This window comes from Coprobacter fastidiosus (assembly GCF_982245605.1).
The window spans coordinates 1-40,444 of the sequence record NZ_CEVCIF010000034.1 but is presented as its reverse complement, the minus strand read 5'-3'; the positions used below and the strand labels follow the sequence as shown (position 1 = coordinate 40,444).

General features: G+C 38.1%; 32 protein-coding genes and 1 tRNA gene. 17 read left to right on the top strand and 16 right to left on the bottom strand.

Going from position 1 to position 40,444, the window contains the following annotated elements:
- Positions 1-104: 104 nt before the first annotated feature.
- The gene (gene pepT, locus AC0UMU_RS09690) at positions 105-1,325 is read left to right on the top strand and encodes a peptidase T (protein WP_122304368.1); all 1,221 of its coding nucleotides are present in this window, start codon (positions 105-107) and stop codon (positions 1,323-1,325) included.
- A 147-nt stretch (positions 1,326-1,472) separates the two neighbouring features.
- A complete protein-coding gene (gene miaA, locus AC0UMU_RS09685; protein WP_195595903.1) occupies positions 1,473-2,378 on the top strand; it encodes a tRNA (adenosine(37)-N6)-dimethylallyltransferase MiaA in 906 nt (301 codons plus the stop codon).
- A 53-nt stretch (positions 2,379-2,431) separates the two neighbouring features.
- Here the strand turns inward: miaA and AC0UMU_RS09680 are convergent, their stop codons facing one another.
- The 4 genes from AC0UMU_RS09680 to ligA all read right to left on the bottom strand — a co-directional run bounded on the left by AC0UMU_RS09680 (position 2,432) and on the right by ligA (position 6,523).
- On the bottom strand, positions 2,432-2,890 hold the full coding sequence (locus tag AC0UMU_RS09680; protein WP_195595902.1) for a DUF4293 domain-containing protein: 459 nt from the start codon (positions 2,888-2,890) through the stop codon (positions 2,432-2,434).
- 126 nt (positions 2,891-3,016) lie between these two features.
- Complete coding sequence (dapA, locus tag AC0UMU_RS09675; RefSeq protein ID WP_022599562.1) at positions 3,017-3,910, bottom strand: 4-hydroxy-tetrahydrodipicolinate synthase; 894 nt, start codon at positions 3,908-3,910, stop codon at positions 3,017-3,019.
- Positions 3,911-3,951: 41 nt separating this feature from the next.
- Positions 3,952-4,491, bottom strand: coding sequence for a DUF6913 domain-containing protein (locus AC0UMU_RS09670; RefSeq protein WP_195595901.1), 540 nt, complete (start codon positions 4,489-4,491; stop codon positions 3,952-3,954).
- Between the two features lie 28 nt (positions 4,492-4,519).
- Positions 4,520-6,523 (bottom strand): NAD-dependent DNA ligase LigA, encoded by a 2,004-nt coding sequence (gene ligA / locus AC0UMU_RS09665; RefSeq protein ID WP_288641343.1) that lies wholly within the window; start codon positions 6,521-6,523, stop codon positions 4,520-4,522.
- A 157-nt stretch (positions 6,524-6,680) separates the two neighbouring features.
- Between ligA and trmD the strand changes: the two genes are divergently transcribed.
- Complete coding sequence (trmD, locus tag AC0UMU_RS09660) at positions 6,681-7,358, top strand: tRNA (guanosine(37)-N1)-methyltransferase TrmD (protein ID WP_009316711.1); 678 nt, start codon at positions 6,681-6,683, stop codon at positions 7,356-7,358.
- A 2-nt stretch (positions 7,359-7,360) separates the two neighbouring features.
- Here trmD and pgl read toward each other — a convergent pair whose 3' ends face one another.
- Genes pgl through gnd form a run of 3 tightly spaced genes read right to left on the bottom strand, consistent with a single transcriptional unit; the run spans position 7,361 to position 11,040 of the window.
- Positions 7,361-8,071, bottom strand: a complete 711-nt coding sequence (gene pgl, locus AC0UMU_RS09655; RefSeq protein WP_009316710.1) for a 6-phosphogluconolactonase — start codon at positions 8,069-8,071, stop codon at positions 7,361-7,363.
- A gap of 15 nt (positions 8,072-8,086) precedes the next feature.
- The gene (gene zwf / locus AC0UMU_RS09650; RefSeq protein WP_288641346.1) at positions 8,087-9,580 is read right to left on the bottom strand and encodes a glucose-6-phosphate dehydrogenase; all 1,494 of its coding nucleotides are present in this window, start codon (positions 9,578-9,580) and stop codon (positions 8,087-8,089) included.
- Between the two features lie 29 nt (positions 9,581-9,609).
- Complete coding sequence (gnd, locus tag AC0UMU_RS09645; RefSeq protein ID WP_288641348.1) at positions 9,610-11,040, bottom strand: decarboxylating NADP(+)-dependent phosphogluconate dehydrogenase; 1,431 nt, start codon at positions 11,038-11,040, stop codon at positions 9,610-9,612.
- A gap of 260 nt (positions 11,041-11,300) precedes the next feature.
- Between gnd and AC0UMU_RS09640 the strand changes: the two genes are divergently transcribed.
- Positions 11,301-12,800 (top strand): potassium/proton antiporter, encoded by a 1,500-nt coding sequence (locus AC0UMU_RS09640; RefSeq protein WP_009316707.1) that lies wholly within the window; start codon positions 11,301-11,303, stop codon positions 12,798-12,800.
- A 134-nt stretch (positions 12,801-12,934) separates the two neighbouring features.
- Here the strand turns inward: AC0UMU_RS09640 and AC0UMU_RS09635 are convergent, their stop codons facing one another.
- Positions 12,935-13,900: an Acg family FMN-binding oxidoreductase gene (locus AC0UMU_RS09635; protein ID WP_337929712.1), complete on the bottom strand. Its 966-nt coding sequence runs from the start codon at positions 13,898-13,900 to the stop codon at positions 12,935-12,937.
- A 17-nt stretch (positions 13,901-13,917) separates the two neighbouring features.
- Complete coding sequence (locus AC0UMU_RS09630; protein WP_022390703.1) at positions 13,918-14,520, bottom strand: TetR/AcrR family transcriptional regulator; 603 nt, start codon at positions 14,518-14,520, stop codon at positions 13,918-13,920.
- 432 nt (positions 14,521-14,952) lie between these two features.
- On the opposite strand from AC0UMU_RS09630, the gene AC0UMU_RS09625 reads away from it, so the two are divergent.
- Entirely contained in the window at positions 14,953-15,465 is a 513-nt protein-coding gene (locus AC0UMU_RS09625) for an RNA polymerase sigma factor (RefSeq protein ID WP_009316702.1), read from the top strand.
- A gap of 340 nt (positions 15,466-15,805) precedes the next feature.
- Here the strand turns inward: AC0UMU_RS09625 and AC0UMU_RS09620 are convergent.
- Positions 15,806-15,879, bottom strand: a tRNA-Ala gene (locus AC0UMU_RS09620).
- A gap of 218 nt (positions 15,880-16,097) precedes the next feature.
- Between AC0UMU_RS09620 and AC0UMU_RS09615 the strand changes: the two genes are divergently transcribed.
- The 6 genes from AC0UMU_RS09615 (at position 16,098) to tpx (ending at position 26,088) form a co-directional block, all read left to right on the top strand.
- The gene (locus tag AC0UMU_RS09615; RefSeq protein WP_009316701.1) at positions 16,098-16,403 is read left to right on the top strand and encodes a DUF4286 family protein; all 306 of its coding nucleotides are present in this window, start codon (positions 16,098-16,100) and stop codon (positions 16,401-16,403) included.
- Between the two features lies 1 nt (position 16,404).
- Positions 16,405-16,965, top strand: a complete 561-nt coding sequence (ruvC, locus tag AC0UMU_RS09610) for a crossover junction endodeoxyribonuclease RuvC (RefSeq protein ID WP_009316700.1) — start codon at positions 16,405-16,407, stop codon at positions 16,963-16,965.
- 82 nt (positions 16,966-17,047) lie between these two features.
- Positions 17,048-20,743, top strand: coding sequence for a methionine synthase (metH, locus tag AC0UMU_RS09605; RefSeq protein ID WP_278715694.1), 3,696 nt, complete (start codon positions 17,048-17,050; stop codon positions 20,741-20,743).
- Positions 20,744-20,746: 3 nt separating this feature from the next.
- A complete protein-coding gene (locus AC0UMU_RS09600) occupies positions 20,747-24,226 on the top strand; it encodes an AAA domain-containing protein (protein WP_278715688.1) in 3,480 nt (1,159 codons plus the stop codon).
- Between the two features lie 68 nt (positions 24,227-24,294).
- Positions 24,295-25,500: a peroxiredoxin family protein gene (locus AC0UMU_RS09595; RefSeq protein WP_278715690.1), complete on the top strand. Its 1,206-nt coding sequence runs from the start codon at positions 24,295-24,297 to the stop codon at positions 25,498-25,500.
- Positions 25,501-25,569: 69 nt separating this feature from the next.
- A complete protein-coding gene (gene tpx, locus AC0UMU_RS09590; RefSeq protein WP_022390709.1) occupies positions 25,570-26,088 on the top strand; it encodes a thiol peroxidase in 519 nt (172 codons plus the stop codon).
- Between the two features lie 101 nt (positions 26,089-26,189).
- Here the strand turns inward: tpx and AC0UMU_RS09585 are convergent, their stop codons facing one another.
- Genes AC0UMU_RS09585 through AC0UMU_RS09575 form a run of 3 tightly spaced genes read right to left on the bottom strand, consistent with a single transcriptional unit; the run spans position 26,190 to position 29,068 of the window.
- The gene (locus tag AC0UMU_RS09585; protein ID WP_022390710.1) at positions 26,190-26,981 is read right to left on the bottom strand and encodes a 4Fe-4S binding protein; all 792 of its coding nucleotides are present in this window, start codon (positions 26,979-26,981) and stop codon (positions 26,190-26,192) included.
- Positions 26,982-27,008: 27 nt separating this feature from the next.
- Positions 27,009-27,419 carry a secondary thiamine-phosphate synthase enzyme YjbQ gene (locus AC0UMU_RS09580; protein WP_009317145.1) on the bottom strand — a complete coding sequence of 137 codons (411 nt, stop codon included), beginning with the start codon at positions 27,417-27,419 and terminating at the stop codon, positions 27,009-27,011.
- 11 nt (positions 27,420-27,430) lie between these two features.
- The gene (locus AC0UMU_RS09575; RefSeq protein WP_009317146.1) at positions 27,431-29,068 is read right to left on the bottom strand and encodes an ABC-F family ATP-binding cassette domain-containing protein; all 1,638 of its coding nucleotides are present in this window, start codon (positions 29,066-29,068) and stop codon (positions 27,431-27,433) included.
- A gap of 240 nt (positions 29,069-29,308) precedes the next feature.
- On the opposite strand from AC0UMU_RS09575, the gene AC0UMU_RS09570 reads away from it, so the two are divergent.
- The 3 genes from AC0UMU_RS09570 to AC0UMU_RS09560 all read left to right on the top strand — a co-directional run bounded on the left by AC0UMU_RS09570 (position 29,309) and on the right by AC0UMU_RS09560 (position 32,172).
- Complete coding sequence (locus tag AC0UMU_RS09570) at positions 29,309-30,205, top strand: diaminopimelate dehydrogenase (protein ID WP_022599588.1); 897 nt, start codon at positions 29,309-29,311, stop codon at positions 30,203-30,205.
- 170 nt (positions 30,206-30,375) lie between these two features.
- The gene (lgt, locus tag AC0UMU_RS09565; protein WP_009317148.1) at positions 30,376-31,236 is read left to right on the top strand and encodes a prolipoprotein diacylglyceryl transferase; all 861 of its coding nucleotides are present in this window, start codon (positions 30,376-30,378) and stop codon (positions 31,234-31,236) included.
- A 3-nt stretch (positions 31,237-31,239) separates the two neighbouring features.
- Positions 31,240-32,172 (top strand): YeiH family protein, encoded by a 933-nt coding sequence (locus AC0UMU_RS09560; protein ID WP_009317149.1) that lies wholly within the window; start codon positions 31,240-31,242, stop codon positions 32,170-32,172.
- A gap of 9 nt (positions 32,173-32,181) precedes the next feature.
- Here the strand turns inward: AC0UMU_RS09560 and AC0UMU_RS09555 are convergent, their stop codons facing one another.
- The 3 genes from AC0UMU_RS09555 to hemW form a co-directional block, all read right to left on the bottom strand.
- Entirely contained in the window at positions 32,182-33,195 is a 1,014-nt protein-coding gene (locus tag AC0UMU_RS09555) for a GNAT family N-acetyltransferase (protein WP_278715733.1), read from the bottom strand.
- A 12-nt stretch (positions 33,196-33,207) separates the two neighbouring features.
- A complete protein-coding gene (locus AC0UMU_RS09550; RefSeq protein WP_022599592.1) occupies positions 33,208-34,107 on the bottom strand; it encodes a DUF2156 domain-containing protein in 900 nt (299 codons plus the stop codon).
- Positions 34,108-34,348: 241 nt separating this feature from the next.
- Positions 34,349-35,476 (bottom strand): radical SAM family heme chaperone HemW, encoded by a 1,128-nt coding sequence (gene hemW, locus AC0UMU_RS09545; protein WP_009317152.1) that lies wholly within the window; start codon positions 35,474-35,476, stop codon positions 34,349-34,351.
- A gap of 182 nt (positions 35,477-35,658) precedes the next feature.
- Between hemW and AC0UMU_RS09540 the strand changes: the two genes are divergently transcribed.
- The 3 genes from AC0UMU_RS09540 (at position 35,659) to rprY (ending at position 40,363) form a co-directional block, all read left to right on the top strand.
- Positions 35,659-37,815, top strand: coding sequence for an elongation factor G2 (locus AC0UMU_RS09540; protein ID WP_009317153.1), 2,157 nt, complete (start codon positions 35,659-35,661; stop codon positions 37,813-37,815).
- A gap of 272 nt (positions 37,816-38,087) precedes the next feature.
- Positions 38,088-39,650, top strand: a complete 1,563-nt coding sequence (locus AC0UMU_RS09535; protein ID WP_009317154.1) for a sensor histidine kinase — start codon at positions 38,088-38,090, stop codon at positions 39,648-39,650.
- A 2-nt stretch (positions 39,651-39,652) separates the two neighbouring features.
- On the top strand, positions 39,653-40,363 hold the full coding sequence (gene rprY, locus AC0UMU_RS09530) for a response regulator transcription factor RprY (protein ID WP_009317155.1): 711 nt from the start codon (positions 39,653-39,655) through the stop codon (positions 40,361-40,363).
- The last annotated feature ends 81 nt before the right edge of the window (positions 40,364-40,444 follow it).

The following is a 40,444-nucleotide window of genomic DNA, read 5'->3' as shown; positions in this document are numbered from 1 at the left end:
ACTCAATTCTATCACTATATCTTTCCGCATTTCACTTTTTTGTAGTAACTTTGCACTAAAAAAATACAAATGTCATAAAGACGACAAACTTAATTGAGAATTTTATGAATTTAGTTGACCGTTTTCTGCACTATGTAAGTTTCGATACACAATCGGACGAACTGACACACATGACTCCCAGTACTCCGGGACAAATGATTTTTGCACAAGAACTCGAGAAAGAATTAAGGAAAATAGGTATGACCGAAGTATCGCTCGATGAGAACGGATACTTGATGGCAACCCTTCCTCCCAATACATCCAAAAATATTCCTGTCATCGGATTTATCGCCCATCTCGATACAAGTCCCGACCTTTCAGGGCGGCATGTTACCCCTCGTATCATAAAAAACTATGACGGCAATGACATTCCATTATGTCCTGAAGAAAACATTATCTTACGTACCGAAGATTTTCCGGAAGTAAAAAAATATATAGGACAAGACCTTATCGTCACAAACGGTAAAACGTTATTAGGTGCTGATGATAAAGCCGGAATTGCCGAGATTATTTCGGCTATGGAGTATCTGATACAACATCCGGAAATCAAACACGGAAAAATACGCGTAGCATTTACTCCGGACGAAGAGATCGGGCAAGGTCCTCATAAATTTGATGTTAAAAAATTTGGAGCAGAATGGGCTTATACTCTCGACGGAGGAGAAATAGGTGAACTGGAATATGAGAACTTTAACGCTGCCATCGCTAAAATTCTGTTTAAAGGGCGTAATGTTCACCCTGGATATGCCAAGCATAAAATGATCAATTCATTACGCATCGCCAATCAATACGCCATTATGTTGCCTCGTTGGGAAACACCAGAACATACCGAAGGGTATGAAGGTTTTTATCATCTAATTTCTTGTGAAGGGACTGTCGAGCAAACTACATTGACTTATATTATTCGTGACCACGACCGAGACCGTTTCGAACGCCGCAAAAAGGAATTCGAACATCTGGTTCGCAAAATCAATAAAGAATTTCCTAATTGTGCAAGCCTCGAAATCAAAGACCAATACTACAACATGCGTGAAATGGTAGAGCCGGTTATGCACATTGTCGATTTGGCTTCTCAAGCAATGAAAGAGGTCGGAATCGTACCTATCGTAAAACCGGTACGAGGAGGGACAGACGGAGCTCAGCTTTCATTCATGGGACTACCGTGCCCCAATATATTCGCAGGCGGTCATAACTTTCACGGACGATATGAGTTCGTACCTATACAATCCATGGAAAAAGCCCGTGATGTCGTTATACAAATCGCTCGACTGGCTGCAGAAAAATAATTAAGTCCAAGAGTCTGTCTAAGAAGGTGTGACCCGTGCAAAACTTAGACAGGCCCTTAGAAGTTTTAAATAAACTACTATAAAAGTTGTATCAGTATGCAGCAAGCTACATTCTCGATACAATTTTTTTATATCTGTATAATCAATATGTCCGAAAAAACTTTGATTGTTTTGCTTGGTCCTACCGGAGTCGGGAAAACAGATCTCAGCCTCCGAATTGCCGAACAACTTCATTGTCCGATATTATCATGTGATAGCCGACAACTGTATAAAGGTCTGGAAATCGGGACAGCAGCTCCCTCTAAAGAACAGTTGCAACGGGTCAAACATTACTTCGTCGGAACTCTGGAACTACAAGACTATTATAGCGCTGCATGCTATGAAGAAGATGCTATAAACCTTTTAAATCGTCTTTTCTCCGATCTCGATGTAGTTTTAATGACCGGAGGATCCATGATGTATATCGATGCCGTTTGCAATGGTATAGACGAATTACCTACCGTATCAGACGAAGTGCGAAAACTCATGATCGAACGTTATAAAAATGAAGGATTAGAAAGCCTGTGCAACGAGTTGAAACGACTCGACCCTATTCATTATGAACAAGTAGATTTAAAAAACCATAAACGGGTCATCCACGCACTCGAAATTTGTTATATGACCGGAAAACCGTATTCTGAATTACGTACGCATTCGAATAAACAACGTCCGTTTCGTATTTTAAAAATAGGATTGACCAGAGATCGGGAAGAATTATACGAACGTATTAACCGAAGAGTAGAGCAAATGATTTCAGAAGGGCTCGAATCCGAAGCCCGGTCAGTTTATCCTCACCGAGAGTTCAATTCATTAAATACAGTTGGTTATAAAGAAATGTTCGCATATATTTCCGGTGAATGGAGTCTTGAAAAAGCTATAGAGAAAATTAAACGAAATACGAGAGTCTATTCCCGAAAACAAATGACTTGGTTCAAGCGAGACCCTCAAATTACGTGGTTTTCTCCTGAACAAGAAAGTGAAATCATGTCATTCATCAAAAATCAGATCTTCTGATCGGATAAATAAAAAGGCGCTTACAGCGCCTTCTTCATAAATTTATTTTTGCATTATCTTATACGATCAGCCGAACGCACCAATTGCTCGTCCTGATTGATTTTCCGATACGCCATATATTCCAAAATAACCGCAACCAAAGGAATGACTAATGCTGCTGCCAATGATGAGGTTGCAGCCAACGATTTACCGTTCACCCACAGATACAAGAAAAATATCGGATAAAAAGCAAGTAGCATTAAGCCATTAAACAAACAGAATTTCATTTGCAAGATACGGTTTTTATATAAAAATATAGATATACAGGCCAATAGACCCATTAATGCAATCAAGATAGCAATAGGCCAAGCAGGCAACACCATTTGTGCAGGATCTGCCATTGTATAAACTCCCATTGCTAAAAATTGCCAATTTCCATCAGCATTAGAATAACCGGCCAACGGCATAAACAGCATGGAAAGTACCAATGCTGCGACTAAAAAAAGATAAAAAGATTGAATACGCTGTATCATAGTTAAAAATATTGATTTTATCATGGAGTTTCTACCACACCCCTATGCCATAAAAATATTTACTATTACAAAATACGACACCATAACGGTCCGTACTCTATTTAGTTCAAAATAAGACCTGTATTGTCAACACATAATATTTAATTTCTGCAAAACAACTCGTATTTTTTCATACGTAGTAATACGGGTGGGAACAAGGGGTAACCGTAACCGATTACGGATATATCCCATAGAACTTAAAATACTTTTTACTCCGGCCGGATTTCCATCGACAAAAAGCAGTTCAAACAATTCGGTAAATTTATGATGTATCAATAACGCATTTGCATAATCTCCTTCCAAAGCCAGACGCACCATACGACTGAATTCTCTCGGAAATGCATTCCCTATTACCGATATTACCCCGACAGCACCCAACGTTATCAAAGGGAAAGTAATACCGTCGTCTCCGGATATTACCATAAAATCTTTCGGTTTGTTTTTGATTATATCATCCATCTGCGTTATATTTCCGGATGCCTCCTTGATCGCCACGATATTATCAAATTCACGAGCCAAACGCAGAGTGGTCTCTGCTGTCATATTCACACCGGTACGACCGGGCACATTATAAAGAATAACAGGGAGTTTAGTCGCCGAAGCAATCGCTTTATAATGCTGATAGATACCCTCTTGAGAAGGTTTATTATAATAAGGTACAACAGACAGTATGGCATCTACACCCTGAAAAGACTCTGTCTTCAAACGTTCCACTATTCCTCTTGTATTGTTTCCGCCTAACCCTAAAACTATAGGAACCCGTTCTTTTACCCTCTCGATAACAAAAGAAAGTACTTCATTTTTTTCTTGTTCGGTCAAAGTAGGTGTTTCAGCAGTAGTCCCTAATACTACTAAATAATCTATACCGTTTTGTATCTGATATTCTATTAATTTGGAAAGAGCATCAAAATCGATCGATTCATCATCCTTGAATGGCGTGATCAAAGCTACCCCCATTCCTTTTAAATTTATTTGTGCCATATATATTCTTGTTCAAAAAATATCATTTTGAGGGCTCAAAGTTATAAATTATTATCTTTTATATCAATACTACGCCAATAAAAGAGTATTTTTTCCAGCAAATCCCGTGCAGTTATATCCCCCGACGTACGAATCATAAAATCATACGGGTTCAATGAGACTTTTTGCAATCCGATTTTCATACGAGCCATCGATATACTCATCAAATATAAAAACGGCAACCGCTCGGCAAGACTCAAATCGCATAACACTCCGGTATTAAACCCGATAAACTTTCTGACAGCATTTTTATCGGGTAACCGTTTACCGAATCTCAAATTTTCCGGAGTCAATTCTAAAATATCCATTTCAGGATAAGCAGATACATCAAGGGCATTCCCATTTCCCAACACAACCAACGAAAGCCTTATCGATTCTTTCGACAAATCTTTAACAATAGGAAGAATCGAATCGAGACTTTCCCGTTCTATCAATAGCGTCAAAATTTCGGCCTTTCGATAATCGACAAATCGCTTTTTCCTTTTTTCTTGAGAACGAGCAAGCTGCCGGGCGATCTCTTTTTTTATCCAGTATGTCCACATATCATCCGATTTTAAATTACTACCCGGGTTATTGTATCATCTGCAGAAAATCTTCTTCAGAAATAATTTTTATTCCCAATTTCCGAGCTTTCTCTAGTTTAGCCGGTCCCATATTCTCTCCGGCCAAAAGATATGTTGTTTTAGCAGACACCGAACCTGTATTTTTCCCGCCGTGCTGTTCTATCATCTGCTTATACTCATCTCGAGAATGGTGTGTAAATGTTCCGCTGATTACAATCGTAGCTCCATCGAGTTTATCGGTAAAACCAGAAAGTCGATCTTCAGAAATTCTCATTTGAACCCCAGCTTCTTCCAAACGTTTTATCAAATTCCGGTTCTGCTCATTCTCAAAATAAGCCCGGACACTTTGAGCTATACGAGGACCGATTTCATCGACATCGACCAAATCGTCTAAAGTTGCTGCCTCCAAAGCTTCTATCGAAACAAAAGAGTTCGCCAACTTCTTTGCGACAGTCTCTCCTACAAAACGAATTCCCAATGCGAACAAAACCCGTTCAAAAGGTACTTGTAAAGATCTATCGACAGCCTCTATAATGTTATGTGCCGATTTTTCTCCCAATCTTTCTAAAGATGCAATCTCCGACTCATTCAAACTGTATAAATCCGCAACTGTCCGTACCATTCCCAATCGGTAAAACAGATCTATCGTTTCAGGCCCCAAGCCGTCTATGTCCATAGCACGACGACTGATATAATGTTCTATCCGTCCCTTTATCTGAGGGGGGCATCCCATCTCATTCGGACAATAATGCGCAGCTTCACCCTCATAACGAACCAAAGGCGTTCCGCATTCAGGACACTGTTTTACAAAAGTCACCTTCTCTCCTATCAATAACCCTCTCGCATCAAAATCCACTCCTGTAATTTTCGGAATAATCTCTCCTCCTTTCTCTACAAATACCATGTCTCCGATATGCAAATCAAGGGATTGTATAATATCGTCATTATGTAACGAAGCCCTTTTTACGACAGTTCCCGATAATTGAACCGGATCAAGATTAGCAACCGGGGTAACCGTTCCGGTACGTCCCACTTGATAAGAGACAGAATTCAATCGGGTAAGTGCCTGTTCCGCTTGAAATTTATATGCCATCGCCCAACGAGGAGATTTTGCGGTATATCCCAAATTCTTTTGCTGCCTTAAAGAAGCTACTTTAAAAACAATACCGTCAGTTGCAACAGGCAGATTTTTTCTGTTTACATCCCAATAATCGATAAATGCTTTCATTTCTTCTAAAGAATGGCACACCTGCATGGCATCTGAAATCTTAAATCCCCAAGAACGTGCTATCTGCAAGTTTTCATAATGGTCATCAGACGGCAGATCTTCGCCTAAAAGATAATATAAGTAAGCATCTAAATTACGGGATGCTACAATCGCAGAGTTCTGCAGTTTCAATGTACCGGATGCGGCATTTCGAGGATTGGCAAAAAGAGTTTCCTCTTCTCTTTCTCTCTCTGCATTCAATTGTTCAAAAACCGTCCAAGGCATCAAGATCTCGCCTCGTATCTCAAATTCATCCGGATATCCAGTTCCCCTTAATTGCAAAGGAATACTACGAATCGTCTTCACATTCTCCGTGACATCATCTCCTTGTACACCGTCGCCTCTCGTTACAGCCCTAAGCAACTTCCCGTGCCGATATGTAAGTGATATAGACGTGCCGTCATATTTCAATTCTCCTACAATACGAAAATCTTCATTAAGTCCCGAACGCACCCGGTCATAAAACGATGCCACTTCATCGATCGTATAAGTGTTTCCCAAAGAAAGCATAGGATATTTATGCTTCACCTGAGTGAAAGCCTTATTAATATCATTGCCTACCCGTTGTGTCGGAGAGTTAGGATCGCTATATTGAGGATATTCTTTTTCTAATTGTTGCAGTTCTTCCATCATCCGGTCAAATTCCCGGTCTGATATAACAGGAGCATTCAATACATAATAATTATAATTATGTTCATTCAGTTCCCGCCGCAAATGTTCTATTTTCTCTTTTATTTCATTCATTGATTATGCCTGTTACGGTATGCAAATATAGGAAATTTTAAAATGATTCATACGGGCAATTAAGCGAACTTTATAGCCTATATGCAAAAAATAAACAAAATAAAAGGGTTGCATAATCATCCGTAAAGTCCTATTTTTGCAGCCAAATTAAGAAAGTATGCACATCGACATCATCACCGTTTTACCGGAACTATTGGAAGGACCATTAAATCACTCCATACTAAAACGTGCTCAGGATAAAAAGCTGGCAGAGATAGTGGTACATAATCTCCGGGATTATTCTACTAACAAACATCGACGCGTAGATGATTATCCTTTCGGTGGTTCAGCCGGAATGGTGATGCAAGTCGAACCGATAGATCGAATTATTTCTAAACTGAAATCGGAAAGAAATTATGACGAAATCATTTATACTTCTCCCGATGGCGAAACATTCAATCAACCGATGGCAAACTCTTTATCGTTATGCCAAAATTTAATTATCTTGTGCGGACATTATAAAGGTATCGACTACCGCATTCGAGAACATCTGATTACCAAAGAAATATCAATAGGAGATTATGTCCTTACCGGCGGAGAATTAGCGGCAGCCATAATATCGGATGCCATAATACGGCTTATACCCGGCGCAATCGGAGACGAACAATCGGCTTTATCGGATTCTTTCCAAGACAATTTATTAGCACCGCCCGTATATACACGACCGGCCGAATATAAAGGGTGGAAAGTTCCCGAGATACTCCTATCGGGGCATCAGAGAAAAATCGAAGAATGGCAACATGAACAATCTATTGAACGTACCCGTCGCCTTCGTCCGGATTTACTCGATGATTAGAATTACCGTTCTTTTATATCCGTAAAAACCGATGTTGATGCTGCTCGATACATAATACACGCTGCCGGAAAACTCTCGGTAATCGTACGGGCTTCCAGCAATCGTTCAAAGATCGCTTTTTTATTTTCCCCTATTACCGGAACGAGTAATGGTGTACTATTCAATATGACAGGCCCGGTCAACGTTATACGCAACTGTTTCGATTCTGGATGTACCGCTACAGCATACGATCTCGTATCATTCAATAAAAAATTACAAGATGAAAATATCGAAGCTGTGTGTCCGTCAAGACCGATTCCTAATATAATTGCGTCAAAATAAGGGAGTCCGTTTTTCTTAGGGAGTTGCTGATTTATAAGCTCCGAATAACGATTTGCCTCCATAGACGGGTCTTTTTCTCCGAAAATACGGTAAATATGCGTCCGAGGGATTCCTATCGGTCTGAATAATTGTTGATCGGCATGTTTAAAATTACTTTCATCATCTTCAGGAGACACGCATCGTTCATCCACCCAATAAAAACGGATTCGATTCCAATCTATCTGCTGTTTATATTCCTCTTGCCAAAGAGCAAAAATCCGTTGTGCAGTACTACCTCCTGACAGCGCCAGATTAAAAGGGACAAGACCTGGTTTCGATTGCATGATCTTTATCAGTTTATCTGTCATCCTCCTCAAAGCATCTTCGGGAGATTTAGCATAATAAATTTCCATATAGCATTTATTTTATCACATCATTTCATTACAACAATTGCATTTTTTATCATGAGGCATTAAACGATCTATTTCTTCAGGATCACTTCCAGAAGCATAAAAAGCGAGGCCATCCTTTCTTCTCTTAACCCAATTTTTTATAATCGGATCTATAAAATTCCAACTTGCTTCCTGTGCATCTGCCCGGGAATAAAGTGTTGAATCCCCCAACATAACATCCAATAACAAGCGTTCGTAAGCATCCGGTAGCTTTTTATCGGACAATGAACTATATAAAAAGTCCATACTCACCTGACGAACTTCAAATCCCGAACCGGGAATTTTAAGTCCGAAGCGCAAAGCTATACTCTCATTAGGTTGCACACGAATAATCAACTGATTGCAAGAACTTCCAGAACACTGCCCTACAAATAATTGCTGTGGAGTCGATTTGAAATGAATGATAATTTCTGTTTTTTTCTCAGACAACCGCTTTCCCGTATAAATATAAAACGGAGTCCCTGCCCAACGCCAGTTATCCAATTCGATTTTCATAGCCACATATGTTTCTCTGACCGAATCGCCACTTACGTTTTTTTCATCTCTATAACCCTGTACACTCTCCCCGGCTATCGTTCCCGCTGTATATTGTCCGCGCACAATTTGCTCTTGCATTTCTTCAGGAGTATAATGATGCAAGGACTTGAATACTTTAGCTATCTCGTCTCTTATAGACTCCGGATCGAATGCCACAGGAGGTTCCATTGCAATAAAAGCCATTAATTGCAACAGATGATTTTGCACCATGTCTCGCAAAGCTCCCGATGATTCATAATAGCCTCCTCTATTCCCTATTCCCAATGTTTCGGAAGAAACAATCTCCACATGATCTATATAATTCCTGTTCCATAAAGGTTCGAATATGCCATTCGAAAACCGGAGTACAAGAATATTCTGCACAGTCTCTTTTCCTAAATAATGATCGATTCGGTAAATATCATGCTCATCGAATATCGACTCCAATAACCGAGTAAGATGTTTAGCCGATTCCACATTAATCCCGAATGGTTTTTCGACAACAATCCGACGAAATCCATCAGATGTATAAGCCAGACCACATTTTTGCAATCCAAGGGGTATTACCTCATACATTTCCGGAGGTGTTGCCATATAAAAAACGATACTATCGGGTAAAGAATAAAGCTTTTGCAACTCCTCTACTCGATTTTTCAATAGTTCATATTCATCTGTATTTTGCGTATCAAAACCCATATAATAAACACGTTTCAGGAAAAAACTCAAGCGAGCGTCTTTAGCCGAAAGTTCTTTTTGTGAAGTCAATATACCGTCACGCTGTTTTTTTCGGAATTCATCATCTGTCAATACCGTACGTGCCGCACCCAAAATGACGAAATTTTCAGGCAATAAATTACGGACATACAATTCATATAACGCCGGAATCAATTTTCGAGTAGTCAAATCACCCGAAGCTCCAAAAATCAGCAACATTTGAGCATCTGCTTTTTCCATAATTCCAAACCTTTATTCTTATCTTATTATTAAAAATTTTTCCAATCGGCATGAAAAAATACCCCAGAATCTGCATCCGTCCGTTCATAGGTATGTGCTCCGAAAAAGTCTCGTTGTGCTTGTATTAAGTTAGCTGTCGAATTTTCAGTACGTAAACCATCAAAATAAGTAAGTCCGGCTGTCATACACGGTAAAGGAATTCCCGAAAACAATCCCCGAGATATCAGAATTCTCCACCCGTTTTGCAAAGAAATAACCGTATTTTTAAAATAACCATCGAACAAAAGATTGCCGAGAAACGGATCTTTCTTATACGCAGAAACGATCTTTCCCAAAAATGCAGATCGGATTATGCAGCCGTTTTGCCAAATATATGCAATAGATGCACAATCTAAATGCCATCCATAATGAGACGAGGCCCGCTGTAATAAAGAAAAGCCTTGTGCATAGGAAATCATTTTGGAAACATATAATGCATCCCGTGCCATATCAACGGAAAAGCCCGTATCATGCCATTTTTCCGTTATATTATCCGGATAGCAGGATGCCGCTTCTCGTCGAATTTCGGGTAAAGCAGAAAGCATCCGTGCATATACGGCTTCCGTAATCAACGTCAAAGGCTCTCCCTCATTCAACGCCACTTCAACACACCAGCGTCCCGTACCTTTTTGCCGGGCAACATCTCTTATCTTGTCAACCAGATACTCTCCGGATTTTTCTTTATAACGTAATATTGATGCCGTTATCTCGATCAGATAACTATTCAAATCTCCATGATTCCATAATTCGAACAAGCGAGATATTTCATCATTGCCTAAACCCAATGCTTGTTTCAATATCGCATACGTTTCGGCGATGAGCTGCATATCTCCATACTCAATTCCATTGTGAACCATTTTAACAAAATGTCCGGAACCACCCGGACCGATCCACAGACAACAAGGAGAACCGTCTTCTAATTTTGCAGCGATCGACTGCAGCATGTCCTTTATAAACGGCCAAGCCTCTACCGATCCGCCCGGCATTATAGAAGCTCCGTTTAAAGCTCCTTCAGCTCCTCCGGAAATACCGCATCCGACAAACCAGATACCCCGACTTTCCATAAAACGAACCCTTCTGTCCGTATCTCTGAAATCGGAATTTCCTCCGTCTATTACAATATCTCCCAAAGACAAATGCGGCAAAAGCTGATCTATCAACTCATCTACCGGATCACCGGCAGTTACCATCAATACTATTTTTCGAGGACGAGATACTTTACCGACCAACTCTCTTATCGTATCGGCCGGTATGAAGTTTTTATTTTTTCCACTCTCTTCCATAAAACGAGATACGACATCTTGTCCCTCTCCTTCTTTCCGATTATATACGGCCACAACATAACCGTTACGTTCAAAATTAAGAGCCAAATTCGCCCCCATTACGCCCAAACCGATCAGTCCCAAGTCTCCAACTTTCATAATTCATTTTTTTTTGATATGTATGTCAATTTCCAATTAACCTTCTATAAATAACCACAAATACTCACAGTTTGTTCATAGAGAAAAATCCAGATAAAATATTTTCTCCCATATTATTTCTTTTAAAGAATTATACTTATATTTGAAGAAATAAACATATCTAAGTATTATCTATCTGCTATTCACTCCAAAGCACATAAAGAAGATAATCAACTTTTGATATTATTTGTTATAACTAAATATACTCATTCGGGAGAATTATGATTTTAGACACAGGAAACATTCTTTTAATAGGATCTATTTTACTATTTATCAGTGTTATCGCCGGCAAAGCCGGTTACAAATTCGGAGTTCCGGCATTGCTCCTGTTTTTAGGAGTAGGAATGATTTTCGGCAGTGACGGGTTAGGAATACAATTTCACAATCCGCATGAAGCTCAATTTATCGGAGTAATAGCATTAAGTATCATACTCTTTTCCGGAGGTATGGACACCAAATTCACAGAAATCAAACCGATAGCAGGTTCGGGTGTAATTTTAGCAACAATAGGTGTATTAATCACCACAATCATTACAGGAGGTTTTATTTATTACATCTCCGGATACATACCGAATTGTCCGAATCTGACCCTAATGGAATCAATGCTGCTTGCTGCCGTTATGTCCTCTACAGACTCAGCTTCGGTCTTTTCTATTTTACGCTCCAAAGGATTAGGACTCAAACAAAGATTACGACCGGTATTAGAATTAGAGAGCGGAAGTAATGACCCTATGGCATACATGCTCACAATTCTTTTAATACAAATTATACAGATCGGAGAATTTAATGTATGGCAATCGATCGGGATGTTACTCATTCAACTAAGTGTAGGAGCATTGTCCGGATATATTCTGGGACAAGTAACGGTTTGGGTTATGAACCGTATAAATATAGACAACCAATCTTTATATCCAGTATTACTATTAGCTTTCTCGTTCTTTATATTCTCTTTTACAGACCTGCTGAAAGGAAACGGTTATCTTGCCGTATATATTGCCGGACTGGTCGTAGGGAATAAAAAAATGGTACACAAACGGAGTACAGCGACTTTTTTCGACGGCTTTTCATGGTTGTTTCAAATCGTCATGTTCCTCACATTAGGGTTATTGGTCAATCCTTCCGAATTATTACCCGTTATCGGTATCGGTCTATTGATCGGTATTTTTATGATCATATTTGCTCGCCCCATCACTGTTTTTCTGTGCTTGTTACCATTCAAAAATTTTACCACTAAAGCACGCGTATATATATCATGGGTAGGACTTAGAGGAGCTGTACCTATAATTTTTGCCACTTATCCGTTAATCGCAGGCATCGAAAATTCAAAATTCATATTCAATATCGTCTTTTTCATCACGATCATTTCCTTACTGGTACAAGGCACTACTGTGAGCGCTATGGCCAGATGGTTAAAGTTGGACTCTGAAGACGAAACGAAAAAAGAGTTCGACGTATCATTACCGGATGAAATAAAATCATCTATGTCGGAAATACAAATTACCGAAACCGCTCTTGCAAACGGTAATAAATTGATGAATCTGACACTGCCGGACAATACTCTCGCCGTAATGGTGAAACGGAACAACAAATATTTTGTTCCTAAAGGGCACACAACGATTAATCCGGGAGACAAACTTCTTGTAATCAGCGATAACGAAGAAGAGTTGAAAAAGGCTTATGAAAGTTTAGGCATCGAACGATATTCTATGGAAAAAAATTAAAGGAAGGCGTTAGAGCCTGTCTCCTAAATTTTTCTATAAATAAATTCAGTATTTGAGAAACATATCCCGAGAGATATGAAAATCCTCGGGATATAGATTCGACAAAAAACAGATATTTGATTTCTCTTTACAAATCAGTCTTTGATAAAACAAGACAACGGACGACGCAAAGAGTGTGCCGCAGGTAAAGCATAACCAACTCTCAACAATATTACCGGATACCCTGAAAGAAATAAGTTTTGTCTCAACGTGACCGATAATTCTGCTATTTCACAAGGCTGATTCATAAAGGCACATGCAATACCGCATTGTGTAGCTTTTAACAAAAAACGTTGTAAAACACGCCCCAACATAATCCAATTGATAATATCATTTTCAGGCACAGTAAATAAAGCAAAATGAGATGAAGATTCTATTTTTTTTGAGTCACTACGATTCTGAATCAACGGATTCAAACAGGTTTCCATAACCAATTCCGAAACAAAACGAGGCAAATCGGGTGCTCCAAAAACAGAATAACTCAAACCATCTTTAGTTTCCATAGCATGTTTATAATTATATCTCATCCACTTTTTCAACTCATTTTTAAACACCTTATCCCGTAATTGTATAGTATTCCCGTTTACAATATAGTTTTTCAGCAAATCAAACGAATCCGACCGATTCGGGAACAAATGTACTTTTACACAATCTGTCCAAGATACCGACTCCAACACCCCAATTATATCTGACGAAATTTTTTCTCCTGAATATATTTTTCGATTGGTCTGCCGTACAGAAATCTGATCAAACATCTCTAAAACTGAATCATTTTTTTCTTTCGCACATGTCAGAATTGCAAAAACTTCCCCATCTTTCCGAATATCAAATGTCACGTTATATCCCCGCTTTTGAGCAGCCCAAAAAAAATTCTCAACAGCACAACCTAACGATACAAAAAGCTCCCGATTATCAGGATCGACTATCGGTAAACATTTGCTTATATCCGGATATATACGTATATAATTCTCATCAATTCCGAATAACCAAGGCTGAGTATTATGCCCCGAAGGAGCTTTTACAGTTTGTTCTATTATAAACAAAGCATCTTTTCTATTCATAATCCTAAATTTTAATTTCACAATTTTGAAATCCAAAGGGAGATAAGCTCATCTATTCCTTCCTGTAATTGTTCCCATCCCTCATCTGTCTGAAGAGAAATACCATTATAGAAGTCACAATTTTCCTCAAGTAAAGCAAGATAACTGATCGACGCACTCAACAATGTCGCAATAACGGCAACTTCTCTACAAGGATGACCGGACAACCGGGACACAGCCTCTATAAGCCATACACCTTTGTCTTCTCTCTGTCTCCTCAAATCTTTGATAAATTTATTACCGGACATCAACTCCCATCGATATAACCGACGTAATGTATAATTTCCCCTAAGAACAGCAATCTGACAATGAAACATCTCTTTTATAAAATTCTCCAATCCCTCCCTATCCGGTAAATTCGACTTAAAATTTATCCAAAAATCATACTGTTCGATATAAGCCGCCACAAGTCCGTCTAATGACCCGAAATATCTGTATATAAGCATCTTCGATACTCCGGCTTTGGATGCTACGGCATTTATACCTAATTTCTCGAAACCGGATTCCTCAATCAATTCCTGTATAGCTGACAATAAACGTTGCTCTGTCGCTTTTCTGTTTCTTAAAAGTTCTCTTTCCATATAGTTTAATATAACATTCAGAAACAAATATATGTTACCTATCGGTAACATACAAGTGAATATATAAATAAACCAAGATCAAAAAAATTTTATCCCCATCAAATGCGAATAGTATAAATATATTAAATTACACATATATTATAATTATTATAGATATACCATTTCACATAAAAACCCCATATTATTAACAATGTCAAAGACGAATTTAACATAGCAATTTTTTTAGCAAAAAGAAAAAATAAGATTTCACAAAGCTATACGATGAAAATTTTATGTACATTTAGGTGCTTAATCTTATGTACGGATGCACAAACATGCACGAAGAAGATCTTTGGAATCCTCGTCGTGTGTATGTTTGTGTACCGTTAATTAAGATTAAGCAATTGATTAACCGACGAGGATTCCTTTTTGTTCACGATAAATTCAAAATAAATGGAAACCTTTAATTTCGAACATGAGTTACTCTGCATTCAAGAAAAACTTTTAAATTTTGCCATAGCTTTAACGCATAACCCGACATACGCATGGGACTTAGTACAAGAAACAAATGTTAAAATATTGGAGAACCGTAATAAATTCGAAAGCCATTACTATCCGATTAAAATAGGTTATACTTTTATTAAGAATCTTTTTATTTCAGACAGAAGAAAGATAAAACAACTTCAGGAAAAAGCCATAATTCTCGATCCTCAAGACCAATATAAAATCGAAGGAGGCGAACCTGTTCAAATAAATTATGATTACAACTACATTCTGGAAGTTTTGAATCTTTTAGACAACCAAAGTAGAAAAATAATAAAACTTCTTATTGAAGGAAAACGATATGCCGAAATATCAGAAATTCTAAATATCCCAGAAGGTACGGTAAAAAGTCAAATACATCGTATCCGGGAACAACTTAAACAGTCGTTAGCTGAACTGTTAGAAACAGATACAAAAGAATAAAGAAATTTACAAATTAACAGGAAATAAATTAGGAGAAGATATTTAACCCTAAACTGAATTCAAATATTTTTATATATAAACTCATCAGTATTTGTTGTATTATATAAATATTTGATTACTTCTTTTTCAAATCCAATTAAATACTCTCATACATTACTTATTAAAATGAATAACAAAAAAATTGAGATAAAAGGTATTAATTACCAACGTAAGCAATTTTGAGATGCTTCAATACTTGGTATTCTATATAAACAGAAAATAAATTCATCTCCTATTTTGACTCCTAAAAACAAAAAGCGCTTATAATTTATTGATTATAAGCGCTTTAAAAAAAACAAAGTGGAGCATACAGGACTCGAACCTGCCACCTTTTGACTGCCAGTCAAACGCTCTAGCCAGATGAGCTAATGCCCCCTTTTCTTGATGCAAAGATAGAATCATTTTCGAATAATCACAATATATCACGAAGTTTTTCTATTTTTGCAATATATAAAAACGGGAAATACAGAGTTATTCAAATTTTATGAAAATCTCTTTTGACAGTTCATTCATAGTTAATAAGTCGCATTTCAAATTCTAAAAAATCGAATTTGTTTTACCTCGATCAGCACTAATAATTATAAATAAAAACAATGATCATAATCAATACAACATACCACGCATCTGACAATATAAAAGAAATATTCATCAACTGGATAAAGGAAATATATATTCCGACAGCTTTACAACATGAAGAATTAAGCGAACCTCAGCTTTGTCGTATAATAACAGGAAACGAAAATGAAGGAGAAAATTTCTCACTCCAATTTCACGTAAAAGATACGGCTTCTTTGTCTCGCTGGTATAACGAGACCGGAGATGATCTAGCACATGCTTTGACCGAAAAATTCAAAGATCAAGTCGTAGGGTTTACTACACTTCTCGAAATTATCGAATAATATGCCGAAGGAAAGAATTATTATCGGTATTGATCCCGGAACTACAGTCATGGGGTACGGAGTACTAAAAATAAACGGTAATAAGCCGGAACTTATTACCTTAGGTATCTTGCAGCTTAATAAATTCGATAATCATTATATGAAATTACGTAGGATATTCGAAAGGGTGTTAGGACTGATAGACCAATATCATCCGGATGAGATGGCTATCGAATCGCCTTTTTTCGGAAAGAACGTCCAATCTATGTTAAAGCTCGGAAGAGCACAAGGTGTAGCGATGTCAGCGGCATTATACCGAGATATTCCTATTACAGAATATGCACCTCTGAAAATAAAAATGTCTATCACCGGAAACGGTAACGCCTCTAAAGAACAAGTCGCAGATATGCTAAAACGAATGTTACATATTCCGGAAGAAAACATGCTGCCGCAATTAGATGCCACAGACGGGTTAGCTGCCGCTTTATGTCATTTTTTCCAAACAAATCGCCCGCAAACGGAAAAAGCTTATACAAGTTGGAAAGATTATATTGCAAAAAATCCCTCAAAAATTAAGAAATAAATATTTCTCCGGCACTTTCCTATTTTTTTATAACTTTGTTTTCGCTTAAAAGAATAAAACGTAAGAGAGCAAAAGATCACAAATTCAGAAAAATATGACGATACAAGATGCGCTAAAGCAACGAATATTGATTCTCGATGGTGCAATGGGTACTATGATTCAACGTTATAACCTGTCTGAAAGCGACTATCGAGGAGAACTTTTTACTAACCATCCCGAAGAGCTTAAAGGCAATAATGATATTTTATGTCTCACTCAACCCCAAATCATCAGCGAAATACACGAAGCTTATCTACAAGCCGGATCGGATATCATCGAAACAAATACATTTAATGCAACATCCGTGTCGATGAGCGATTACGGCATGCAGAATCATATACGGGAAATAAATATAAAAGCAGCGCAATTAGCTCGCAAAGCAGCCGATAAATACACGACAGAAGATAAACCTCGTTTTGTTGCCGGATCTATCGGACCGACAAACAAAACCACATCGATGTCTCCGGACGTAAATAATCCTGCATTCAGATCTTTGAGCTACGATGATCTGGTATTTTCTTACCTGGAACAGATAAAAGCTTTGCTCTCCGGCGGGATAGATGCTCTATTGGTCGAAACCGTATTCGACACGTTAAATGCAAAAGCAGCTTTATTTGCCGCTACTGAGGCAATGGAAGAAACCGGAATTCACGTTCCAATCATGGTCTCTGCCACAGTATCCGATTCCGGAGGTCGAACATTGTCGGGACAAACATTAGAAGCTTTTCTCGCATCGATACAACACGCCCCGATTCTTACATTAGGATTAAACTGTTCCTTTGGAGCTCGAGACATGAAACCTTTTTTGAAACAATTATCCGAAATCGCACCGTATTATATCAGTGCTTATCCCAATGCCGGACTACCGAACCGTTTCGGAGAATATGACGAAACTCCCGAAACCATGGCAAATCAAATGAGAGAGTTCGTTGAAGAGAAACTGGTTAACATCATAGGAGGATGTTGCGGTACTACTCCTGCTCATATAAAATTATATAATGAGTTAATCGATGGGAAACAGCCTCATATTCCCATTGATAAACCGAATGTCTTATGGCTTTCCGGATTAGAACGTCTCGAAATAAAGCCGGAAAACAACTTCATCAATGTAGGAGAGAGATGCAATGTTGCCGGCTCTCGTAAATTCCTCCGCCTCATTTCGGAAAAAAATTACGAAGAAGCTTTGGGCATCGCCCGAAAACAAGTAGAAGACGGTGCTCAAATCATCGATATAAACATGGATGATGCCATGCTCGACGCAAAATCGGAAATGATTACATTTCTAAACCTGATTGCTTCCGAGCCGGAAATATCGAAAGTTCCTATTATGATCGATTCATCCAAATGGGAAGTAATAGAGTCAGGACTAAAATGCGTACAGGGTAAATCTATTGTCAATTCGATCAGCCTGAAAGAGGGCGAAACCATATTTCTCGAGCATGCCCGTATGATTAAGAAGCTGGGAGCTGCAATGGTTGTCATGGCATTCGACGAGAATGGACAGGCAGACAGCTTCGACCGCAAGATAGAAATATGTAAACGGGCATACAAACTATTGACCCAAAAAGCAGATATAGATCCAAACGATATTATTTTCGATCCGAATGTATTGGCCGTAGCAACAGGTATAGACGAACACCTGAATTACGGCATCGATTTCATCAAAGCTACGACATGGATCAAGAAGAATCTACCCGGAGCAAAAGTCAGCGGAGGAATCAGCAATCTCTCTTTTTCTTTCCGAGGGAACAACTACATACGAGAAGCAATGCATGCAGCATTTCTTTTTCATGCTGTTAAAGCCGGAATGGATATGGGAATCGTCAATCCCGGAACTTCCGTCACATATACAGACATACCGAAAGAGGTTCTTTCGGTCATCGAGGATGTAATACTGAACCGGAAACCGGACGCTACTGAAAAACTGATAATTCTCGCCGAAGAATTAAAAAATCGGCAAAACGGCAAGACCGTAGAAAAAAAAGATATAAGAGACGAAATGACCTTAGACGAGAGATTGGAATATGCATTAATCAAAGGTATATCCGAAAATCTGGAAACCGATTTGTCCGAAGCCATGCGAATATATGGCAAGGCCGTAAAAGTCATAGACGGTCCGCTTATGAAAGGAATGAACACGGTAGGAGAACTATTTGGTGCCGGGAAAATGTTTTTACCGCAAGTCGTAAAAACAGCTCGTACAATGAAACAAGCGGTAGCCATTCTTAAACCGTTTATCGAAGCTGATAAAGCAGACAAAAGTTCTCCGGAAAAAGCCGGCAAGTTCTTACTGGCAACAGTTAAAGGTGATGTTCATGACATCGGGAAAAATATCGTAGGAGTCGTTTTGGCGTGCAACAACTATGAAGTTATCGATTTAGGGGTTATGGTTCCTACCGAAAAAATCATAAAAACCGCCATCGAAGAAAAAGTGGACATCGTCTGCTTAAGCGGGCTTATTACTCCATCTCTCGAAGAGATGTGTCACGTAGCTGAAGAAATGGAGAAAGCAGGGATGACAATTCCTCTCATGATCGGTGGAGCAACGACTTCAAAAATACATACTGCCGTAAAAATAGCCCCTCATTACAGCGGTCCGGTGATTCACGTGAAAGACGCTTCTCAAAATCCTCTGATCGCAGCACAACTGGCAAACAGCGAAACCCGAAAAATTTTCTTGGAACAACTAAAAAAGGAACAAGAAAAACTCAGAGAATCTATTCAAGAAAAAATACTTCTCACTCCGTTAAGCAACGCGAGAAATCATAAAATCAAAATAGAGTGGGAAAAATATAATCCGGTAAAGCCGTTATTGACCGGACAGGTTCAAGAACTGCATTTTTCAATTAAAGAAATTCGCCCTTACATCAATTGGATATTCTTTTTCAATGCATGGAAATTAGGAGGGAAATTCGCATCTATCGCATTCATAAACGGATGTGACCACTGCAAGGCATCTTGGCTTACCCAATTTCCGGAGCAAGAAAGAGCAAAGGCTGCCGAAGCGATGCAATTATATAAAGAGGCTTCCCGAATGCTCGACAAACTGATCGAAGACCAAACTGAAACGGATATTTTGGTCGGAATATTCGAGGCAAATTCTCAAAATGAGTCTATATATATTCAGAAAGAAGGCGTATCGCACATCATACCTTGCTTGCGACAGCAAGTACAAAAAAAAGGAAGCGAAGCCTGCTATTATTCGCTTTCAGATTTCATCATGCCAGCAGACACCCAAAAGACAGATTACATTGGAGTCTTTACAGTAACGGCAGGAAAAGAAATCGAGAACCGGATCGAATACTACAAACAGCAAGATGATAATTATAATGCCCTTTTACTGCAATCTCTCTCTGACCGCATCGCCGAAGCTGCAACCGAGCTTCTACATTATCGGGTGCGAAAAGAGATATGGGGATATTCACCGAATGAGACCGCAACGGTAGAAAACTTGCTGAAAGAACATTATCAAGGAATTCGTCCGGCAATCGGCTATCCATCTCTTCCCGACCAATCGCTTGCTTTCGACATCGACAAGCTGCTCGGATTCGACCGAATCGATGTTTCATTAACCGAAAACGGTGCAATGAAGCCGAACTCTACGGTCTCAGGAATTATGATAGCTCATCCGCAATCTGCTTATTTCCATATCGGACAAATCGATATGGAACAACGGGCCGAATATTGTAAAAAAAGAAATTTTTCGATAGAAGATTCTTATAAATGGCTTTCTGTATAAAAAATGTACATAGAAAATAAAGTATCCGACTCTGAATCGAAACAGTATCATTTCCCCGATATTTATTTTCAAGATATAACGGAGATACATAATAATAAAGAATTTTCCGTTAAAAGGAAATATGCCGGCTTATATACCGTCTTTATCAATATAATCGAAGAAAAGACGCAAAATTGTCGCATCAGCTTCTCCGGTGTATTTCCAAGAATGACCTATATTTGTAAAAATTATGATTTTTCGGATACAGAAATATATCATCTCAACAAATTCCGCATTCATTGTAACCGGATAAGACAAAATCGGGATATTCCTTCATACGAGGATTATTTATATGACCTGAAAAGCTTGTCCGATTTCATTGCAAAAATATACGGGAGACCGATTCCCGAAAACTTAAAAGAATGCCTTCCTCATGCAACCCGGTCAATCACATCTGCAGACTATGCACCCGATATTAATATAAGAATCACCGTTTCGTCTTGGGATAAAGATTTCATCACAGGCTACACCGAAGATGATAATTCGGTTTTCGTAAAAATAGATTATCACAAATATGCTCAAAATAACGATCTCGACTACATAACCGATTTGTTAGCCGAGAATACACAATTATATCTGTTGAACACGAAAATCGAAAAAAACGGGATTTTTTGTCCGGAACAAATCATTTACGAACCGGACTATCTACTCGAGATCTCCACAATAGCCCGTTGCTGGAAAGAATATGGTGATCATCCCTGCAATTATCTGTTGGAAAAAATATCGCCTGCCCGAAACACCTCGGCTATGCTCTTAGGAAATCTGGCCGGACAATTTCTCGATGAAACCATCAATACACAAGATCTGCATGAGAACAGTTATAATAACTCGATCAAACGCTTCTTCATTAAGTCTGCACTAAAAATAATCACGTGCGAGGAAAGTCTGAAAGATTTTCATCATCAGGCAAAAGAACAGATGAAAAATATCCGGAATTTCGTTGAAAAAATTTTTCCCGAAATTCATAACATCGAACGGGACAAGCTCATTCTCGAACCGTCTTTTATCTGCAAAGAACTGGGTATTCAAGGACGTGTAGACCTTTTACAGGATAATTACAAAATTTTGATGGAACAAAAGTCAGGTAAAAGAGATATTTATACCAACAGGCATAAAGAAGAACATTATATCCAGATGTTACTATACCGTTTGCTGCTCTCTTATAATTTCAACATCAAAAATAAAGATTCGGAACAATATCTGTTATATTCGAAGTATCCCGACGGACTGATGCTCGAAAGTTCTTCCGACCCCAACCTCATGAGGAAAATTTTAAGACTAAGAAACCGTATAGTCAAATATGAAATGCTCTACGCAGAAGGTGCAATAAAAAATATTCTCGAAAATCTGACTCCGGAAGAGCTAAATATAAATGCAAAAACAAACGTGCTCTGGAAAAAATTCCAGCTTCCTCATATCCGGCAAATATTAAGTATATATCAAAACGCATCAGATCTCGAAAAATGCTATTTTGCAAGACTTTTTACCTTTATCTCTAAAGAGCATCTTCTTGCAAAAACCGGGAATTCAAGCAAAAACAGAGGGTTCTCAGGAATATGGAGATGCGAAGTAGCAGAAAAGGAATCTACCGGGGATATTTTAACAGGACTTGATCTTGTAAATAAAGAAGAGTCAGGAATATACGGAGGGTATGATACGATTACATTTTCCGTCCCGTCACAAGAAGATGATTTACTGCCTAACTTCAGAAATGGCGATATAGTATTACTCTATTCATATCCGGAGGGAGATATCCCCAATGCCTGTAAAGCGAAAATATTACGAGGAACTATCAAGAATATATGTTATACAGAGGTAACCGTCAGACTGCAATCTCCTCAAAAAAATACTTGTATCTTCCCGGAAAACCAAAAATGGGCGATAGAACACGACTTTTGGGAATCTTCATATACTTCGATTTATCAAGCCCTATTTGCCTTTTTATCGGCAGATAAAAAAAGAAAAGAGTTATTATTGAATTTACGTTTGCCGACAAAAGATTCTACAAAAAAACTAAATGGAAATTACAACACCGAAAATGTATTTCTCAACGATGTAATATTGAAAGCCAAACAAGCCAATGACTACTTTTTGCTAATAGGACCTCCCGGTACAGGAAAAACATCGTATGCTTTGGTTGCAATGGTGAAAGAAGCCCTCTCCGAATCGTCTTCGATACTACTGTCGGCTTATACCAACCGGGCAGTAGATGAAATCTGTGACAAGATGGATAAACACAAGATCCAATATATCAGAATCGGTTCGGAATTATCTTGTGACGAACGTTTTAGAAAAAATCTGTTGGATGAGAAAATACGATTAAATCCGAATGCGGATATTGTTCGCAAAGTAATTCAGGAGACCCGGGTGTTCGTAGGAACGATAACCAGCATATCGGGAAAACTCAACTTATTCGGCATCAAACATTTCGATCTGGCTATTATCGATGAAGCATCTCAAATTCTCGAACCGAATTTACTCGGAATACTATGTGCCAGACATAAGAATCAAACAGCCATAGATAAATTTATCTTCATCGGAGACCACAAACAACTGCCCGCTGTGGTTCAACAATCCGAAAGAGAGTCTATCGTATCAGAACCAGAATTGATAAAGATAGGAATGAGCGATTGTCGTAATTCTCTATTCGAACGGCTGATTAACATACAAAAGAAAAACGGTTCGGAAGATTTCATACACATGTTGTTTAAACAAGGGCGCATGCATCCGGAAATTTCATCTTTCTCAAATGAAATTTTCTATGAAAAAAAGTTGAAACCCATTCCTTTAAAACATCAATTAGAAATACTTCATTGTCCTTCTTACGACAAATCTGACGGCTTACAAAATCTTATCGCCTCTCACCGATTGGCATTTATCGTATCAAAAGGAGACAAGAACCCCATATCCGATAAAACGAACAAAGATGAAGCCATACGTATATCGGCTTTATTAAAAACAATTTATACAATAAACAAAAATAATTTCAACCCTCAAACCGTAGGGGTAATCGTTCCTTATCGCAATCAGATCGCTCTGATACGAAAAGAAATAAAACAACTAAATATCCCAGCATTGTCGGATATCACGATCGACACAGTAGAACGGTATCAAGGCAGCGAACGAGATTTTATTATTTACGGATTTACCGTACAAAAAATTTACCAGCTCGAATTTCTCACCGGAAATGTATTCAAAGATAATGGTCAGACTATAGACAGGAAGTTGAATGTCGTATTGACCCGTGCCCGTAAACAGCTGTTCTTGATAGGCAATCCGCAAATACTCTCATACAATATCATTTTTCAGAAACTCATTAAGTTTATCGACAACAGACAAGGGGTATGCGACATACCTACCGAATATTTCATACAAGGCAAATTCTCTTGCTCTCCAACAGATAAAACATCTGTGCCCGATTCAAGACAAAAACTTAACGTTTAAGAAGCAAAAAATCAAAACATTTTTTTTCATATTTTGTTATTATTGTATCGTCATTAACAACACAGAATATGATAAAGAAAATAACCTGTCTTATTGGCATCAGTTTTTATTTTATAACCGTTTTTTCCGAAACGAATCAAGTCTCACAAATCATTTCCCGTTTAAACCAAATAGAACATTACCGGGGAGAAGCCTTATTCCGCGTTACATTACCGATGACCGATGAAGAGGTAGAATACAAACTCTCTCTTCAATATCAGAAAAACCCGGCAGATACCTTATACGGATATTCTTATTTCATAGATCTCACATCAGAAAGCAATCCGGCAATAAACGGAGATTTCATCTATTACGACTCCGGAAACTATTACAATTTCAGCAATCACAGATTGCGAGAATATCATGCGGAAGAAGATCCTGCACCTTTCTATGATAAAATGAACAATAAAAGCGAATTGCCGGGAATACATCGTTCAGGATTATTTATAGAAGAATTTCCTATGGAAATAGCATCTCGATTGCAAAAAAGTCTCAACAATCCGGAAAACCGCCTTCAAACATACTCCGATACATTGATAAATAATCGTAAATGCAATGCTTTGTATATAGACGAGTATATCAACGGGGAAACAATTCGATCATCGGTCTACATATTCGATTCTGAGTCTGGCACTCCGATATTTAAGGAAATAGAAAATAATCCCGGACATTTAGGATCTCAAACAGTCACCGTCAAATACATATCATCAGATATAAAAACACCTTTTCCGAACAATTTTTTTTCAGAAGAGAATTTCATAAAACAGAAAGGCAATATTATCGCACCGTTCCGAAGCAACTATTTTAAAGCCCAAAACCTAGCAGGTAAAACTGCTCCCAACTTTTCGCTCCCACTACTGAATAATGAGAAAAGATTCGATTTGTCGGAATATGAAGACCGAACTCTGATACTTGCATTTGTCGATACTACAAGTAGTTTCTGCAAAAAGACATTGGATTGCGCAAAATATTTCTCTGATAATAAAAGCCTCCTATGGATTACTTTATTATCTGAAAAAAATTCGGATGATCTGATAAAATATCAAGAAGAAAACGTACTGCCCGGAATCGTTATCTGTGATGCTCAAAATATAGCAGCCCAATACGGTATAGCAAACTATCCTACTCTATTCGTCATCTCTCCCGAAAAAAGAATTATTGGGGTACAAATAGGATATGATCCCGATATGGTCCAAAATTTACAACAAATATTAGAAACAAATATAAAAGATTAAACGGAATATTTCTTTTATTTGTTATTTCAAAATAAACAATAGTATAATCACAATTTAAAATTAAAAATTATGGCTCAAATAAAATTTAAAGGGAATCCCGTTTCTACCAACGGAGAATTACCCAAAGTAGGAAGTAAAGCACCTTGCTTCAGTTTGGTAAAATCAGATTTAAGTGAATTAAGTTGTTGCGACCTGAAAGGGAAACGACTGGTTCTTAATATTTTCCCAAGTCTGGATACGAGCGTCTGTGCAACATCGGTTCGCAAATTCAATAAACTTGCAGCCGATATGGATAATACGCTTGTAATAGCAATATCTAAAGACCTGCCTTTTGCTCAAAGCCGGTTCTGCACGACAGAAGGGATAGAAAACGTGATCCCGGCTTCGGCATTCAGAGCCTCGGATTTTTCTCAACAATATGGTATAGAAATGGTAGACGGACCGTTAGCCGGACTATTAGCCCGGGCGGTAGTAGTAATAGACGAAAACTTCAATGTCATATACGAAGAACTCGTTCCGGAAATTACTCAAGAACCGAATTATGATGCTGTCATAGCAGCTCTAAAAAATAAAAAGTCCGGGAAATAACAATAACGCTTTTTGAGAGCTAAAATAACGGATATAATAAAATCTCCTTATTGCAGTTTTTAACAGGAACTCAATAAGGAGATTTTATTTTTCAAGTCTGTTTAAATTTTCCGATAAGAAAAAAACAATTCAGGATCACGCCGAGATGAAAAATTCTTAAACAAATAATCGGTAAACGGTGTTTCAAACACTCTTGCCTGATTAGGACATTCCTTAACACAAGCACAACACTTGATACACGACTCCGGATCACTTACAATTTCATCTTGCAATTCAATAGACTGTGTAGGGCATATTTCGATACAATATCCGCATTGTGTGCAAAGTTCTGAAATCGTAACCGGAGTTTGAGGTGTTTTATTTCCTTTTACCTTATATGGGAAATTTCCCTTTACTTGTAAATCAATAAACTCCCCCGACCAATCATTTAAAAAAGCTGCTGTTTTCGAACCGAATGCAAAAGCCGTATCTATATCCGCTTTATCCGGGCGTCCTTCAGCAACCGGACGATCCGGACGGCTGTACGAATGTTCTCCGATAAATGCTCCTCCCGACACCGGAATGAAACCTTGCTCTTTTGCAATATCCCGTAACTCTATCAATGCATCTTCATAATCTCTATTTCCGTAAACAACGGCAACCACGGCCGGAATATTATTACCTCGTATCGAACGCAAGCGTTCTACAGCCGTTTCGGCAACTCGCCCTCCATATACAGGAACAGAAATGACAGCAACGCCCTCCTCTATTAAAATATTCTTTACAGGTTTCTCATACGTAATATCCAACTCTTTATGTTCACAAGTACCCATTCCCTCGGCAATAGCATCTGCAATTCTCAAAGATGTATGTGTCGGAGAGAAAAAAATAGTATGTACGACCGATATTTTCATAAGCTATATATTTCTTTTATTTTCTGATTAATACCAAATTGTGGCGATCAATTTACGAGGGCCTCCATAATCTCTGAACTCACACAGATATATTCCTTGCCATATTCCTAAAGCCAACTTTTTATTGCGAATAGGAACGGTCAGTGACACCCCTATCACAGAAGATTTCAAATGAGCGGGCATATCGTCGCTTCCTTCCAATACATGCGTATAATAGGACTGATTCTCCGGAATTAAATGATTGAACGATCGCTCAAAATCTGTACGAACCGAAGGATCGGCATTCTCATTTATAGTCAATCCTGCAGAAGTATGCTGTATGAACAAATTCAACAGCCCTTCTTCCGGCAATTCCGGAAGTTCCTTTTCTACCAATGAAGTAATCAGATGAAAACCTCGTCTGAAAGCAGGAAGACAAAAAGAATTTTGCTTTACCATAACATAATATATTAATTATTTCGTTCCAGCTCACGCAAGTTATCGATTCTTTTCTTTTCCAAGAAATCGTATATTCCTCCTAAGTGTTCTATAACTCGCTTATTCCCGAATTCATATACTTTATCCACCAAACCATTTAAAAAATCACGGTCATGAGAAACGACAATCAATGTGCCGTCAAATTCTTTAAGAGCTGTTTTAAGAATATCTTTTGTTTTTAAATCCAAATGATTCGTCGGCTCGTCTAAGATCAACAGATTCACAGATTCTAACAATAACTTAATCATTGCCAAACGGGTACGCTCACCGCCGGAAAGCACTTTTACCTTTTTGGCAGAATTCTCACCGCCGAACATAAATGCACCCAATATATCTTTTATCTTTGTTCGTATATCCCCTTTGGCAACATCATCTATCGTTTGAAAAACTGTGAGTTCCTCATCCAATAGAGAAGCTTGATTTTGGGCAAAATAACCGATCATTACATTATGCCCGAGAGTTAGTGTTCCATCAAACTTCGTCTCTCCCATTATACATTTGACCAAAGTCGATTTCCCTTCACCGTTTTTCCCGACAAATGCAACTTTCTCTCCCCTTTCGATAGTCAACGTAGCTTTCGAAAATACAGTATGGTTACCGTATGATTTCGAAACATCCTCTATAATTACCGGATAATTACCCGAACGGGGAGAAGGAGGGAAACGTAATTTCAGAGCAGAGGTATCTTCTTCATCGACTTCGACCAGTTCGAGTTTTTCTAACATCTTCACACGAGATTGCACTTGCAAAGTTTTGGAATAAGTCCCTTTGAAACGTTCGATAAACTCTTTTGTTTCAGCAATCATTTTTTGCTGATCTTCATAAGCTTTCTGCTGTTGTTCTCGCCGTTCTTTCCGCAACTCGAGATATTTCGAATAATTTACCTTATAATCATAAATACGCCCCATAGTTACTTCTATTGTCCGAGTAGTAATGTTATCTACAAAAGCCCGGTCGTGAGATATTACGATTACTGCTTTCGCATTCGAAACAAGAAAATTCTCCAACCATTGTATCGACTCGATATCCAAATGATTGGTAGGCTCGTCGAGCAACAGAATGTCCGGACGCTTCAGCAACAACTTAGCTAACTCGATACGCATGCGCCAACCTCCGCTGAACTCAGAAGTGGATTTGGAAAAATCGGATCGATTAAAACCTAATCCCAACAATACTTTTTCAACATCTTCTTCATAATTGGTCGCATCTACCGAATAAAATTTTTCACTCAATAAAGAAACATCTTCTATCAGCTTATAATACTCCTCAGACTCATAATCGGTACGAGTAGCCAATTCATTATTAAGTCGCTCTATCTCTTTTTCCATCTCAAAAAGATGAGAAAAGGCCTGCGATGTCTCTTCAAATACAGTTCGCTTGTTATCAGTCATCAAATGCTGGGGAAGATATGCAATTACCGTATCTTTAGGTACTGAAATACTTCCACGGGAAGGTGTCCTCACCCCTGCCAGAATTTTCAACAAAGTGGACTTTCCCGCACCATTTTTTCCCATTAAAGCAATGCGATCTTTTTCATTAACTACAAACGAGACATCTTGAAAAAGTGTCGTGCCTCCAAATTCTACGGTCAGCCCGTCAACAGAAATCATATATTTATTGTTATATTAAAATGCAAAGATACTATAACTCTTTAAATAAAAAGATCGAAAATTCCTTGCTTTCGGATTAAAATACAAAAAGCGAATGTCGATATTCAACCTCACGAAATAAAAAAATTAATTAAAACCAATACAGTAAAGCCCAAATTATTTCGTACTATAAAGAAAATATCTATCTTTGCCAGTGTTTTAGTAGCATATTTCAAGATAAATATATAAACAGATAACAAAATGAAAAAAATAAGAGCAGCTATCGTAGGATACGGTAATATCGGGAAATACGTTTTGGAAGCTTTACAAGCTGCACCAGACTTTGAAATAGCAGGTATCGTTCGCCGAGATGCAAACAACGTTCCGGACGAACTAAGAGAATATCCTGTTGTCGAAGGCATAGAAAACCTTCAAGACGTTGCAGTCGCAATTCTGTGTACTCCAACCCGTAAAGTCGAAGATTTTGCAATCAAAGCTTTATCCTTAGGTATCAATACTGTAGACAGTTTCGACATTCATACACAAATCGCAGATTTACGCAGCCGACTCGACGCTATCGCCAAAAAACATAACTCCGTATCGATTACAGCAGCAGGATGGGATCCGGGCAGTGACTCGATCGTCCGTGCTTTAATGGAAGCTTGTGCTCCTAAAGGCATCACTTATACAAACTTTGGCCCCGGAATGAGCATGGGACACACTGTTGCCGTAAAAGCCGTAGAAGGCGTAAAAGCCGCATTATCTATGACAATTCCTCTCGGAACAGGAATCCACCGACGAATGGTATATATCGAATTGAAAGACGGTTACAAATTCGAAGAAGTTGCTAAAGCTATCAAAAACGATGCCTATTTTATAAATGACGAAACGCACGTCATGCAAGTAGAAGACGTCAATGCACTTCTCGATATGGGACATGGAGTACACATGACCCGTAAAGGTGTATCGGGAACTACCCAAAACCAGCTTTTCGAATTCAATATGAAAATCAATAATCCGGCTTTGACCGCACAAAATCTGGTCGGTGTAGCCCGAGCTTCATTACTTCAACAACCGGGATGCTATACTATGATCGAAATACCTGTTATCGATATGCTTTACGGTGACAGAGAAACTTTGATCAAACATCTTGTGTAAGAAATAAGGAAATATCATCAAGTCATCTTTGCTTTTTTCAAATCTGACTTGTATAAATTTATACGGGTACTAAAATATAAATTCTTACGAAAATATTCTTACCTTTGTGCCTTGTCAATAAAATAGATATTGACAAGGCTTTTTTTACAAAATCAAACACAAACGATCAGATGTTAGATGTTGTCACTTGGACTGTCGATCCGGCAATCTTTACTATTTTTACAAGAGAAATACGTTGGTACGGATTATTTTTTGCCATCGGTTTTCTGTTAGGATACCAAATCGAAGATAAAATATTCAAGCATGACAATGCCCCTGCCGGATGGTGCGATAAAATCTTTATCTATGTAGTCATCGCGACAGTCATAGGTTCACGGCTCGGACATTGCCTTTTCTACGGATGGGAATATTACTCAGCCCATCCATTAGATATTTTTAAAATATGGGAAGGCGGACTTGCCAGTCATGGCGGTGCAATCGGTATCATTATAGCTTTATTGATCTATTCCAAGCGAGTAACTCATCGCAATCCGTTATGGGCATTCGACCGTCTCGTAATTCCGGTTGCCCTTGTCGGTGCGCTTATACGTACGGGAAATCTGATGAATCATGAAATCTTTGGTCACCCGACCGATCTGCCGTGGGGATTCCGGTTTATTGAAAACCTTCATCAATGGCACTATTTAGGTGCAGAACCGATTTTCACTGCTCCATCCCACCCTACTCAAATATATGAAGCAATATGTTATATTATTGTCTTTATTTTATTGATGTATATGTATTGGAAACGGAATGCGGGAGACCGTCCGGGACTTATCTTCGGAGTGTTTTTAATCGGAATTTTCCTGTCCAGATTCTGTATCGAGTTTTTGAAAAACAATCAAGAAGATTTTGAAGAAAATATGATACTCAATATGGGACAGTTATTGAGCATTCCATTTGTTTTAGCCGGTATCTATTTGGCTATCAGAGCTATGAAACAACCAATTGTTTCCGGCCGTATTGAAAATATTAAGCCTAAACAGAAATAGAATATGAACAATTTTTTCAAGAAATACGATAAGCCTTTGTTTATCGTATTATTTTTAGTGTGTCTTTTACCACAGGTCACTCCTGCAATCGCATTATTTATAGGATTAGCGTTCGCTTTGACATTAGGACAACCCTATCCCAAATTCAGCAAAAAAACATCTAAATATTTATTACAGTTTTCGGTTGTCGGGTTAGGTTTCGGGATGAACCTTCATGAGTCATTACAGGCAGGGAAAGAAGGCATGATTTTTACTATCGTTTCGGTAGCATCGGTTATGATCATCGGATTTTTGATCGGAAAATGGTTGCACGTAAATAAGAAAACCTCTTATTTAATTTCTTCCGGAACTGCAATATGCGGAGGTAGTGCCATCGCTGCAGTAGCTCCGGTGCTTCGTGCAGATGACAATCAAATGTCGGTGTCTTTAGGAACAATATTTATCCTCAATGCTATCGCCCTTTTTATTTTTCCTCCGATAGGACACTTGTTAAACATGACTCAAGAACAATTCGGACTTTGGGCGGCAATAGCCATACATGATACGAGTTCTGTTGTCGGTGCAGGAGCAGCATACGGGCAAAAAGCCCTTGAAGTCGCCACTATGGTAAAGCTTACCCGAGCTCTCTGGATAATACCGTTAGCATTTGTTACGACTTTTATTTTCAAAGAAAAATCGAATAAGGTATCTATTCCTTGGTTTATTCTCTTTTTCGTATTAGCCATGATCGCTAATACTTATCTGTCCATTCCCGAGAATATCAGCGGCAGTATAGTATGGGCAGCCAAGAAAGGTCTGACTGTCACACTATTTCTTATCGGAGCGGGATTGTCTCGTCAAGTATTAAAACATGTAGGTATAAAACCACTTGTGCAGGGAGTTATGTTGTGGATATTTATAGGGCTGATGAGTCTTACCGTCGTATTATATATTTAGATTCTGTCGCTAATTCAACATTAAAGACATACATGGAACGGGGCAAGATTTATTAGAAAATATTCTCTCAACAAGTTTTGCCGGTGAAAATATAAAACCGACATTGTCGCATTGAAAGGGCTTTTTCTTACAAAAGCCCTTTTCTAATATATAAGTTGCCGTGTTCGAAGGTATCTGTTCATCCCTAAGAGAAATAGTCATATCAATTTCCGGATATGCCGCGGCATAATACTGCAAAATCATAGAAGCGTCGATAATCCTCATCATACCGAAAGGAGTCCCTTCTTCATGCGAAACCGGAATGATCGAAACAATTTCATGTCGGGGATAGAGAGATTCTATTTCGAAAAGCAGCTTTTTTTTCATTTCATCATTATCATACATCCACTCTTTTATCCAAACCTTTCCGGAATCCGGAACGACTAAGGCCAATCCTCCTATATGCCCTCTATCTCCGGAAACCGCAAATACTTTTCCACCCGCAAGATATAAATCTGCAAGAATAATCTGGAAATCTTGAAAAGAATGTTGAATACAACACGGTCTTTTTTCCATAGAAATCATAAAATAAGCATATAGTTCTTCTTCAGAATAACTATGAGACAAAGGGTATTTTTTGATAGGGGTAACTTCATAATTCTTCATACAAGAATAGAAAACCGTCCCGTAACCGAGTCTTCTATAAAAATCGAAAAGCCATGATTCTGCCGGAATCAGTGTAGAGAAATGAATATCTCTCGATCTCATTACTCTAAAAGCTTCTGTCAACAAATCTTTCATCAGTCCCCGCCCTCTTGCTTCCGGCCAAGTCGAAGCTCCGGAAATATAAGAGATACGAAGTTCTCTCCCCCAACAAGTCATCGAATAGGGCAACATCTGTAAAGCCGACAGTACTTTCCCGTTTTCAATATGCACAAGAGTGTTTTCTTCTGTGTACTTCGTAGAAAAGTAGAGCCGGACAAACGCTTCAGAATCATTGAAACATTCTTGCCATAAATCGACGACTTGCTGTTTATCAATCATAAAAAATTATTTTTATACATGATGAAGAATTGCAACATTTTTCTCTAATAAGATAGTCGGATGATAAGATAATTTGGCTTTTCTCAATCCGGGAATACCTAAATCTTCTTCTCGGTTAATATAAATATATTGTTCTGGAATATGTTGAGCAAATTCTTGATTAATCACGGCATAAGCTCCTTCAATATCCGTATCGGCTTTTTCAACATGTACCCCGAAAGTATCATGGGTTATAGGCGCACCAAAAGTGAATGCCACGATCTCACCTCCTACCCAAATAGCTCCTCCCATAATACCTAGTTCTTCGAAATGTTGCAGTGCATAAGTCATTGAACGGCGCTCATTCAACAAATCTTCATTATCTGAACAATTATTCTCTTTACACCACTTTGTTTCCAATTCGAGGCACTGCGGAATTATATCCAATGTAAGAGGGGTATAACGATAATTATCGTACTCTTGCCGGAATCGATTAATATGATTTCTTTTCGGCTGATATTTCTTACCGACTAAATACGCTAAATCGGAACGTAAATAGATATAATCGAAATAATCTCGTTCAGGGATAAAACGAAACTTGCCAGGGAGAATTTTTTCAAGCTGATTTTTAGCTTCCGGAGTTATTCCCAACAAACAAAGTGTATGTCCCATAGAACGGGCGTCATCGTCTAATAAATTTATCATTTTTTCCAACGATCCGTTCCCCAACGGTATCATATATGCAGGACGGCGATCTTCTATATAAAAGCGTATCAACAACGTGTCGTCAATAATGGCATACTCGCTATCATACAAAAAACGCCAACTGCACATATTAGCAAAAGAAAAATCACAATTCCGGGAATTACTGGATAACGTATATGTTGTTATTTCTTTCTTATCGGACAAAGTAATCGGTTTAAAAGGTATCATCTGTTTCTCTTTACTTATTATTCATACGTTTTTTTAATAACACGAATTTATGATGAATTGTTGAATCGCAACAAAAGCCCGTTCAAATTTTATAGAAAATTATTAACGAGCCACCCGATTCCAAATGATGCACAATGCCTCTCATCTCCTCTCTATCATGTTAAAATACGATTAAATAATTTGGAATCTTTTGAAAACCAATTTTATCCTATCCCTAATAAAATAGATCGAACAGCCTTTTTTAATCAACATAAAAAAGATCTGACATAATCGTGTCGGAAATAAAAAGGCCCTTCCGGGTAAGGCGTAAATGCTTCCCTGACATAATCAAATTGCCGGATTGGATATGAATCAAGGCTTGTTGTAAACAGTACATATAACGGTCATTTCCATACAAAAACTTGACTTTGTCCAGATCAAGTCCCCACATTGTCCGTAAAGAAGTCAGGACAAAATCATTATACAGATCATCAAAAGACAATTGTTCTAAAGTATATGCCATATTTCCCGATTCTATTTTATCGCAATACTGCCTCAAATCGGGCACATTCCATGAGCGAGTATAACCGTTATAGCTATGAGCTGAAGCCCCGATACCTAAATAAGGTACATTTTGCCAATATGCAGTATTATGACGCGAATAGCGTCCGGGCAAGGCAAAATTAGAAATCTCATAATGTTCGAAACCCTCTTGCTCCAACATATCGATTAATAATCCGAACATTTGTAAAGCAAGCTCTTCGTCACATTCCCGCACTTTTCCCTTTCTCAATAATGTTGAAAGCCCCGTTCCCTCCTCATAAATCAAATTATATGCCGATATATGAGGGATTTTCAAGGCTATAGCCTTTTTTACATTTTGTTCCCAAGACTCCAATGTCTGGCCCGGCAAACCATATATCAAATCGACACTCAAATTTTCGAACCCGGCATCTTGACACAATTTTACTGCATTAACAGCTTGCAAAGAGGTATGCCTCCGATTTAAAAAAAGAAGGTCTGAATCCTTAAAACTCTGAATTCCCATACTAATCCGGTTCACCGGCAATGACACAAGCCCTCCGACATAATCTTTTGTAAGATCATCCGGATTAACTTCGATAGTAACTTCTTTACATTGTCCCCAATCAATACCGATTAAACTATCGAACAAAGAGTCTAATTCTGAAATACACAACTGTGACGGTGTTCCGCCACCTAAATAAACCGTATCGATATTTACATTTCCCAATTCCGTACACCGGCCTTGCCATTCTCTACTTAATGCCCGAATATACCTCTCTTTCTGAGACATATCGATACTGGAATAAAAATCACAGTAAATACAACGTTTTTTACAAAAAGGAATATGTATATAGAGTCCTGCCATAATTATAAACAAAGATAATATTTTTCAGAAGTTAAAGAACAAAAATGATCAGTGTTCAAAAACACTGTTTTCTAACACAGTGCGGCAGATTGCTTTTTTCATTTTAATTATATAATTTGCGAACGCTCTGTGAAAAATTCACAGGGAAATCACTGATTGTCTCACCTTAAATCATGACCGTTATGAAAGTATATCAGTCTCATGAGATTAAAAACATCGCCCTATTGGGTAGTAAAGGATCTGGGAAAACCACACTTGCAGAAGCTATGCTTTTCGAGTGTGGGGTTATAAAACGTAGAGGAACCGTAGATGCTCAAAACACGGTTTCAGACTATTTCCCGGTGGAACGAGAGTATGGTTATTCTGTGTTTTCCACCGTTTTTTATGCCGAATTTTTAGGGAAAAAACTCAATGTCATCGACTGTCCGGGGTCTGATGATTTCGTTGGAAGCGCTATTACTGCTCTCAACGTTACCGATACCGGTGTAATTGTTATTGACTCTCAATACGGTGTTGAAGTCGGTACTCAAAACATATTTCGATATACCGAGACTTTGCATAAACCGGTAATCTTCGCGATGAATCAATTAGATGGAGAAAAAGCCGATTACGACAACACCATAGAACAACTCCGAGAATCTTTCGGAAACAAAATAGTACAAATACAATATCCGATTTCCTGCGGGGCGTCATTCAACGCAATGATAGATGTTCTGAAAATGAAAATGTATAAATGGAAACCGGAAGGCGGAACTCCTGAAGTTCTGGAGATTCCTGCCGAAGAAAAAGAAAAGGCAGCAGACCTGCATCAGAAACTAATAGAAGCTGCAGCCGAAAATGATGAAGGACTCATGGAAAAATTCTTTGACCAAGGAATCTTGACCGAAGATGAAATGCGTGAGGGTATTCGGAAAGGTCTAATTACCCGTAGTATGTTTCCGGTATTTTGTGTCAGTGCATTAAGAGACATGGGAGTGCGCCGAATGATGGAATTTCTCGGAAACGTAGTCCCGTTTGTAAGTGAAATGCCCAAACCGGTCACAACTGATGGTATTGAAGTAGCTCCCGATGCGAAAGGCCCCACAAGTTTATATTTTTTCAAAACAACAGTAGAACCCCATATCGGTGAAGTCTCTTACTTTAAAGTAATGTCCGGTACTATAAAGGAAGGAGACGACCTGCAAAATATCAATCGCGGGACAAAAGAACGTATCGCCCAAATGTTCTGCGTATGCGGACAAATAAGAACAAAAATAGAAGAACTGGTTGCCGGAGATATCGGTGCGACAGTCAAACTAAAAGATGTACGCACAGGAAATACACTCGATGATAAAAATTGCGAGTATGTATTTGACTTCGTAAAATACCCAGATCCGAAATTCCAAAGAGCCATAAAACCGGTTAATGAAGCTGATGCCGAAAAACTAAGTGAAATTCTTACCCGAATGCACGAAGAAGATCCGACTTGGATTATAGAACAATCTAAAGAACTGAAACAAACTATAGTTTCGGGACAGGGAGAATTTCATTTAAGAACTTTAAAGTGGCGTATTGAAAATAACGACAAAATAGCTGTCGAATATAAAGAGCCGAAAATTCCTTATCGTGAAACGATTACTAAAGCTGCCCGAGCAGATTATCGTCACAAAAAACAATCGGGTGGAGCTGGACAATTCGGAGAAGTACATTTAATTATAGAACCTTATTACGACGGGATGCCTGCTCCGGAAAGCTACCGTTTCAATAATCAAGAATATAAGATGAATGTACGGGATACTCAAGTAATCGATCTTGAATGGGGAGGTAAACTCGTATTTGTTAATTGTATTGTAGGCGGTGCTATCGATGCACGTTTTCTACCAGCTATATTAAAAGGACTAATGGACCGTATGGAACAAGGGCCTCTAACCGGCTCTTATGCCCGCGATGTCAGAGTATGTGTTTATGACGGAAAAATGCACCCTGTAGATTCTAATGAGATTTCATTCCGTTTAGCCGGAAGAAATGCGTTCAGCGAAGCATTCAAAAATGCCGGACCTAAAATTCTAGAACCTATATATGATGTTGAAGTTTTAGTTCCATCGGATAAAATGGGTGACGTCATGAGTGATTTGCAAGGACGCCGGGCAATCATCATGGGAATGTCGAGTGAAAAAGGTTTTGAAAAAATCAGTGCCAAAGTACCTTTAAAAGAAATGGCATCTTACTCTACTTCACTGAGTTCTATTACCGGAGGTCGTTCATCTTTCACAATGAAATATTCATCATATGAATTAGTTCCGTCCGACATTCAAGAAAAATTGCTGAAAGCATATGAGGCCTCACAAGGTACAGAATAATGATATTGAAAATTCAAACAGTGATATTGTTAAATATTAATAAAAAGTCGTCAATAGCTTGACGACTTTTTGTTTGTAAACATTTATATGTTAAATTCGCACTGAAATGTTAAACAGAGAATTCCTAAAAAAATTCATTATTCTGTTAAACAAAAAGCGAACAAGGTTGTTTATCTAATAAAAATGTTGAAAATATTGGGGAATGAAGGGCAAAATTCAAAAAAAATTACTGAATCAAGCTCTATAAAAAATAATTTACCGGATAAACGATTATGAAGAAATCGACAATATGGTTATTGGCAGCAATTATGGCACTTACCTTTATCGGGTTGCTCTATATGCAGATCAGCTATATGGAAAATATGGTGAGGATGAGGAACGAGCAATTTTCCGAAGCGGTAAAACGCAGCCTATACGATGTGTCGACAACTTTAGAACAAGATGAAACAAAACGTTATTTGGCCGAAGATATTGAGGAAACGCAGAAGCGTCTGCTCTCATTCGAACGGGGTACTAGTAAAACTTTAGGTAAAGATGTAATTTCAACACACCACCAGTTTTCTATTGTTTCTCCTGACGGCACAGTATCAAATTTCAGCTTTAAAGAACTGACGAGCACGATAATGATGCAACCTAAAGTTTCAGTTACTCCTAAAGAGGACAATAACTCGATAACTAAAACATACAGAGGGATGCAAGAGATGCTGAAAGGACAGTATCTTTATCAAAAGGGATTATTGGATGAGGTAATACTTAACATTTTAAGTACAGCCAGCAATAAACCGATTATGGAGCGGGTCGATGCAAGAAAGATCGAAAATTATCTGAAATCGGAATTGCAAAATAACGGATTGAACATCCCATTTCAATATGCAATTATCAATAAAAACGGAAAAACGGTTTATAATACTCCAGAATATGCGCCCCAAAAAGAATCGGCATTATTCACTCAGATTCTTTTTCCGAACGATCCGCCGAACCGACTTAATTATTTGAAAGTATACTTTCCGACAAAAAGCGATTATATTTTCAGTTCGATACGGTTCATGATCCCCTCTTTTGCTTTTACGATGGTAATGTTGATTACTTTTATTTTTACTATCGTAACAGCATTCCGGCAAAAGAAATTGACTGAAATGAAAAATGATTTCATCAATAATATGACTCATGAATTTAAAACTCCGATTTCTACGATTTCTTTAGCTGCACAAATGCTGAAAGATCCGGCAGTAGCTAAAAGTCCTCAGATGTTTCAACATATATCGGGTGTTATAAACGATGAAACGAAAAGGCTTCGTTTTCAGGTAGAGAAAGTTCTACAAATGTCTATGTTCGAAAGACAAAAAACTATGATGAAACTCAATACGGTAGATGTCAACGGCATTATTACCAGCGTAATGAGCACATTCAAACTGAAAGTTGAAAAATACGGGGGTACGATAGAAGCCGATCTCGAAGCTGAAGATGCATGGGTAAAAGTAGATGAAATGCATTTTACGAATGTAATTTTCAATCTATTGGACAATGCAGTAAAATATGCACGGGAGGATGTTCCGTTGTCTTTATTCATACGAACCCGTATTTTAGACAACGATAAGGTCGAAATATCGATTCAAGACAATGGAATAGGTATTAAAAAAGAAGACCTGAAAAAGATATTCGAAAAATTCTACCGTGTCTCGACCGGAAATGTGCATAATGTCAAAGGATTCGGTTTAGGGCTGGCATATGTGCATAAGATCATACACGATCTGAACGGAACAATCCGTGCAGAAAGCGAACTGAATGTAGGAACAAAATTTATAATTATATTACCTCTAATAAAAAACAAATAATTATGGAAGAAAGATTGCGTATATTACTGTGCGAAGATGATGAAAATCTTGGCATGTTGTTAAGAGAATATTTGCAAGCAAAAGGTTATGCAGCGGATCTTTTCTCAGATGGAGAAAGCGGATATAAAGCCTTTTTAAAAGGTAAATACGATTTATGTGTACTGGACGTAATGATGCCTAAAAAAGACGGTTTCACTCTCGCTCAAGAGATTCGTACCATAAACAGCGAAGTACCTATTATTTTCTTGACTGCTAAATCGTTAAAAGAAGATATTCTCGAAGGATTCAAAATCGGTGCAGACGACTATATTACCAAACCTTTCAGTATGGAAGAGCTGGTATTCAGAATTGAAGCTATCTTGCGCCGGGTAAAAGGGAAAAAAGGAAAAGAAGTTACTATGTACAAAATCGGAAACTTTACATTCGATACTCAGAAACAAGTTTTGTCTATCGGTGATAAAGTAACCAAACTGACGACAAAAGAATCAGAATTACTAAGTCTTTTGTGCGCTCATGTAAATGAGATTTTGGAACGTAATTTTGCATTGAAAACAATATGGATCGATGACAATTATTTCAATGCCCGCAGTATGGATGTTTACATCACTAAATTACGTAAACACCTGAAAGATGATCCTTCGATCGAAATTATCAATATCCACGGTAAAGGGTATAAACTCATTGCTCCGGAAATTGAAGTCAAGACTAAATAAGGAAAGTTTTATATCAACAATTTAATTAAGGGGCTGTCCAAAAAGTCGGATAGCCCCTTTTGCTATTGTTTATTTCGGTAA

Excerpts from the sequence above, each read along its gene's own strand:
- zwf (WP_288641346.1), bottom strand. The coding sequence starts at position 9,580 with ATGGAAAAAGCAGATGCTCAAATGTTGCTGATTTTTGGAGCTTCGGGT.
- AC0UMU_RS09570 (WP_022599588.1), top strand. The coding sequence starts at position 29,309 with ATGAAAAAAATAAGAGCAGCTATCGTAGGATACGGTAATATCGGGAAA.
- AC0UMU_RS09580 (WP_009317145.1), bottom strand. The coding sequence starts at position 27,419 with ATGGTAAAGCAAAATTCTTTTTGTCTTCCTGCTTTCAGACGAGGTTTT.
- AC0UMU_RS09680 (WP_195595902.1), bottom strand. The coding sequence starts at position 2,890 with ATGATACAGCGTATTCAATCTTTTTATCTTTTTTTAGTCGCAGCATTG.
- AC0UMU_RS09560 (WP_009317149.1), top strand. The coding sequence starts at position 31,240 with ATGAACAATTTTTTCAAGAAATACGATAAGCCTTTGTTTATCGTATTA.
- AC0UMU_RS09625 (WP_009316702.1), top strand. The coding sequence starts at position 14,953 with ATGGAAACCTTTAATTTCGAACATGAGTTACTCTGCATTCAAGAAAAA.
- AC0UMU_RS09555 (WP_278715733.1), bottom strand. The coding sequence starts at position 33,195 with ATGATTGATAAACAGCAAGTCGTCGATTTATGGCAAGAATGTTTCAAT.
- AC0UMU_RS09540 (WP_009317153.1), top strand. The coding sequence starts at position 35,659 with ATGAAAGTATATCAGTCTCATGAGATTAAAAACATCGCCCTATTGGGT.
- dapA (WP_022599562.1), bottom strand. The coding sequence starts at position 3,910 with ATGGCACAAATAAATTTAAAAGGAATGGGGGTAGCTTTGATCACGCCA.
- tpx (WP_022390709.1), top strand. The coding sequence starts at position 25,570 with ATGGCTCAAATAAAATTTAAAGGGAATCCCGTTTCTACCAACGGAGAA.
- AC0UMU_RS09595 (WP_278715690.1), top strand. The coding sequence starts at position 24,295 with ATGATAAAGAAAATAACCTGTCTTATTGGCATCAGTTTTTATTTTATA.
- ruvC (WP_009316700.1), top strand. The coding sequence starts at position 16,405 with ATGCCGAAGGAAAGAATTATTATCGGTATTGATCCCGGAACTACAGTC.
- AC0UMU_RS09600 (WP_278715688.1), top strand. The coding sequence starts at position 20,747 with ATGTACATAGAAAATAAAGTATCCGACTCTGAATCGAAACAGTATCAT.
- AC0UMU_RS09630 (WP_022390703.1), bottom strand. The coding sequence starts at position 14,520 with ATGGAAAGAGAACTTTTAAGAAACAGAAAAGCGACAGAGCAACGTTTA.
- AC0UMU_RS09550 (WP_022599592.1), bottom strand. The coding sequence starts at position 34,107 with ATGATACCTTTTAAACCGATTACTTTGTCCGATAAGAAAGAAATAACA.
- ligA (WP_288641343.1), bottom strand. The coding sequence starts at position 6,523 with ATGAATGAAATAAAAGAGAAAATAGAACATTTGCGGCGGGAACTGAAT.
- pgl (WP_009316710.1), bottom strand. The coding sequence starts at position 8,071 with ATGGAAATTTATTATGCTAAATCTCCCGAAGATGCTTTGAGGAGGATG.
- rprY (WP_009317155.1), top strand. The coding sequence starts at position 39,653 with ATGGAAGAAAGATTGCGTATATTACTGTGCGAAGATGATGAAAATCTT.
- AC0UMU_RS09615 (WP_009316701.1), top strand. The coding sequence starts at position 16,098 with ATGATCATAATCAATACAACATACCACGCATCTGACAATATAAAAGAA.
- AC0UMU_RS09640 (WP_009316707.1), top strand. The coding sequence starts at position 11,301 with ATGATTTTAGACACAGGAAACATTCTTTTAATAGGATCTATTTTACTA.
- trmD (WP_009316711.1), top strand. The coding sequence starts at position 6,681 with ATGCACATCGACATCATCACCGTTTTACCGGAACTATTGGAAGGACCA.
- AC0UMU_RS09635 (WP_337929712.1), bottom strand. The coding sequence starts at position 13,900 with ATGAATAGAAAAGATGCTTTGTTTATAATAGAACAAACTGTAAAAGCT.
- AC0UMU_RS09575 (WP_009317146.1), bottom strand. The coding sequence starts at position 29,068 with ATGATTTCTGTTGACGGGCTGACCGTAGAATTTGGAGGCACGACACTT.
- pepT (WP_122304368.1), top strand. The coding sequence starts at position 105 with ATGAATTTAGTTGACCGTTTTCTGCACTATGTAAGTTTCGATACACAA.
- lgt (WP_009317148.1), top strand. The coding sequence starts at position 30,376 with ATGTTAGATGTTGTCACTTGGACTGTCGATCCGGCAATCTTTACTATT.
- hemW (WP_009317152.1), bottom strand. The coding sequence starts at position 35,476 with ATGGCAGGACTCTATATACATATTCCTTTTTGTAAAAAACGTTGTATT.
- AC0UMU_RS09670 (WP_195595901.1), bottom strand. The coding sequence starts at position 4,491 with ATGTGGACATACTGGATAAAAAAAGAGATCGCCCGGCAGCTTGCTCGT.
- AC0UMU_RS09585 (WP_022390710.1), bottom strand. The coding sequence starts at position 26,981 with ATGAAAATATCGGTCGTACATACTATTTTTTTCTCTCCGACACATACA.
- miaA (WP_195595903.1), top strand. The coding sequence starts at position 1,473 with ATGTCCGAAAAAACTTTGATTGTTTTGCTTGGTCCTACCGGAGTCGGG.
- AC0UMU_RS09535 (WP_009317154.1), top strand. The coding sequence starts at position 38,088 with ATGAAGAAATCGACAATATGGTTATTGGCAGCAATTATGGCACTTACC.
- gnd (WP_288641348.1), bottom strand. The coding sequence starts at position 11,040 with ATGAAAGTTGGAGACTTGGGACTGATCGGTTTGGGCGTAATGGGGGCG.